This is a genomic window from Pseudomonas sp. PD9R (assembly GCF_019200975.1).
Lineage (GTDB): Bacteria > Pseudomonadota > Gammaproteobacteria > Pseudomonadales > Pseudomonadaceae > Aquipseudomonas.
The window spans coordinates 115,343-172,663 of the sequence record NZ_JAHTMR010000013.1 but is presented as its reverse complement, the minus strand read 5'-3'; the positions used below and the strand labels follow the sequence as shown (position 1 = coordinate 172,663).

Below are 57,321 nucleotides of genomic sequence, written 5' to 3'. Positions count from 1 at the left end.
TTGTTGAATGCCGTGTCGTAAATGATAACTCCTAACATTGCTTGTGCGCTGTAGCTGATGAAGCGATAAAAGGACCCTTGGGTTTGGGTGAGTGCGGTGCTGTTTTTGAAGGCAAAAGGCAGGGCACGAAATGCAAAGGCGGTAAGGGCGGAAAATGCGATAAGAAGCCAGATCGTCATGGAGTTACGTCTTCCCGTTTTTTGTAGTTATTTTCAATCAGCACGATCAATCCGCCGATTATAAAAGGCGTGCAGAGCAAGCTGTAATCCTTGAATAGATAGACCAATACGGGCGCGCCGACAAAACCAAGCCAGTAACTCGATACTTCCGAATAATGAGGCCAATGCTTGCCGGCCAAGGCGGTGAATTGTAGCGGCAACAGCAGTGTCATCGCTGCATAGATGACCGGTGAGGTGAGTTCTGCACCGGCGACGAAGCCGATGTAGGTGCAGATGATCGATATGCCGAATATGGGAAGACCCAGGCCAATCATGTAAGTAAAAGGATGGTCGGCTTTGCGCTTGAATCGAGTGACGCACCCCGTGAATATTGAAGGTGTGATCAGGATCAAGGAAGCCATGGTTTTTAGGGTGGAAGTGTTTCTGATATGGGGGGCAAGTGTTGCGGAAAGCAGTACAAAGCGAGCGTTAAGTGCCACGATGATAGGGAGCAATATCCACCCATCGTTATAGCTTTGTATTAGCAGAAACTGCAGTGGCGTGGAGAATATCAACAGAGTCGTTGCTAGCGCCTGGCTTAATGATAACGATTGCGTTGCGCTTAAAATGCCTATGGATAAGTAGAGAAAAATGAACGCGACACCAAAGGTGATTGCGTCGCGTGCTCCTTCAATAAAAACGCTGGCAGCCGAGGATCGAGTGAGCATACCGGGAGTCACCATCAATGGGCCTCCGCCAGAAGGGTTGTTTCATCCAGCGGGAAGTAGTGCTTCCTGGGACCTTTGCTTCGAAACAATAATCGAGGCGTTGTGTTGAATGTCGAGTTGTGAGCTTGTTCTCGAGCCTCATTGGCATCCATATTCAGCATCGACCGGGCATGCAGTATCTTGTGGTTGGCCACGATCAGGAATGTACCGGTTTCAGTTGTTGAAACATGGTGTTTTGCGTTTGGCAGACCGGCTCGGATTTTGTCCAGCACGTGTTGACCGCCATTTTTTGCGCGCATTCGCTCACCGTTCTCAGAGTCAATGCGAAAATCCAGCGAAAAATGGAAACCGTAGAGTTCGGAAAATTCAACCACACGACGAACCCGCTCTTTCAAGCCGCTAACGTTTTTACCGGAAATGAACGTTGCTTGCATTGTCAGTAAGTCGCTTATTTCGTCATCGTTTAAATCGCAAAGCAGGTCGCTGGCGAAGTAATAGGCGGTGGGAGTCTTTGTGATGTCACGGCAAACGGTCAGAGCCAGGTAATCGACATTCAAGCTTTCATACAGATCATCGGAGTGCGGTGTGATATCGCCATGGCCATTGCCCCATTCCCGATATTGTTCTGCAGAGGGTTTTAAGTACAACGCTTTGTGCTCTTCATAATCGTATTTTATGTCGGTGAGATGAAACAAGTCGGCCAATGCTTCATGCACAGTCAAGGCGAGTTTTGGTGAATCAAGTTTGAATACATTTTTTATGCAGACGGCTGCACACCCATCTGCCAGGCCTACTTTATCGAAATAGAAAGTGTCTTCGGCGTGCAGATAAGTTAGGAGAAGGTTGATTAATTGTGTTTTTAAGGTGTGCGTGTCTTGTTGGCCGTTTTTTTTCCACCAGGATTCAATAGCGCCGGTCAAATAACTGAAGTCAAGGGTGATTGTCTTTTCTTTGGATATTTGATCCCTGAAGTGACTGGGTGTCTTGGTGCGGCCAATGTCAGGCGTACTATTGATTTCCATTAACATTTCTCCTGTCGCTGTGAGGCGGGCGCGGATAGTAATGGAAGTTTTTAAGTTAGTCTTAGTGCAAGTGTTACGAGTTTTTATTAAAGGGTTGTCGGTGATTTTTAGTTACTGGGTGTGATGATTGTTGTTAGCTGCAAGCAGATCGTGTTAGCCAAAAAAAACCGCCAACCCTGAAAGGCTGGCGGTTTTGTTTATTGCAAGTACGTGAACTGTTACTGAACTGCCTGGCTCACATCACGCATCGGCTTACCCTTCACCGGCGCATCGCCGGCTACGTAGTAATCAGCCTTGCTGCGCGGCAACGGCTTGCGACCACGGATCTTGTCGGCGATTTTCTCGGCCATCATGATCGTCGGTGCGTTGAGGTTGCCCGTGGTGATGATCGGCATGATCGAAGCATCGACCACGCGCAGGCCCTGCATGCCATGCACGCGACCTTCGCCATCGACCACAGCCATCGCGTCGGAGCCCATCTTGCACGAGCAGGACGGGTGGAACGCGGTTTCGGCGTGTTCGCGGATGAACTTGTCCAGTTGCTCATCGGTTTGCACTTCGATGCCCGGGCTGATTTCGCGGCCACGGAACGCGTCCAGCGCGGGTTGCTGCATGATCTCACGGGTCAGGCGGATGCCGTCGCGGAATTCCTGCCAGTCCTGCTCGGTGGCCATGTAGTTGAACAGGATGCTCGGGTGCTGGCGTGGGTCTTTCGACTTGGCCTGGATGCGACCGCGGCTCGGCGAACGCATGGAGCCCATGTGCGCCTGGAAGCCGTGCTCTTTCACCCCGTTGCTGCCGTTGTAGTTAATCGCCACCGGCAAGAAGTGGTACTGGATGTTCGGCCATTCGAACTCTTCGCGGGTACGAATGAAACCGCCGGCTTCGAACTGGTTGCTGGCGCCGATGCCGGTGCCGTTGAACAGCCATTCGGCACCAATGGCCGGCTGGTTGTGCAAGAGCAGAGACGGGTACAGCGAGACCGGTTGGGTGCACGCGTATTGCAGGTACAACTCAAGGTGGTCCTGCAGGTTTTCACCGACGCCCGGCAGGTCGTGAACCACCGGAATGTCGAGCTTGTTCAGCAGTTCGGCAGGGCCGACACCGGAGCGTTGCAGAATCTGCGGCGAAGCGATGGCGCCGGAGCACAGCAGCACTTCCTTGCGCGCTTTGACTTCAACACGCTCTTCGGCAGAACCGACCAGGTAACGCACGCCGACCGCACGCTTGCCTTCGAACAGGATCTTGTCGGTCAGGGCGTGGGTGACGATGGTCAGGGTCGAACGTTTCTTGGCGACGTCCAGGTAACCGCGCGCGGTGGAGGCACGACGACCTTTCGGCGTCACGGTACGGTCCATCGGACCGAAACCTTCCTGCTGGTAACCATTCAGGTCTTCGGTACGCGGGTAACCGGCTTGCACGCCGGCTTCAACCATGGCGTGGAACAGCGGGTTGTTGCCGGCTTTCGGCGTGGTCACGCTGACCGGGCCTTCACCACCGTGGTAATCGTTCGGGCCGATGTCGCGGGTTTCGGCTTTGCGGAAATACGGCAGGCAGTCGAGGTAGGTCCAGTCTTCCAGGCCTGGCAATTTTGCCCAGCCGTCGTAGTCCATCGCGTTGCCACGGATATAGCACATGCCGTTGATCAGCGAAGAGCCACCCAGGCCCTTGCCGCGACCGCATTCCATGCGACGGCCGTCCATGTGCGGCTCGGCATCGGTTTCGTAGGCCCAGTTGTAGCGACGGCCTTGCAGCGGGAATGCCAGGGCAGCCGGCATTTGTGTGCGGAAGTCCATGCGGTAGTCCGGGCCGCCTGCTTCGAGCAGCAGGACGGTGACGCCTTCGTCTTCAGTCAGGCGGGTCGCCAGGGTGTTACCGGCCGAGCCGGCACCGATGATGATGTAATCGAATTCTTGGGACATTGAATGCACCCTCTTTGAAGTTGGTCAGGTCAGGCCTGACGAGTGCTTTGCACTCGAATCGCGGGCAAGCCACGCTCCCACAGGATCGGAGTGGCCACAGATTTGGCGGACGGCACCAAACCTGTGGGAGCTGGCTTGCCAGCGAAGACGGCCTCACGGGCAATACAAAACTCGGGGTTAGAACACCGAGACGTAATCGCCCAACTCGACCTGTACCGATTTGATGCGGGTGAAGTTATTGAGCGAACTGATCCCGTTCTCACGGCCAACACCCGACTGCTTGTAGCCGCCGACCGGCATCTTGGCGTCGGACTCGCCCCAGGCGTTGATCCAGCAGATACCGGCTTCCAGTTGATGAATCACGCGGTGGGCGCGGTTCAGGTCTTTGGTGACGATACCGGCGGCCAGGCCGAAGTCGGTGTCGTTGGCGCGGCGGATCACTTCTTCTTCGGTTTCGTAGGTGAGGATCGCCATCACCGGGCCAAAGATTTCTTCACGGACGATGGTCATGTCGTCGGTGCAGTCGGTGAACACGGTTGGCGCGACGAACGCGCCTTTGGCGAATTCGCCATCGGTCAGACGCTCGCCGCCGCACAGTACGCGTGCGCCTTCTGCCTTACCTTTGGCGATGTAGCCCAGCACGCTTTCCATGTGGGCGAAGCTGACCAGCGGGCCGAAGTTGGTGTTTTCGTCTTGCGGGTTGCCGATGCGGATGCGCGCAACGCGCTCGGCGATCTTGGCTTCGAACGCAGCTTTCAGGTGGGCCGGTACGAACACGCGAGTGCCGTTGGTGCAGACCTGACCGGAGCTGTAGAAGTTGGCCATCATCGCGGTGTCGGCGGCGCGATCGAGGTCGGCGTCGTCGCAGATGATCAGTGGGGACTTGCCACCCAGTTCCATGGTCACGTCTTTGAGCGACGAGGCCGAAGCGCTGGCCATGACTTTTTTGCCAGTGTCGGTGCCGCCGGTGAAGGAAATTTTTTCGATGCGCGGGTGCTCGGTCAACCAGGTGCCGACTTCACGGCCGCTGCCGGTCAGGACGTTGAACACACCGGCTGGCAGACCGGCTTCGGTATAGATCTCGGCTAGTTTCAGCGTGGTCAGGGAAGTGACTTCGCTGGGCTTGAAGATCATCGCGTTACCGGCCGCCAGGGCTGGCGCGGATTTCCACAGGGCGATCTGGATCGGGTAGTTCCACGCGCCGATACCGGCTACGACGCCCAACGGCTCGCGACGGGTGTAGACGAACGACGTGGTGCGCAGCGGAATCTGCTCGCCTTCGATGGCCGGCACCAGGCCTGCGTAGTATTCCAGCACGTCTGCACCGGTAACGATGTCGACGTAACGGGTTTCGGAGTACGACTTGCCGGTGTCCAGGGTTTCCAGGGCGGCCAGTTCGTCGTTGCGCTCACGCAGGATGTCGACGGCGCGACGCAGGATGCGCGAACGCTCCATCGCGGTCATGGCAGCCCAGATTTTCTGGCCCTTTTCAGCGCTGACCACGGCACGTTCGACGTCTGACTGGGTCGCACGCTGCACTTTGGCGAGGACTTCACCGTTAGCCGGGTTGATGGCTTCGAAAGTGGCGTCGCTGCTAGCGTCGGAGTACGCGCCATCGATGTAGAGTTTTTGCAGTTCGAAACGGGCCATAAAGTCCTCGCAAGAGCATAAGTGGTTGGCACGGTCCGGTGGTTGAGCGTTTATGTGTGCTCTAACTCACCTGCTTGGCCAATTGGATATCCATGTATTCGTAAGCGATCTGTTGCGCCTGCTCGGTGTCGAAAGCGTCTCCCGACAGCGCGCCGCGCAACCACAAGCCGTCAATGAGAGCTGCCAGGCCACGGGCTGCACTGCGCGCATCATCGAGCGGCAATACGCGGCGGAACTGGCAGCACAGGTTGGAATACAGTCGGTGATCGTTGATCCGCTGCAACCTGTGCAATGACGGCTGGTGCATGCTGGTGGCCCAGAAGGCCAGCCAGGTTTTCATTGCCGGGCCATTGACCTGGCTGGCGTCGAAGTTGCCTTCGATAATCACCTGGAGATGGGCCCGAGGGCTGTCATCTCCCAGCGCCAGTCGGCGCGTGGTGACGTTCTCGCTGAGGACGCTCATCAGATACCGCATCGTGGCGGCGATCAGGCCGTTCTTGTCCTGAAAATAGTGACTGATGATGCCATTCGAGACACCGGCCAAACGGGCGATCAGCGCAATGCTGGCGTCCCCCATCCCTACCTGATCGACGGCCAGCAAAGTGGCTTCGATCAACTGTTGGCGACGGATGGGTTGCATACCGACCTTGGGCATCTTGCACATCTCCTTAGGCCTTCCGGCAGACGTAGAACGACTACCGGATTGAGGGCCAGTCTATTTTGTTTTGATTGAACGTTCAATCAACAAAGAATAAGATCTGCGACAAATCGTCGCTGCTTACAGATTTTTCCTACATGTAAATGGCGGCAAACCGACATCCGAAAACGCTCGAAACCTGTATGCGCTGGCGCCTGCAGGGCTTCGGGCTTTTTTCGGGGTGTCTTTATAACACCCACCGGTCGGCTGCCCACTAACCGATTGGTCGGGTAACGCACTGCCTTGCGTTCTTCTCTCGCACTGCCCGGAGCATCTGTGCCATGAGTTCTGCCTCGCTAATAAAGACCCCACCCGAGAAGGTGACGGTCAACGGTTGGGTGTTCTACACCTCTACCGCGTTGATTCTGTTGTTGACCGCCATTCTGATCATCGCCCCGCAAGAGGCCGGCAGAATGCTGGGAGTGGCTCAGGCCTGGTTGTCCCGCAGCTTCGGCTGGTACTACATGGTGGTCATTGCCGCCTATCTGGTGTTCGTCATCGGCCTGGCGTTTTCGTCCTACGGCAAACTCAAACTGGGCAGCAAGGACGACACCCCGGACTTCAGCTACGGCGCCTGGGCGGGGATGCTGTTCTCGTCGGGTATCGGCATTTCGCTGCTGTACTTCGGTGCGTCCGAGCCGCTGGATCACTACTTCAACCCGCCGGAAGGCGTCGCTGCGAGCAACATGGCTGCGCGCCAGGCAGTTCAGCTGACCTTCCTGCACTGGGGCCTGCACGGCTGGGCGATCTACGCATTGGTCGGCCTGGCCGTGGCGTATTTTGCTTATCGGCATAACCAGCCGCTGGCGTTGCGTTCGGCGCTGTACCCGCTGGTGGGCGAACGTTGGGTCAAAGGCGCTGCCGGTCATGCGGTAGATGGCTTTGGCATGTTCGTGACCCTGCTGGGTCTGGTGACGAATCTGGGGATTGGTTCGCTGCAAGTGTCGTCGGGCCTTGAAAACCTGTTTGGCATGGAGCACAGCAACACCAACCTGCTGATCGTGATCATCGTGATGAGCACGGTGGCAACCATCGCTGCAGTATCCGGTGTGGAAAACGGCATCCGTCGTCTGTCCAACCTGAACATCGTGCTGTTCAGCGGCCTGCTGATTTTCGTCCTGCTGTTCGGCCCGACCCTGCACCTGCTCAACGGCTTTGTGCAGAACATCGGCGACTACCTGAACGGCGTGGTGCTGAAGACCTTCGACCTCTACGTGTATGAAGGCGACAGCGAAAAGTCCGACCGCTGGTTGGGCCTGTGGACCCTGTTCTACTGGGCCTGGTGGATTTCCTGGGCGCCATTCGTAGGCATGTTCATCGCGCGTATTTCCCGTGGTCGCACGGTGCGTGAACTGGTGGCTGGCGTGCTGCTGATTCCACTGGGCTTCACCCTGGCGTGGCTGTCGATCTTCGGTAACTCGGCGTTGGACCTGGTGATGAACCATGGGGCGGTGGAGCTCGGGAAGACGGCGCTGGAACAGCCGTCCATGGCGATCTACCAGTTGCTTGAGCATTACCCGGCGTCGAAGATTGTGATCGGCGTGTCGATCTTCGTCGGTTTCGTGCTGTTCCTGACCCCGGCGGATTCCGGCGCGGTGATGATGGCCAATCTCTCCTGCAAGGGCGGCAACGTCGACGAAGACGCGCCGCACTGGCTGCGGATTTTCTGGTCGGCGGTAATCACCCTGGTGACCATCGGCCTGCTGTTCGCCGGTAACTTCGAAGCCATGCAAACCATGGTGGTGCTGGCCGGTCTGCCGTTCTCGGTGGTCCTGGTGTTCTTCATGTTCGGCTTGCACAAGGCTATGCGCCAGGACGTGCAGATCGAACAGGAACAAGCCGAGTTGGCGGCGCGCGGTCGTCGTGGTTTCACTGAGCGCTTGACCCAACTGGACCTGCAACCGAGCCAGTCGATCGTCCAGCGTTTCATGGACAAGCATGTGAGCCCGGCATTGGAAGATGCGACGGCGCAAATGCGTGCCCAGGGTCTGGAAGTTCAGACGCTGTTGGGCAAGTCCAAGCGGTGCATGGGCGTACGGGTCGAGATGGAAGAGGGCAACCCGTTTGTCTACGAAGTCAGCCTGGATGGTTACCTGGCTACGCCAACCGAATCGGCTCAGTCCGATGAGGCGCGCCAGCGTTATTACCGCGCCGAGGTGTACCTGCACAACGGCAGCCAGGACTACGACTTGATGGGTTTCACCCAGGACCAGATCACCCGTGACGTGCTCGATCAGTTTGAAAGCCATCGGCAGCTCCTTGGCCGGGTTTATAGCTAAGTTGTGAAGTGGCGCGGTGTTTCCGTCTGAAACACCGCATCAGCTTTAAAAGATCGCAGCCTGCGGCAGTTCCTACAGGGGAGTGTGTTTCATGTAGAGCTGCCGCAGGCTGCGATCTTTTGATCTTCGCTCCGCATAAACAAAAACGCCGCGATCCTCTCGCGGCGTTTTTGCATGTGTTGCCTTACCCCAGGTTCTTGCCGAGCAGCGCGTGATACAGCTCGCTGTCGCCGAGAATCCCAACGACCTGGTTGTTGTCGTGCAGCACCAGTTTGTTGCCGGTCTGATAACGAATCTGCAGCGCGTCGCGCATGCCGATGTTCGAGTCCACCAGCGTTGGCCTACGACCCAGGCCTTCAACCGCTTGACCTGGAATCCAGTTCTGCAAATCCAGGCTCGCGCCGTTCTGGCGAGCGCCCTTGATGGTGTTGCCTTCCGCCAGGTCCAGCCACGAATCGCCGCCCGGATCGAGACACACCGAACCGTTGATGCGTTTGCAGTTGTCCAGCGTGCGCATCAGGCTGCGGCCGCACAACACATTGAGCGGGTTGGTGTGGGCCACGAAGGTCCGCACGTAGTCATCCGCGGGGTTGAGGACGATTTCTTCCGGCTTGCTGTACTGGATGATCCGGCCGTCTTTCATGATCGCGATACGGCTGCCGAGCTTCAGGGCTTCATCAAGGTCGTGGCTTACGAACACGATGGTTTTGCTCAGCTTGCGTTGCAGTTCCAGCAGTTCGTCCTGCAGGCCTTGGCGGATCAGCGGGTCGAGGGCTGAAAACGGTTCGTCCATCAGCAGAATATCGGCGTCCATCGCCAGCGCGCGAGCCAGGCCCACACGTTGTTGCATACCACCGGACAGCTCATTGGGTTTCTTGTTGCGCCACTGGGTCAGGCCCACCAGTTCAAGCTTGTCGTCCACCAGCTTGCGTCGTTCCTTCTCGGGACGACCCTGCATTTCCAGGCCGAAGCTGATGTTCTCGCGCACCGTCAGCCAAGGCATCAGGGCGAACTTCTGGAACACCATGGCAATGCGCTTGGTGCGCATCATTTTCAGCTCGGCTGGCGTGCACGCAGCGATGTCGATCTGACGGCCTTCGTGCTCGACGAACAACTTGCCGCGGCTGACGGTATTGAGGCCGTTGATGCAGCGCAACAGGCTGGACTTGCCAGAACCGGACAGGCCCATCAGTACACAGATTTCACCTTTTTCGACATCAAGGCTGGCTTTCTCGACGCCTACGATCTGCCCGGTCTTTTTCAGGATCTCGTTGCGGGTCATGCCCTGATCCAGCAGCTTGAGCGCCTCGCGTGGATCCCTGGAGAAGATAACGTCAACGTTCTCGAAGCGAATAATGCTCATGCGTCACCCCCTACTTTGGCGTCGGGTTGTTTGCAGATACGGTCGAGCATGATCGCCAGCAGTACGATCGCCAAGCCCGCTTCGAAGCCCAGGGCGATATCAGCGGTATTCAGTGCGTTGACCACCGGTTTGCCCAAGCCGTCGGCGCCCACCAGTGCCGCGATCACCACCATCGACAACGACAGCATGATGCACTGGGTAATACCGGCCGCGATGCTTGGCATGGCGTGGGGCAGTTCGATTCGCGAGAGCAGTTGACGTCGCGAGCAGCCAAAGGCTTTGCCGGCGTCCATCAATTCTTCCGGGACATCGCGGATGCCCAAGTAGGTCAGGCGGATAGGCGCGGCAATCGCGAACACCACCGTCGAAATCAGACCCGGGACCACACCCAGACCGAAAAGGGTCAGGGTAGGAATGAGGTACACGAACGTCGGTACGGTCTGCATCAGATCGAGCACCGGACGCATCAGCGTGTAGAACATCGGTTTGTGCGCGGCGACGATACCCAACGGTACGCCGATGACCACGCAAACCAGGGTGGCGAAGAGCACCTGGGCGAGGGTTTCCATGGTTTCCTGCCAATACCCCAGATTGAGGATCAGCAGGAAGGAGGCAATGACGAAAACGGTCAGGCCCCATTTGCGTTGGATGAAGTGTGCAAGTAATGCGATTAGGCCGATCAATGCCAGCGGGTTGAACCAGGTCAGCGCGAACGTCACGCCGTGGATCATCGTTTCCAGTGTCACGGCGATTGCGTCGAAGGTGCTGGCGCCGTGTTGCGTCAACCATTCAACGAAGCCCGCGATGTACTGGCCTAAGGGGATTTTCTGATCAATCAGCATGGTAGTGAACGTCCGCATGCAAGGAAATAAACAGCCCGGGCGAGCGAACTCGCCCGGCGTAAGCGATTACTTGGCCAAACTTGCTTTCACGGCCTCCAGGCCAGGTTTACCGTCAATGGTGGTCACGCCAGCGAGCCAGGTATCGAGGACCTGTGGATTCTTTTTAAGCCAGGCCTTGGCGGCCGCGTCAGGCTTCATCTTGTCGTCCAGGATGTTGCCCATGAGGGTGCTTTCCATGTCGACGGTGAACTCCAGGTTCTTCAGCAGCTGACCCACGTTGCTGCATTCCTGGGCGTACCCTTTGCGGGTGTTGGTCAGGACGGTCGCTGCACCGAAATCCGGGCCGAAATAATCATCGCCGCCGGTGAGGTACTGGATTTTGAAACGCTTGTTCATCGGGTGAGGCGCCCAGCCGAGGAACACGACGGCGGTGTCACGTTTCTGTGCGCGGTCGACTTGCGAGAGCATGCCGGCTTCACTGGATTCGACCACTTTGAAACCAGCGTCTTTGAGGCCGAAGGCGTTCTTGTCGATCATACTCTGGATCAGACGGTTGCCGTCATTACCCGGTTCGATGCCGTAAATCTTGCCGTCCAGCTCTTTCTTGAACTTGGCGATGTCGGCGAAATCGTGCAGGCCTTTGTCATACAGTGCCTGTGGCACGGCCAGCGTGTATTTGGCGCCTTTGAGGTTGGTGCGCACGGTTTCCACGGTGCCGGCATCACGATAAGCCTTGATGTCGTTTTCCATGGTTGGCATCCAGTTCCCCAGGAAGATGTCCATGTTCTTGCCGTCGGCCAGGGACTTGTAGGTCACCGGCACGGAAATCATCGTGGTCTTGGTTTTGTAGCCCAGGGCGTCGAGTACGACGCTGGTGGTCGCGGTTGTGGCGGTGATGTCGGTCCAGCCGACATCGGAGAAGTTTACGGTACTGCACTGCGCCGGCTCGGCGGCTTGCGCCAGAAGCGGCAGACTTAGCATGGCGGCCAACAACAACGACGGGGAACCTTTCATGGATGGACTCCTTGGTGTTTTTTTTGGCAGTGTTCCGACTGGACCACCGCACTTATAGGTTGCGGTTGGATGGCGTTTTGGAGACAGCTCTACCACGGCGCCTTGCAATCGAGTCGATACGATCATGTACCAGTGAAAATCTGACGCCTACAGGGTGCGTCGTAACCAGTACAGGGATGGTCGCATCCAGTGTCAGTAACGTCGTTTACAGCTTTTTTCAGCCCATTTTTCCCCTCTGCGTCACAAAAAAACCGCGAAAAGGCGACGTAAAAGACACGCGGCGTTAGTGGGCATGAGTGCGTCGGTGTGAGACGTCGAACGACACGGTAAAAGCCTGATGATGCGGCCATCCCGACGGATTGCAGCTTCAGCGTAGCAGCTCCGTCACCGGGCGCTTTTGCGCCTGGAGTTGGCACATCCAGGAGTCAGGCAGTAATGGCTATCAGTGTTTTCGACCTGTTCAAAATCGGCATCGGCCCCTCCAGTTCGCACACCGTGGGGCCTATGCGGGCGGCGGCGCTGTTCGTACAGGGCCTGCGTGAACGCGGTCTGCTGGAGCAGGTGCGGCGCGTCGAAGTTCAGCTGTTTGGTTCGTTGTCGGCCACCGGCATCGGTCACGGCAGCGACAATGCTGTGATCATGGGCCTGATGGGTGAGTGGCCGGATGCGATCGATCCGTCGCAAATCGGCATCCGCATCAACACCCTGCGCGAAACCCACACATTGTTGCTTGATGGTCGCTTTTCGGTGCCGTTCATTTGGGCGCGGGACATGCGCCTGATCGACGAAAACCTGCCATTCCATCCCAACGCCATGACCTTGATTGTCGAAGACGATCACGGCGAGTTGCATCGCGACACCTACTATTCGGTCGGCGGCGGTTTTGTCGTCGATGAGGCCCAGGCATCCAGTGGCGTTGTCGACATGGATCGCACGGTGCTGCCTTACGATTTCTCCAGTGCCGCCGAGCTGCTGGAGCTGTGTAAAAAGCACAACCTGCGCGTTGCTGAATTAATGCTGGCTAACGAGAAGGTCTGGCGCAGCGAAGCAGAAATTCGCAGTGGCCTGATGACGCTCTGGCGCGCCATGCAGGACTGCGTCGAGCAGGGGCTCAAGCATGAGGGCATCCTGCCCGGTGGCCTGAATGTGCGTCGGCGTGCGGCCAAGCTGCATCGCAGCCTGCAGGAGCTGAACAAGCCCAACGTGATCGGCTCGACGCTCAGCGCCATGGAGTGGGTCAACCTGTTCGCCCTGGCGGTCAACGAAGAAAACGCCGCCGGCGGGCGCATGGTTACGGCACCGACCAATGGCGCGGCGGGAATCATCCCGGCGGTGTTGCACTATTTTATGAAGTTCAGCGAAGCCGTGACCGATGCCAATGTCGTCGACTACTTGCTCAGTGCGGCGGCAGTCGGGATTTTGTGCAAGAAGAACGCATCGATCTCCGGTGCTGAAGTCGGGTGCCAGGGCGAAGTCGGTTCGGCCTGCGCCATGGCGGCGGCCGGGTTGGCGGAAATCCTCGGCGCCACGCCGGAGCAGTTGTGCAACGCGGCGGAAATCGGCCTGGAACACAACCTCGGGTTGACCTGTGATCCGGTGGGCGGTCTGGTGCAGGTGCCGTGCATCGAGCGCAACGCGATTGCCGCGGTTAAGGCGATCAACGCGGCGCAGATGGCGTTGCGCGGTGATGGTCAGCATTTCATTTCGCTGGATCGGGTGATTCGCACAATGCGCGATACCGGTGCCGATATGCATGACAAGTACAAGGAGACGTCGCGGGGTGGTTTGGCTGTCAGCGCCGTTGAGTGCTGAGACCGCAGGTGAACTAATGTAGGAGCTGCCGCAGGCTGCGATCTTTTGATCTTAAGAAATCAAGATCAAAAGATCGCAGCCTGCGGCAGCTCCTACATGAGGTTTTTGAAGCGGTAAATCCAGTCAAAACTGCGCGCTAAGTGCACACCCGATTCAAAACGCGCCACCTTTTGGCGCGTCGCAAACAGGTAAATCATGACCTCAAGGTCAGGGATCAAAAACGACCCTGACCACCCGTCACCGCGTGCCTGCGGTGACACTCTTTTCCGGCTCGTCGCAGCCCCGTTCCCACAAGTGCTACCGATTTGCTCACACGCATTGGTGTAGGGCGCTTGTCTCGCCTAATGGCACTCTTAACCCCTACTTGCTACGCGTCATATTTAGACACACCACGACGTCGTTTTCAGGAGTTATTGAACGCGCATTCAAATTTAGGCATGGCAATTGCTCTGTCATTACAAAGCCCGTCTCCCACGCGAGAACGATGGCAATAACAAGAGCCTCCGCCTGAGGCCATCACCCGCTTTGTGTGAGGAGATACCGCGATGACGTCGTTCAACTCCGGGGCCCAACCCCAGAACCGTGCGCCTCAATCCATCGGCTTTTTGCTGCTGGACAATTTCACGCTGATTTCCCTGGCTTCCGCAGTGGAGCCTCTGCGTATGGCCAATCAATTGTCCGGTCGCGAACTGTATCGCTGGACCACCCTCACCGTCGATGGCGGTCAGGTCTGGGCCAGTGACGGTCTGCAAATCACCCCCGACGCCTCCATGCACAAAGCGCCGCCCCTGGACACCGTGATCGTCTGCGGCGGTATCGGTATTCAACGCACTGTTACCCGCGAACACGTGTCATGGCTGCAAAGCCAGGCGCGTCAGTCCCGTCGCCTCGGCGCAGTCTGCACCGGCAGCTGGGCCCTGGCGTGCGCCGGCTTGCTGGACGGTTTCGATTGCAGCGTGCACTGGGAATGCCTGGCTGCGATGCAGGAAGCGTTTCCGCGTGTGGCCATGAGCACTCGCTTGTTCACCCTCGACCGTAACCGCTTCACCAGCTCCGGTGGCACCGCGCCGCTGGACATGATGTTGCACCTGATCAGCCGCGATCACGGTCGTGAGTTGTCGGCCGCGATCTCCGAGATGTTTGTCTACGAGCGCATCCGCAACGAACAGGATCACCAGCGCGTGCCACTCAAGCACATGCTCGGCACCAACCAGCCGAAGTTGCAGGAAATCGTTGCGCTGATGGAGGCCAACCTTGAAGAGCCGATCGACCTCGACGAACTGGCGGTGTATGTCGCCGTGTCCCGTCGCCAGCTCGAACGGCTGTTCCAGAAATACCTGCATTGCTCGCCATCGCGCTACTACTTGAAGCTGCGCCTGATCCGCGCCCGGCAGTTGCTCAAGCAAACGCCGATGTCGATCATCGAAGTCGCGTCGGTCTGTGGCTTCGTTTCCACACCGCACTTCTCCAAGTGCTACCGCGAATACTTCGGCATTCCACCACGTGACGAACGCGTAGGTTCCAACACCACGCAACAAGTGGCGATGATGCCGCTGCCGCAAGCCCTGGTGCTGTCGCCGTTGTCCGGACCGTTGTCGGCGCTGAGTCAGGCGCGTAATGAATCGACGTTTGCTAGCGTAAGGCTTTAAACCGAGGCGCCATCAAAAGATCGCAGCCTTCGGCAGCTCCTACAGGGATCGGTGTAGGAGCTGCCGAAGGCTGCGATCTTTTGATTTTTATCGGGCGACGTGGCTCTGCTGGTATGCCGACAACGCCGGCAACAATTGCTTGTCGATCGCCTGGCGCACGGCCGGCAGGATGGTCGCGCTGCTGGTGTACATCTGCTTGACCATGGTACGCAGCACTATCGCCCGCTCATCGTTCAAGCCTCGCACCGCACACTCGCAAGCTTGCTCGGCCGTGGCGCCGCTCGGAACTTGAAAACCCAATGACTTGAGCTGGCCCAACAGGTCTTCCTGATCAATCAAATCGGCGTGCATCATGACGCAAATCCTTCTTCTGGGAACGGTGTCGTGGCTCGATTCTGGTAGGGGTGCGGGGTGTCGGCAAGGGCGATTTGTCGCAATGGCCGCAATGACTATGAACAGGTCGTTTTCGGCTAACTTGCCCGCAAGGGGAGTGGGCACACTGGCCTCAGCTCGCTTCACGAAGGTTTGGTCACCCTCGCACGGCAGCTCCTCAACAGTACCCTCCTCAGCTCCGATCCTGTCACGGCTTGATCGGGGTTTTTTTTGCCCCTTTGAAAGCAAAAGATCGCAGCCTTCGGCAGTTCCTGCAGGGTTATGTGTACACCTGTAGGCGCTGCCGAAGGCTGCGATCTTTTATTAATGGTCTAGCGTTGCAACACGAGAATGCGCGACAACAACTCATCCCGATCGACATAGCAACCCTGGAAATGGCGGGCCCCGGTGGCGGGATCGAACGCGTTACGCGCGTGCAGGGTGCGGCGGTTGTCGAAGCACCACAACTCACCGGGATTGAGCCGTTGCATCAGCCTGAATCGAGGCTCGCGCGTCATCGCAATAAAGCGCCGATAAGCACGATACAGCTTGGGCATCTGCTCCACCGATGCATCGAACGGTCCACGCAGAAAGTTCGCCATGCGGATTTCCGAGACCTGCCCCAAAGCGTTCAAAGCGATGATCGGCGCAAGGCAGCGATAGTCGCTATGGCGGTCCTTGTTGCGGAACTCCACGGGGATTTCGCAGAGGCTTTTGAACGACTCCGGATCTTCCCGGCGCAAGGCATCGGCGATGGCAAAGCCATCCACAAAAATGCTTTCGCCACCCTCGGCATCATTGACCAGGCAATGCAGAAATTGCAGCCCGGGTTGCAACTCGCGAGTCGGCAAGTCGCTGTGCAGTGGCAGGTTGAAAGCGGTGTAGGCGTTGCTGTCGGCATCAGCCTTGGATTGCACGTTGAACAGCACGCCGAAATTGCTTTCACGGATGAAGGAAATTCGCTGAGCGATCAATTTCAACGAGCCGGGTTCGGTGGGTACGCCTCGTACTTGCGTCAGGCCGATATCACGTACCGCCAGCAGCCACTGCAACAAGGCGTCGTTGTCGTGCATCAGCGTTTGATACTCGAACACCGGCAATGGCAGATCACTGTGCCAGAGCCTGGCTTTGGGTTTGCCTGCCTGGCGCTCGGCACGGGATTCATCGTCATAGGCGTGGGCGCGCAACCAGCCGGGATCGAAGCGACTGAGGTGGCCGTCCTGCCATTGGACGCACAGGCAACCTTGCGCATCGACACTGGTTTCGGCGGGTAACAGGTTTTGCGGGACGTCGACGATTTCCAGCACCTGTTCGCGGGTTACGGTGTAGACGCATTGCGGGCACGGGCAGTTGTCCCGCAGCCATTGATGATGAAAAGGGCTGACGCGATCGTCGGCCCACTTCACCAGCACACGATCCGCCATGGCCTGCACGCCCGTCAGCGCACTGATCAACGGATAAGAACGGAAGTCGGCAAATGCAGCAGCGGTGTTCATGGCGATCTCCTTGTTATTTTTTTGGGGGTAATGCGATCACTCGGCCAATGTACTCGGGGACAGGCAGGTCGACTTGTTCGGCGACGATGGCGTGCAGTTTGCCCAGTGTCACTTCGCTGAAAGGCGCGGAGCGCGGCCCGGCAAGGTCGACGTGCAGCAGCATTTGCTCGTTGCCCGCCAGTTCCTTGTCATCACCGACCCAATGCAGGCTGTGGTAAAGGTGCAGGCGTTTGCTGTCGTGCGCAATGATCCGGGTATGAACTTCGACGTCGGCGTCGAGCTTCACTTCGTGCAGGTAGTTCAGATGCAGTTCCAGGGTGAACAGCGAGTTGCCGCTGGCTTCGCGGTTGTTGCTGTCCATGCCCAGACGATCCATCAGCGCGTCGGTGGCGTAGCTGAAAATGAGCAGGTAGAAGGCATCGCGCAAGTGGCCGTTGTAGTCGACCCAGTCGGGGATGATCCTAGTTTGGTAGGTGGTGAGGGCGGGCATGTCGTCACATCCGAAAATGGTTGAGGTCTGCAGGAGCGAGGCTTGCCCGCGAAGGGGATGTGTCGGCCGCAGAAAATTAGTCGGATGTACCGGCCTCTTCGCGGGCAAGCCTCGCTCCTACAGGGGTTAGCGGTGATTAGTCGGCGAATGCCATTCCATGCTTCTCTTTGGTGGTCTTCACCGCCTCCAACACCGCCAGCAGGCAGTCATCACGATAGCGCTCCAGCGCCGAAATACTGTGTTTGCCCAGTTGATCGCTGGTGCCATCCACCACATCGTCGATCAATTTGTCAGTGAGTTCCGGGGCTGGCAGATAGGTCCACGGCAACTGCAACGCCGGGCCGAACTGCGCCATGAAGTGACGCATTCCCGCATCGCCGCCAGCCAGGGTGTAGGTGAGGAAGGTGCCCATGAACGACCAGCGCAGACCGGCACCAAAACGGATCGCGTCATCGATTTCGCCGGTAGTCGCCACGCCATCGTTAACCAGGTGCAGCGCTTCGCGCCACAGTGCTTCGAGCAAACGGTCGGCGATGAACCCCGGGACTTCCTTGCGTACATGCAGCGGGCGCATGCCGAGGGATTCATAGACTTTCATCGCCGCTTGTACGGCTTCAGGCGCGGTGTTTTTGCCACCGACCACTTCCACCAAGGGCAGCAGATAAACCGGGTTGAACGGGTGACCGACCACGCAACGTTCCGGGTGCGTGGCGCTCTCGTAGAACTCGCTCGGCAACAGGCCGGAGGTGCTGGAACCGATCAGGGCATTGGGCTTCGCCGCAGCACTGATTTTGCTGTGCAGTTCCAGTTTCAGCTCAAGGCGCTCAGGGGCGCTTTCCTGAATGAAGTCCGCATCGCGAACGCATTCTTCGATGGTCGCGACAAAGCGCAAACGGTCTTGCGAAGCACCCGGTGCCAAACCTTGTTTCTCCAACGCGCCCCAGGCATTGGCGACGCGTTTGCGCAGGGCCGCTTCGGCACCGGGCGCCGGGTCCCAGGCCACCACATCGAGGCCGTGGGCGAGGGCACGGGACACCCAGCCGCTGCCGATCACACCGCTGCCCAACGCCGCGAAGGTTTTGATTTCTGTGATAAAGGTCATATCAACTTCCTGAAGAGTGAACCCTGTAGGAGCTGCCGCAGGCTGCGATCTTTTGATCTTGTTTTTAAGAGCAACATCAAAAGATCGCAGCCTGTGGCAGCTCCTACAGGTTTTGTGTTTGGGGTCAGTGGGGTTTGGCCCGGCCCACGAGGTTTGTGTTCGGGTCAGCCGCGCTTGGTCAGGCCCATTTTCTTGCGGCCTTCAGCCGGGGTCAGGACACGGGCACCGAGGCGGCTGAGAATTTCGCCGGCGCGTTCGACCAGTTGGCCGTTGGTCGCCAGTACGCCTTTGTCCAGCCACAGGTTGTCTTCCAGGCCGACGCGAACGTTGCCGCCGAGCAGGACCGCTTGTGCGGCCATCGGCATTTGCATGCGACCGATGCCGAAACCAGCCCAGACCGCATCGGCCGGCAGGTTGTCGACCATGGCTTTCATGGTGGTGGTGTCAGCCGGCGCGCCCCATGGGATGCCCAGGCAGAGCTGGAACAGCGGGTTGTCGAGCAGGCCTTCCTTGATCATCTGCTTGGCGAACCACAGGTGACCGGTGTCGAAAATTTCCAGCTCGGCTTTCACGCCCAGCTCTTGAATGCGTTTGGCACCAGCGCGCAGCTGGGCTGGGGTGGATACGTAAATGGTGTCGCCGTCGCCGAAGTTCAGGGTGCCGCAATCGAGGGTGCAGATTTCCGGCAGCAATTCTTCAACGTGGGCCAGACGAGTCAGCGGGCCAACCAAGTCAGTGTTCGGGCCGAATTCCATCGGATTCTCGCCAGCGCCGATTTCCAGATCGCCGCCCATACCGGCAGTAAGGTTGACGATGATGTCGACGTCGGCCTCACGGATACGCTCCATCACCTCACGGTACAGCGCCACGTCGCGGCTGAACTTGCCGGTTTGCGGGTCGCGAACGTGGCAGTGAACCACGGTGGCACCGGCCTTCGCGGCTTCCACGGCAGCAGCTGCGATTTGTTTCGGGGTGACCGGCACGTGTGGGCTTCTGGCGGTCGTGTCGCCAGCACCGGTGAGTGCGCAGGTGATGATGACGTCGTGGTTCATTTGGCGGTTCCTTACAGGCGAGATTTTTTAGGTATGTCCGGGCGTAACGATCCCGTCCGCAGCCCGGGCGGGCTGCGAATCGGTGGTTCTTTGCAGGTTTACTTGCTGGTCAGTTGCAGGTTGGCAGCAGCCGGTTTGCCGTCGAAGGTGGTCACGCCTTCAAGCCAGCGTTGCTTGTCTTGCGGGTGATCTTTCAGCCATTGCTTGGCAGATTCGAAGGCGTCTTTGTGATCCAGCAACGGCTGCATCATCCGGCTCTCGTCTTCGGCGGTGAATTTCAGGTTGCTGAGCAGACGACCCACGTTCGGGCACTGATCGGCGTATTTCGGCGCGGTGACGGTCCAGACGGTGGCTTTGCCTTCGTTCGGGCCGAGGGCGTCGTCGCTGCCTGTCAGGTAGGTCATCTTCACGTTGACGTTCATTGGGTGCGGCGCCCAGCCGAAGAACACCACGGCTTCGTTGCGACGCACGGCGCGATCCACCGCCGCGAGCATGCCGGCCTCACTGGACTCGACCAGCTGGAACTTGCCAAGGCCGAACTGGTTCTTGGCGATCATTGCCTTGATTTGGGTGTTGGCGCCCGAGCCAGGCTCGATGCCGTAGATTTTGCCGCCCAGTTCTTTCTCGAACTTGGCGATGTCGGCAAAGGTTTTCAGGCCCTTGTCGGCGAGGTAAGTCGGTACGGCGAGGGTGGCGCGGGCGTCTTGCAGGCTTGGTGACTCAAGGACTTTGACCTGGTTGGCGTCGACGAACGGGGTGATGGTCTGGGTCATCAACGGGTTCCAGTAACCCAGGAACATGTCCAGGCGCTGGTCACGGATACCGGCGAAAATGATTTGCTGGGAGGCGCTGGTTTGTTTGGTGCTGTAGCCGAGGCCGTCGAGCAATACCTGGGTCATGGCGCTGGTGGCGATCACGTCGGTCCAGTTCACTACACCCATGCGCACGTTCTGGCACGCGGCGGGTTCGGCGGCCATGACACTGGCGCTCAGGAAAGCGGTACCGCTGAGTGCAAGAACACAGCTGCTGATCAGTCGTTTCATCTCAGGTTTCCTCGGCAGTTCGTTATTGTGAGTTCCGGTGTCTGATGCGCCGGTGATGCCAAGTTACGCAGCTAAGCGGCCATGAAAGCGCACTGCGGCGACCAGCTCTTGCACTGCAGCGACCTGTGCTCTTGAATGCCCGTTGCAAGTGGCGTATCAACGTCCCTACGCTGCCCGCCCTCTCATTACCTAGCCTCTTGTTACCTGCTAAGCGAGTGCGCTCCATGTCCCAGGATTTTTATTTCTTGTTGATGCCGGGTTTCTCGGCCATCGGATTTATCTCGGCCATCGAGCCGTTGCGGGTCGCCAATCGCTTTCGCGGCGAGCTGTATCGCTGGCATGTGCTGAGCGCCGATGGCGGCGCGGTATTGGCCAGTAACGGCATGTCGGTCAACGCCGACGCCGCACTGGAACCGCTGAAAAAAGGCGCGACCTTATTGATAGTCGCCGGCTTCGAACCCCTTAAGTTCGCCACGCCGGCGCTGGAGCACTGGCTGCGACGGCTGGACAACGAAGGCGTGACCCTCGGCGCCATCGACACCGGCAGCTTTATTCTCGCCGAAGCGGGTTTGCTCGACGGCCATCGCCTGACCTTGCACTGGGAAGCCATCGACGCTTTCAAGGAGTCTTATCCACAGCTGAGCGTCACTCAGGAGCTGTTCGAGATCGACCGTCGGCGCATCACCTCAGCGGGCGGCACGGCCTCAATCGATTTAATGCTGGATCTGATCGCCCAGGCCCATGGTCCGGAACTGGCGATTCAGGTCAGCGAACAATTTGTACTCGGGCGCATCCGCCCCCGAAAAGACCACCAACGCATGGAAGTCGCCACGCGCTACGGCATCAGCAACAAGAAGCTGGTGCATGTGATTGGCGAGATGGAGCAGCACAGCGAACCGCCGCTCAGCACGCTGGAGTTGGCGGAATCGATCAAAGTCACCCGGCGTCAGCTCGAACGGCTGTTTCGCCTGCACTTGAATGACACACCGAGCAACTTCTACCTGCGATTGAGGCTGGAGAAGGCGCGGCAGTTGTTGCGTCAGACCGACATGAGCGTGCTGGAAGTGAGCATTGCCTGCGGGTTTGAATCGCCTTCGTATTTCACCCGCAGCTACCGGGCGAAGTACGAGCGGTGCCCGAGAGAAGATCGACGTACTGCTAAGGCATAAAATCAAAAGATCGCAGCCTTCGGCAGCTCCTACATATGGTCCTCTTTAGGAGCTGCCGAAGGCTGCGATCTTTTGGTCTTGGCGGTATTACTTCTTCACCAACGCCGAACAAGCCGCCTTATAAGCCTCATGCTGATACTTGTTCAGCGTCCCCGGCAGCTCGAAATTGTGTTTCTTGCTCTGCGCATTGATCGTCTGCGGCGACAGCAGCGTCACCTCGCAATTCTCCAGCAGCTGGAAAACGCCCTCGATCTTGAACGTCGTCGGTCCACCAGCGAATTCGCCTTTCTTGCTGCGCTTTTTGATCGCGATACGATCAATCGAATTTTCACGTACAAACGACGCAACCTGCGCCGCGAACAGTTTGACGTTGGCCGCCTCGTCGTCATCGTCGAGGGCAATCTTCTTGGTGGCCAGGGCAACGTGGCTCAGCGCCTGACCGTCGAGGGTGGCCACGGCAATAATCGCCTCGCTGCCTTTGATTTCGATGCCGCAGACTTTCATGTTGAATCCCTTTACTGGCTGAATGCGTGCAGCTTACAGCTCAAGTTGAATGGCGCTGATGCCAAAAGCCGCGGCGATTTTTTCGCGAGTGGCCTTGCGCGGTTTGGCGACGGTTTCCTGCTGGGCGAAAGCCGGTTGGGAAATGCCCATCCGTTTGTCCACTTCATCTTGGGTAAGGTTCAAGTGTTCGCGCCATGCGCGGATGGGAGTAGCACCATCGACGATGCGACTGACCACTTCGTGAGGGATCATCATGTTTTTCATCCTTTGCGGTTACTCCTGCCCAATCGACTCCAAAAACTCCGACCGCTCATCACTCATCCGGGCCACGCAATCATTTTGCGCGATGGTGAATGCCTTGCTGCCAGCCGTCGCCGGGAAGGCTTCGACGGCGCAGTCGGCATCGCGGGTTTTCAGCCATTGTTGTTGAGCGGCCTTGAGCTTGGCGGTGATGTCGGCCAGTTGCGACGGGTTTTTGCCGTACTGCGACTGCATGCGTTCGGTCAGGCCCTGGAAATTTTCCTTGAGCAAGTCTTCTGCGGTGGTTTTGCTGTAAGCCGAGCATTCCAGGGTCTGGATGTCGTTTTCGACTTTGTCGCATGGGTTGTCGTCAGATTCTTCCGCCGCGTGCACGCCGGTCGCGATCAGTGCCAATGCCAGGAGGATGGATTTCATTCGGGTCGCCCTACATCAAGAGATGCGCCGAATTCTGGCCCAAGCCGACGGCCTTGAACAGGTCGCTGATTGCACCGGACGACGACCCTTTGTCGCGGATTGACGCTTTCGGCAATTCCCCTGTCGTTTTTGCACCCGGCTGCTCGGGCACCGAGGCATATGCTGGCCCCAAAGCGCCGGCAGACGATTCGGCGCATGAATCGCTAATAAGGGGACAGCCTGATGAGCCCAGCCGAATTGCACGCCGACAGCATCGTTATCGACGGGCTGATTATTGCCAAGTGGAACCGTGAGCTGTTCGAAGACATGCGCAAGGGCGGTCTGACCGCAGCCAACTGCACCGTTTCGGTGTGGGAAGGCTTCCAGGCCACTGTGAACAACATCGCCGCCAGCCAGAAACTGATCCGCGAGAACAGCGACCTGGTGATCCCGGTGCGCACCACCGCCGATATCCGTAAAGCCAAGGAGCAAGGCAAGACCGGCATCCTTTTCGGCTTCCAGAATGCCCACGCTTTCGAAGACCAGATCGGCTACGTCGAGGTGTTCAAGCAGCTGGGCGTCGGTATCGTGCAGATGTGCTACAACACCCAGAACCTGGTCGGCACCGGTTGCTACGAGCGTGACGGCGGCCTGTCGGGCTTCGGTCGCGAAATCGTCGCCGAGATGAACCGCGTCGGCGTCATGTGCGACCTGTCCCATGTTGGCTCGAAGACTTCGGAAGAAGTCATCCTCGAATCCAAAAAACCGGTCTGCTACTCCCACTGCCTGCCGTCGGGTCTGAAGATTCACCCGCGCAACAAGTCCGATGAAGAATTGAAGTTCATTGCCGATCACGGTGGTTTTGTCGGCGTGACCATGTTCGCGCCGTTCCTGGCCAAAGGCATCGATTCGACCATCGACGATTACGCCGAAGCCATCGAATACACCATGAACATCGTGGGCGAAGACGCCATCGGCATCGGCACCGACTTTACCCAGGGTCACGGCCAGGACTTCTTCGAATACCTGACCCACGACAAGGGCTATGCCCGCCGTCTGACCAGCTTCGGCAAGATCATCAACCCGCTGGGCATCCGCACCGTGGGCGAGTTCCCGAACCTGACCGAGACACTGCTCAAGCGCGGCCACTCCGAGCGGGTGGTGCGCAAGATCATGGGCGAGAACTGGGTGAGCGTCCTGAAAGACGTCTGGGGCGAATAAGCCGCCGCACTTCTGAATCCTTTCCCCCGGCCGTCCGCGCCGGGGGCAACACAACGAATTTTCTGGAGTTAAGTTTCCATGGCCAAGATCGCCCCGCAATTGCCTATCGAAGTCGACAGCGAAACCGGTGTCTGGACTTCCGACGCACTGCCGATGCTGTACGTGCCGCGCCATTTCTTCGTCAACAACCACATGGGTATCGAGGAAGTGCTGGGCGCCGATGCCTACGCCGAAATCCTCTACAAGGCCGGCTACAAGTCCGCCTGGCACTGGTGTGAAAAAGAAGCTGAATGCCACGGCCTGGAAGGCGTCGCGGTGTTCGAACACTACATGAAGCGCCTGTCGCAACGCGGCTGGGGCCTGTTCAAGATCCAGGACATCGACCTCGACAAAGGCACTGCCAGCGTCAAGCTCGAACACTCGGCGTTCGTCTACGTGTACGGCAAGGTCGGGCGCAAGGTCGACTACATGTTCACTGGCTGGTTTGCCGGTGCCATGGACCAGATCCTCGCCGCTCGCGGCAGCAAGATCCGCACCGTGGCCGAGCAAGTCTACGGTGGCTCCGAAGAGGGCCACGAAGACGGCTTGTTCACCGTCAAGCCGTTGTAAGTCGAGGAACCCGCCATGGCTTTCGAAGCAATGTTCCAGCCGATCCAGATCGGCAAACTGACCGTCCGTAACCGCGTGCTCAGCACCGCACACGCCGAGGTCTATGCCACCGACGGCGGCATGACCACCGACCGGTACGTCAAGTATTACGAAGAGAAAGCCAAGGGCGGGATCGGCCTGGCGATTTGCGGCGGTTCTTCCAGTGTGGCCATCGACAGCCCGCAAGGCTGGTGGAAATCGGTCAATCTGGCCGATGACCGGATCATCCCGCACTTCCAGAACCTGGCCGATGCCATGCACAAGCATGGCGCCAAGATCATGATTCAGATTACCCACATGGGCCGTCGCTCGCGCTGGGATGGCGAGCATTGGCCAACCTTGCTGTCGCCGTCGGGTATCCGCGAACCGGTACACCGTGCGACCTGCAAAACCATCGAGCCGGAAGAAATCTGGCGGGTGATCGGCAACTACGCCAGCGCCGCCGCGCGGGCCAAGGCCGGTGGCCTGGACGGTGTCGAGCTGTCTGCCGTGCACCAGCACATGATCGACCAGTTCTGGAGCCCACGCGTCAACAAGCGTACCGACGAATGGGGCGGCAGCTTCGAGAACCGCATGCGTTTCGGCCTGGAAGTGTTGAAGGCTGTGCGGGCTGAAGTCGGCCCGGATTTCTGCGTCGGCATTCGTCTGTGCGGCGACGAGTTCCACCCGGACGGTTTGTCCCACGAGGACATGAAACAGATCGCCAAGTATTACGACGACACCGGCATGATCGACTTCATCGGCGTAGTCGGCTCGGGTTGCGACACCCACAACACCCTGGCCAACGTTATTCCCAACATGAGTTATCCACCGGAGCCATTCCTGCACTTGGCGGCCGGCATCAAGGAAGTGGTGAAGGCACCGGTTTTGCACGCGCAGAACATCAAGGACCCGAACCAGGCCACGCGTATTCTGGAAGGCGGTTACGTCGACATGGTCGGCATGACCCGCGCGCACATCGCCGACCCGCACTTGATCGCCAAGATCAAAATGGGCCAGGTTGACCAGATCAAACAATGCGTCGGTGCCAACTACTGCATCGACCGTCAGTACCAGGGGCTGGATGTGCTGTGCATCCAGAACGCCGCGACCTCCCGTGAATACATGGGCGTGCCGCACATCATCGAGAAGTCGACCGGTGTGAAACGCAAGGTTGTCATCGTCGGTGCCGGTCCTGCCGGGATGGAAGCCGCACGCGTGTCTGCCGAACGTGGCCACGACGTGACCCTGTTCGAGAAAAAAGAATTCATCGGTGGGCAAATCACCACCGCTTCGAAAGCCCCGCAACGGGACCAGATCGCCGGTATCACGCGCTGGTTCCAGCTTGAGCTAGCGAGGTTGAAAGTCGACCTGCGCCTGGGCGTGGCGGCCGATGCGGCAACCATTCTCGACCTGCGTCCGGATGTGGTGGTGCTGGCTGTTGGCGGCCATCCATTCCTGGAACAGAACGAACACTGGGGCGCGGCTGAAGGCCTGGTGGTCAGTAGCTGGGACATCCTCGACGGCAAAGTTGCGCCGGGCAAAAACGTGCTGGTCTACGACACCATCTGCGAATTCACCGGCATGTCCACCGCCGACTTCCTGGCTGACAAAGGCAGCCAGGTCGAAATCGTCACCGACGACATCAAGCCAGGCGTGGCGATTGGCGGTACGTCGTTCCCGACCTACTACCGCAGCATGTACCCGAAAGAAGTGATCATGACCGGCGACATGATGCTGGAGAAGGTCTACCGCGAAGGCGACAAGCTGGTGGCGGTGCTGGAAAACGAATACACCGGCGCCAAAGAGGAGCGGGTGGTGGACCAGGTCGTCGTCGAGAACGGCGTGCGTCCGGACGAAGAAATCTACTACGCCCTGAAGGAAGGCTCGCGCAACAAAGGCCAGATGGACATCGAAGCCCTGTTCGCGATCAAGCCGCAACCTTCGTTGAGCACCACGGGTGACGGCTACTTGCTGTTCCGTATCGGTGACTGCGTGGCGCAGCGCAATACCCACGCGGCGATCTACGACGCCCTGCGGCTGTGCAAGGATTTCTAAGCCAGGCTAACCCCCGGTAGTAGCTGCCGAAGGCTGCGATCTTTTGATCTTGATCTTTTAAAAGCAAAAGATCGCAGCCTGCGGCAGCTCCTACACCGACCGTGTTTCTCCAAGATGTACTGGTGGGAGCTTCACCATGTTGAACACCCTTCTTCCAATCCTGTTGTTCGCTGCCCTGGGCCTTGCGGTTCTGGGCGCGTTGCGGCGGGTGGCTATGTGGCGCCGGGGCCGGGCCTCGAAGGTCGACCTGATTGGCGGCCTGTTCGCCATGCCCAAGCGTTACATGGTCGATTTGCACCACGTTGTCGCGCGGGACAAATACATCGCCAACACCCACGTCGCCACAGCGGGTGGTGCGGTAGCGTCCATCGTTCTGGCGGTTCTGGTGCACGGTTTCGGCCTGCATAACCGCTTCCTCGGCTATGCACTGTTGTTGATGACGGCAGTGATGTTCGTTGGTGCGATCTTTGTTTATCTTCGCCGGCGCAATCCACCAGCCCGTTTGTCCAAAGGCCCGTGGATGCGCCTGCCGAAAAGCCTGCTGGCGTTCTCGGCCTCGTTTTTCCTGGTGACCCTGCCGGTGGCGGGCATCCTTCCGGAAAACTTCGGCGGTTGGCTGTTGGCCGTGATCCTCGGGATCGGCGTGCTCTGGGGCGTGTCGGAATTGTTCTTCGGCATGACTTGGGGCGGGCCGATGAAGCACGCCTTCGCCGGTGCCTTGCACCTGGCCTGGCACCGTCGCGCCGAACGCTTTAATGGTGGCCGTTCCACCGGTTTGAAACCGCTGGACCTGAACGACCCAACGGCGCCGCTGGGCGTGGAAAAACCCAAGGATTTCACCTGGAACCAACTGCTCGGCTTCGACGCCTGCGTGCAGTGCGGCAAATGTGAAGCCGCGTGCCCGGCGTTTGCCGCCGGCCAGCCGCTGAACCCGAAAAAACTGATTCAAGACATGGTGGTCGGCCTCGCGGGCGGCACCGACGCCAAGTTCGCTGGCAGCCCTTATCCAGGCAAAGCCATTGGCGAACACGCCGGCAATCCGCATCAGCCGATCGTCAACGGTCTGGTCGACGCCGAAACCCTGTGGTCGTGCACCACCTGCCGCGCTTGTGTCGAGGAATGCCCGATGATGATCGAGCACGTCGATGCCATCGTCGACATGCGTCGCCATCTGACCCTGGAAAAAGGCGCGACCCCGAACAAGGGTGCCGAGGTCCTGGAAAACCTGATCGCCACCGACAACCCGGGCGGCTTCGCACCGGGCGGGCGGATGAACTGGGCGGCGGATTTGAACCTCAATCTGCTCAGCGAAAAGAAATCCACCGACGTGCTGTTCTGGGTTGGCGACGGTGCTTTCGACATGCGCAACCAGCGCACCCTGCGTGCCTTCGTCAAAGTGCTGAAAGCCGCGAAAATCGACTTTGCCGTGCTCGGACTCGAAGAACGCGACAGCGGCGACGTGGCCCGACGCCTGGGCGACGAAGCGACCTTCCAGTTGTTGGCCAAACGCAACATCCAGACCCTGGCCAAGTACAACTTCAACCGCATCGTCACCTGCGACCCGCACAGCTTCCACGTGCTGAAAAACGAATACGGTGCCTTCGACGGCAACTACCTCGTGCAGCACCACAGCACCTACATGGCGGAAATCATCGGTGCCGGCGCGCTGAATCTCGGTCAGCACAAAGGCAGCAGCGTGACCTATCACGACCCTTGCTACCTCGGTCGCTACAACGGCGAATACGAGGCGCCGCGCGAGGTACTGCGCGCCCTCGGGATCGAGGTCAAGGAAATGCAACGCTCCGGTTTCCGCTCGCGCTGCTGCGGCGGCGGTGGCGGGGCGCCGATCACCGACATCCCGGGCAAGCAACGGATCCCCGACATGCGCATGGAAGACATCCGCGAGACCGGTGCAGAGTTGGTGGCCGTGGGTTGCCCGCAGTGCACCGCGATGCTCGAAGGTGTGGTCGAACCGCGACCGCTGATCAAGGACATCGCCGAACTGGTGGCAGACGCATTGCTCGAAGACCAGGCCCCGAGCAAACCAGCCGCGCCGGCGCAACGTGAACCTGCGGAGGCCCACTGATGAGCGACATTATCCGCCGCGACCCCCGCGCCGAATGGATTGCCCGCAACCGCCTGCACCCGCTGCATGCGGCCATGCAACCGGCGCAACACAGCTGGATGGGACCTAACGGTGTCATCCGCAAGAACCTGCACGGTATCGGCTTCATCGGCCCCAACGGTATCAAGCGTATTGACCGCAGCGGCGCTCAACAGGGCGGGGCGACCAAACGCTCGGCCGCCGTTGAAGTGCAATTGCCGCTGCATCAAGTGCCAACGCCGGCGTTCTACATCAGCGTCGTGCCGGACATGGTCGGCGGCCGCTTGAGCAGCCACGACCGTGACCTGCTGGGCCTCGCGCATCAATTGGCCGGCAAGGACGGCGCGGTGTTGGCCGTGGTCTTCGGCGAACACAAAGAAAACGCCTTTGCTACGGCAGGCGTTGATCGCTTGCTGGTACTGGATGGCGACGAGTTCAGCGGTTATGCACCGGAACAACGGGTCCAGGGCCTGCGGGCTGTGGATAACCAGTTCAACCCGCGTCACTGGTTGCTGCCGGACAGCCGCAGTGGTGGCGGTGAACTCGGTCGACGCTTTGCCGCCGCGCTCGGCGAACGCCCGGCCACGCGGGTCTGGCAGGTCAAGGATCAAGAGTGCATCGGCCGCGCCGGTGCGGGGTTGCAAGACTTGGCCCGTCCGGTTGCGCGCTTGATTCTGGCCGCTGTCGAATGTGCCGAGCCGGTCAGCGAAACCCGTCATGAAGCCCTGCCGGTAGAGTTATCCACAACCGTCGCGCGCAGTCTGTCGCGCATCGAAGATCTGGGCGCGGTGGCGGTGGACCCAGCGGCGATTCCGATGGCCGAAGCCGAGTTCATCTTCTCCGGCGGCAACGGGGTCAAGGATTGGGGACTTTTCCACAGGACCGCCGAAGCCCTCGGTGCCACCGAAGGCGCGTCCCGGGTGGCAGTGGACGATGGCTTCATGGCCCGCGACCGCCAAGTCGGGGCATCCGGCACCTGGGTCACCGCACGGGTCTACGTGGCCGTGGGGATTTCCGGCGCGATCCAGCACCTGCAAGGCATCGGTGCCTGCGACAAGGTGGTGGCGATCAACCTCGACCCTGGCTGCGACATGATCAAACGCGCCGACCTGTCGGTGATCGGCGAGAGTGCGGAGATTCTTCAAGCCTTGATCGAAGCGGTAGAGGCTTATCGCAACGAAGCCAAGCGCGATGCGGCTTAAGGGAAGGAAAGGATCATGAGCACGAAAATCATCAGCTTGGTGTCCATCGGCGCCCACCCGACTTCTGGCCGGCCACGGCGTGCCGAACAGGACGCGCGTGCGGTGGAACTGGGCCTGCAACTGGCGGGGGATAACTTGCAGGTCTTGCATGCCGGCGACGTTGCCGAGCCTGCCTTGCGCGCTTATCTGGGCATGGGACTTGCGCAGTTGCACGTGTTGGAACAGCCGGAAGGCGCCGACGCGCTGCCGGCGTTGACCGCGTATTTGCGCGATGCGGGAGCCCAAGTGGTATTGACCGGCAGTCAGGCGGAAACCGGTGAAGGCTCGGGGATGTTGCCTTTCCTGCTGGCGGAAAGCCTGGGCTGGCCGCTGGTGGTGGGGCTGGCGCAAGTCGAGTCGATCGACGGCGGTTCGGCGTTGGTGCTGCAAGCGTTGCCGCGCGGTCAGCGCCGTCGCTTGAAGGTCCGCTTGCCGTTTCTGGCGACTGTGGATAACGCCGCGCCAAAACCTCGGCAGAGCGCCTACGGCCCTGCTCGGCGCGGGGTGTTGCAGGCTGATGAAGTAGAAGTCGTCGACGATGAACTGTTGGCGGTCGCCACCCTGCAACCGGCCAAGCCACGGCCAAAACGCCTGAAAGTGATCAAGGCCAAGAGCGGTGCCGACCGGATGAAAGCCGCGACGGCCAAGGCCAGCGGTGGCGGCGGGCAAGTGCTCAAGGGCGTCACGGCACAGGCGGGGGCTGAAGCCATCCTCAAGTTGCTGATTGAAGAAGGTGTAGTCCGCTAACGCCGAATGTAGGAGCTGCCGAAGGCTGCGATCTTTTGATTTTGTTTTTCAAGATCAAGATCAAAAGATCGCAGCCTTCGGCAGCTCCTACATGGCCGGATCGTCGTTGGCCCCCACAAGGAAAAATAATGACAGTTGAATTTCGTTCCGCAGTGCGCGCGGATGCGCGTGAGATTGCGCGTTTGTTTCAGATTTCGTCAGAGGGCGCTTCGGATTACATCTGGAGCCAGATAGCCGAGCCCGGCCAGGATCTGCTGGACGTGGGCGCAGCCCGGTATGCCCGTGATGGTGTGGATTTCTCCTACGAGAACTGCCTCATTGCCGAAGTCGATGGCCACGTCATCGGCATGATGCACAGCTACGTCATGCGCCATGACCCGCTGGCAGAGCCCACGACCGACCCAGTCCTGGTGCCCTATGCCGACATGGAAATCCCCGACACGCTCTACATCTCCAGCCTGGCGCTGCATGAGGGTTGGCGCAATCAGGGTCTGGGTAAGCAGTTCCTCGCCCACGCTCACGACCGTGCCAGCCAGTTGAGCCTCAAGGGGTTGAGCCTGATCGACTATGCCGTCAATACCGGCGCCCGCCGGTTTTACGAGCGCCACGGCTTCCGGATCGTTGACACCTGCCAGATCACGCCACACCCGATGATCCGGGTGACGGGTGATGCCTACCTGATGCAATGGCCCTAGTGGGCTACATTTCTCATAAGTGGGCCTGAATTACATTAATGGACGACCTAGCAGATCTTCAGTAGTTTGCTGAATCTGTTAGTCATTTTCCGTTTTCTCACCAACAAAGCTCCATTGTTTACGATCTGCCTTGCCATGCCGCTTCGGTTTTCCAGACTATTCATAATGTCTGAAGCCAGTTGTATGTCATTTTTAATAAGATTTGTCCGAAATCATAGCTTGTGCGAAATAGGAGTTATAACGTCAGACGATTTTGTATTGCGTGTAAGTTATTTCCTACTTGCAAATCCGGAGGCTAAGCTATTTGTAGGAAAACATCTGGGTTTTTTGACTGATTTCTATTTTATTCTTTTGTATCAATGAGTTGTCATTGGCTTCAAAATGTTCAGATTGTTTATTTTCGCTCTTTGATCGTGTGTTACACCACGGGCGGGTGTTTTCAAGGTTCTTGTTGGTCCGCGTTTCTTGGAGTATATCTATATTACGAGCATTTATCTGGCTACAGCTTTATTCAATATGAAACGCTTCCAGCAGGTAGCGGGGTAGCCTTCGGCTGTGGCTTGATAAGCGATAATTGCTCCGTCATCAGATTAATAATTTACAGGAAGTAAATAATGAGCAATGGAATAGCGCTGCCACCTATAGTAACTACTGCAATAGCACCTGCGCATAGTCCTATGCCAGTTGGGGCTCCTTGGCCCGCGCCGAATCCGGCAATTGTGGCTGCCGCTCAGCAAACCGAGCGAAACGGCCATTATAGTGAAGGGTTGTGGCGGGAAATGATCATAAGGATCACTAACGAACAAAAGGCTTATATTACAAATGGCGCGATCACAGGGGGCTTTACTGCCGCCTTTGCTCGCGACATGGTGACAATGCCATTCGCTGATAACTATATTTGTTTAAATCCCCATATGTCCCCGGCACAGGCGTTAAATTATGCATCGCGTCATGTAACAGCTCCAGGTCAATCACCCACGAGGTTTTCCGGTGGCGTACTGACTCCGGTTGCAGCTTTGGGGCACTTTCTTTTGGGTAAGGGCGTCTCTGCGGAAACAGATATCAACAGTTTGGGCTTAAACTTGTCTAGCACTCCAATTCCGATGCTACAAGCCGCATTAGCGACTGCGCCGGTAGGTCGGACTTCGATTCTCTTAAATAAGGTGCCTTACAATACATCTTCGGACTCCTGGATGACTGCATCATGGTTGGGGAATATTACTCTAAAGATCGAAGGAGCAGTTATCAAGCAAGAGAACGGAAGCCTGGTCTTTTCGGGAGGGGCGAGGGCCTATAACGATATATATGATGCGAATCCCAGTACGTTTCGAAGTGCGGTAGGAGAAAATGCTACTAGCGTTCTATCCGCAGTTGAAAAACACCTGAATGCGACGCCATATGAAATTGCAATCAAGGGCACAAATTTAATTTTTATTTCCCAGTAGTAGTCAGTGAGAGGCTGTAAATATGTCGGTCGCTGGTTGTTGTAGTCAGTCCGGCAGCTGTAGTTAAATATATTTGTTGGCCGCGCTTGGACTGGCGGCCAACACAATCTGGAGTGACAATCTATGCATCGGTATTATCTGTGGATAGCAGTTTTGTTTTTTATTGGCGCTTGGTTCTGCTTATTTTCTGTTGGAATTAAAATTCCAGAGAATCCGAATGATCTTTCTGATACGAGGGGTTTGCCGGCTGTAATGATTTATGCGGTTGCATTGCAAGTAATAGGCGTTGTAGCTATTTTTTTTACAGGCTTGGGAGCCATAGCCATCCTAAAGCTAAAACATTATTCGCTTGGCATGCATAGAATAATTTTCTTTTCGTCAAATCTCCTTCTTTTGTTAACTTCATTTTTTGGGATTTTTATAATTTTTTCTTTTGTTCTCGATACCGTTTTGGGAATGGCTGGCGTCATTCTTTATGTCGGTGTAATAGGTTTAACTCTCAGCTCCACCCCAAGACGTAATGGGTCATGAATTTGAAGTTTATTTTAGCCCTGAATGGCTTGAGCCTGATCGACTACACCGTGAAAACTGGCACCCGCCGGTTTTACGAGCGCCACGGCTTCCGGATCGTTGACACCTGCCAGATCACGCCACACCCGATGATTCGGGTGACGGGTGACGCCTACCTCATGCAATGGCCCTAGTGAGCTACATTTTCCTATGAGCTGCCCTGGGTGACAGCAATGGGTTGAACATGAAGGCGGTCAGTCGGTGTGAGACATGTCTGATCGATGGCGCGAAGTTGAAATCGTCGTTGATCCTTTCTGGAGTTTGTCTGTGTTTCGCCACGAGCGCGATGGCGGAGATTGCGCACGCAGGGCCTGATTTTAATCGATGGATGGAATCTGAGCAGGGACAAAAAGCTTCCTTGGCGCAGTTGAAGCAGCAGTGCGACAAGGTATTGGACGCGGATAAAAACCTCAGTTGTTCCGTGTCCGTCCTGGCGCGTATGTTCGAAGCCAAAGCTGCCAATCAACTTCCTGACTACTACCTGGCGATCAAGCGTAAGCATGCTCAAGCCATTGCGAGTGACCCTGAGCTCAACGCCCTGTTTTCCATGTTCGGCAACGAATCCATCGCGACTCTGAGGGCCGTCGGCGATTTCTCGATGACAAGAACCAAACGGCACGAAATGCTGCCGATTCATCCCTATTCCAATGACAGTCATGTGACCGACGAAGTGCTGCCCTACATCGATGTCAAAGCGGCCAGAGGTGTTTCGTCCCGATTCATTGTGGACACCGGCGCGCCGCAAACCCGGGTCAACAGCGAAACCGCGAAGCTGATGGGCATCAAGTTATTAACCGACTCTCACTATGGCTACAGCACGTTTTATGGTGAACACGACCTGTCGGCCAAACTCGGGATCTTTGAGTCTTTAAAGATAGGCGGGAGCGAATTCAGGAACGTCCTGGTGTTTGTCAGTGACCGGGATAATTTATTAGGGCTGGATTTGATCGGTAAGCTGGGGCGCCTGACGATCACGAAGAAAACCCTGGAAGTGAACTCCGAACCCTCCGAGCGGTGTGATTCGCGCATTACCTATGCGCGCATGGACCTTAATCAACGACTGACCATTGCCGCGCGGCTTGATCGCCGGGCGACGCTGGCGATTATTGATACAGGTAATGCTGATTACCTGACGTCGGCCACGCCGGGCAACACACCCATCAATGTCTTCAAGAAGCCGCACTACCTCACTTTCAAGGGTGAGTTGAGCCTGTCAGAAAATACCAGGTGGATCACCTACAGGTTCTACCCGGACTACACGATTCCTCCGTCCATGTTGCTGGGCCAGTACGTGCCTTCGATTTTGCTCGGATGGCGTGCATTCAATGACTATGAGTTGAACCTGGATATCGACTCGGATAGATCGTGTTTTAACAGGCGCTGATCGTGGTTACCCACAATCCCTGTTAGCGCTTCTGTGGATAACATGTTCGCCCTTCGCTAGACCCCATGCAAATCAAGCCCTGCAAGCCTTCGTACAAAAAATAACCAGCCTAACATACGGTTTTTTCGAGCTTTTTCCTAAGGATAAGTTTGCTTGAGTGCCAATACTTGCCCCCAATCTCTGTTGGCGCTTCTGTGGATAAGATGTTTGCTGTCCGCTGCAGGCCTTATAAAACGGGCCTATTAGCTTGTCGGTTAAAAAACGATCAATTCGTCGTTTTAACCGGATAAACCCTGCGCAAAGCTTGATTTATCGCGGCTTGAGGTGGTTTTCCACAGATACGCCGAAGTTGCCCCCAAAGTCTGTTGGCGCTTCTGTGGATAAGGTGTTCGCCATCCGCTGCAAGCCATATAAAACGTGGCTTTCAAGCTATCGATCAAAAAACGACCAATTACCGTTTGAAACCCTTGTTCTGGATAAGTCACGGATTTTCTTCGGTTTCTTTGGAGGAAATTTTGCGTAAATTCACACTTGTCCCCATTTGCTGTGGGTGGAGGTGTGGATAACTTGTTTGCGAAAGGCTGGGAGCCACGCCGGGCATAGCGCTGAACGAGATAGATCATATTTCGTACAGTTCTAAGATTGGGGGGCTTGCGAATAAAAAGATCGCAGCCTGCGGCAGCTCCTACAGGTGACCATGTAGGAGCTGCCGCAAGCTGCGATCTTTTGATCTTGCCTTGCTTAACCGCTAACCGGCACGCCCTTAAGGTACGGCGCAGGCTCGGCCCCGAGGTTGTTCAGCAGACGCTCGCTGTACCAATCCACAAAATTCACCACACCGAACTCATAGGTCTTGGAGTAAGGCCCTGGCTGGTACGCCGTGGAGTTGATGCCGCGCTGGTTTTCTTCGGCCAGGCGGCGGTCCTGGTCGTTGGTGGCATCCCAGACCTTGCGCATGCGCTCAACGTCGTAGTCCACGCCTTCCACTGCATCCTTGTGGACGATCCACTTGGTGGTGACCATGGTTTCCTGAGCGCTGATCGGCCACACGGTGAACACGATGATGTGGTCGCCCATGCAGTGGTTCCACGAGTGCGGCAGGTGCAGGATGCGCATCGAGCCCAGGTCCGGGTTCTTGATGCGACCCATGAGCTTGGCGCAGCCCTGTTTGCCGTCCAGGGTCATCGACACGGTGCCCTTGAGCAGCGGCATGCGCACGATACGGTTACGCAGGCCGAAGCTGGCGTGGGCGTAAGGGATTTTTTCGGCTTCCCAGGCAGCGGCGGAGGCGGCGACGTGGTCCTTGAACGCCTGGTCGGCGCGCGGGTCGGTGACGTCGTCCCACTCCAGCAGGGTTTTCAGCAGTTCCGGGTGCGATGCATTGCAGTGGTAGCACTCGCGGTTGTTTTCCAGCACCAGTTTCCAGTTGGCCTTTTCCATCAAGGTGGTGGTAATCGCCACCTTGGTGTTCTCCATGTCGTACGGTTCCATGTAATGGTTCAGCGTCGACAGGAAGTCATCAATGGCTGGCGGGTTCTCCGACAGGCTGATGAAGATGTAGCCGCCCGCGGTCTTCACGTTCACCGGTTTGAGGCCGTACTGCTTCATGTCGAAGTCGTCGCCCATCTCGCTGCCGGCGAACAGCAGGCGACCGTCGAGTTCGTAGGTCCACTGGTGATAGTGGCAGACCAGTTTGGCGACCTTGCCTTTTTCACTGGTGCACAGACGCGAGCCACGGTGGCGGCAGACGTTATGGAACGCGTGCACCACACCTTCGGCGCCTCGGATCACGATGATCGGGTTCTTGCCGATCTGCAGCGTCAGGTAGTTGCCCTTGGTCGGGATCTCGCAAGTCATGCCGGCGATCAACCACTCTTTCTGGAAAATCTCCTGCATGTCGATATCAAACAGGCGCTCGTCAGAGTAAAACGGCTGCGGCAGCGAGAAGGTGCGCTCGCGCTCTTGCAGCATCTGGGCGGTGGCCTTGCGTGCGGGTTCCAGCGGATCGCCCAGGCTCAGGGTAGTAGTGACGTCCATCGTTTAATCCTCAAGGCCATTCTGTGTGGCCGGCGAAAGTGGCTAATCAGGTGTGCTGCTAAAGAGTGCTACGCAAGGTGTAAAGAATGTGTCTTGGTATGGGGCGAGTGTGGGGCCGGCGCGGGCCAGAACCTTATCCATGGGCGACATGGTGCAATCTGTTCCCGACGCGCAACCCCCGGTAGTTGGGGGCTGGTCGCGATAAGCATGTGAATGTCGCAGATAGGTAAATGGGTGGTTCGCGCTATACGCAGAATCGCCAACATGAAGGCCGACAGTCGGCCGTGGAGATCAGCATGTCCAACAGCTTCCTGAACCCGGTAACAACACAGACCTGGGCCAATGGTCGGCACATCGTCCGTTGCGTCAAAGTCATCCAGGAAACCTGGGATGTGCGCACCTTCTGCTTTATGGCCGATCAGCCGATCATGTTCTTCTTCAAACCGGGGCAGTTTGTCACCCTGGAGCTGGAGATCGAAGGCCAGCCGATCATGCGCTCGTACACCATTTCCAGCTCGCCGTCGGTGCCGTACAGCTTTTCGGTAACGATCAAGCGTGTGCCGGGGGGCAAGGTCTCCAACTGGTTGCACGACACCCTGCACGAAGGCCAGGAGCTGGCGGTGCACGGGCCGGTCGGGTTGTTCAACGCCATGGACTTCACCGCGCCGAAGGTGCTTTACCTCAGCGGCGGCGTCGGCATCACGCCGGTCATGTCCATGGCGCGCTGGTTCTACGACACCAACGGCAATGTCGACATGGTGTTTATCCACAGCGCCCGCTCGCCTAAAGACATCATTTACCACCGTGAACTGGAACACATGGCGTCGCGGATCGACAACTTCAGCCTGCACCTGATTTGCGAGAAGCACGGTATGGGTGAGCCCTGGGCCGGTTATCGCGGTTACTTGAACCACAGAATGCTTGAATTGATGGCACCGGACTTCCTTGACCGTGAAGTGTTCTGCTGCGGCCCGACGCCGTACATGACCGCGGTCAAACGCTTGCTGGAAGCCGCTGGCTTCGACATGTCGCGTTACCACGAAGAGTCTTTCGGTGCGACCCCGCCAGAGGCGCGCGCCGACGCCGTGGAACACGCCGAGCAGGCGGCAGACGCACCGGAAGTCGACCTGGCGGATTTGCATCAAGTGGAATTCACCGCCTCCGGCAAGAGCATCCGCGTGGCACCGGGCGAGACCGTCCACGCCGCGGCAGCCAAGGTTGGATTGATGATCCCGAAAGCCTGCGGCATGGGCATTTGCGGCACCTGCAAAGTGCTGAAGCTGGGCGGCGAAGTGGAAATGGAACACAACGGCGGGATTACCGAAGAAGATGAAGCCGAAGGGTTTATTTTGTCGTGCTGCAGCGTGCCGAAGGGCGACGTGCGCATCGAGTTTTGAGAGCCGTCTTTAGGCATTGGCCGATCTCCCCCACACAGGGGAGATCGAATGGGGATTAATAGTTGGTTTAAATTAGTTCTAACGTGGCGAATAAGCCAAAGCCCATGAATATAAAGCCAGAAAATTTTCTGGTATCTATGCAGTGTAAGTAGTGTGCGGTTGAAGTTGGGAGGGGAACTCTGAATATTTTTTTTGCTTAATTTGCCTTGGTAAATGTAGATTGCGGGATTGAAGGGTGCCGAAAACTTTCCCCATCATATATATTCGCCCCCATGGCTCTTCGTGCGACAGCATTATAATTCGGCTGGAAATTGAACTATTTGTCAGGTTGTTTAATATTGTTCCGGTTTTCGTTTTGGCGACGTATAACATAATTCCAATCAGGATGAAGATACCTGCGAAATCTACAATGATAAAAATATAATTTCTGAAGTGCGAAGGGTCATCTAACAACCTCATATACTATCTCTGCGAACTCTTCATCGCCCTGTTCGCCGATAACGCCTCCTGCGTAGGCCCCAACTCCTGCTACTAGAGCACCGCAAAGGACAGTGCCGAGTCCTCCTTGTCGGCACGCCAACCCCACGAAAATTGTAGATTTGTCATCTTCCGTTTCCGTTTCGGGAGTCCGTCCCGTCCGAATAGTATTTATGTCGGTGAAATTTCAATAAAGTAAGCCGGACTCCGCAATCGCAATAAGTATTGCAAGCATCGTAAATAGACCCCACACGATCCACTGCAAAGTGGCCAGCTTCTGCTTGAGGCTTGGCGGGAAGTTACGTAGATCCTCAGTGTTTACGCCTCCATGTTTAAGATAAATTCCCGGAAAGGTAACGATTCCGGAAATAGCCCCCACCAATAAAAATTTCCCCAATGGACCTCCGTGTTTCAGCGGTGCGCGTTTTGTTACTGCAGAACAGTTTTTAAGATGCTCCAACATCACATCTAGTTTGGTGTATGCCAAGTGCGTGCTGACTCCAATAAAAATAAGTAATCCTAAAATTACGAGTCCGCACAGAAGGCCAGTCAGTGATTCAGCAGGTGTCATCTTGAATGCTCATAGATAAGTTCAGCGGCTATTTCCCCGCCCTTACTACCTAAGAATCCGCCTCCAAAGGCCCCGACTCCCACTACAACGAGTCCGCAAGCCAGTATTGAGCCACCGCCGGTAGGTACGCTTAGTCCTAAACATATCGAACCAGCTACGGGGCCGCCTAGCATCCATCCCGCTGCGGCACCTCCGGCAATTCTGCCAATAAAACTCCCCCCTTCCGTGAATTTAACCTTTTCACAGGCTTCAGCGCTGCCCTCTGCACACACGCCCTGGACTTTAATAACGGAGGCGGAACCGCCGACAGCCGTGCCGATCCAGCCGCCGTACTTGATGTACTTAGCTGCTTTTGCGACGCCTTCAATGTGCGTGGCATAGCCCGGAATCTGGCCTGCCGCCCCGGCCTTCCTCCAGCGATGCACCAAGTTCGGAGTGGCGATGCCTAGTGCAGTTTTCAGGTTTGGATGATCGGGGAAGCCAATTCCTTTTTTGGTTAGCGTAGTGAGTTGAATAGCTGGGCCTCCAGTTTTTCAGCGGTGGTGCTCTTGGGGACGATGTAGAAGCCTGGTTGCTCTGGTTCGGGGATGGGCGCTGGCCAGTGCTCGCGGGGGAAGAATTTTAAATCGGGCACAGGGTGCGGCGAGGAGGCTGGCCGGATTGCGTTGGGTGTGTTGGCGGCATTGGTTTTGAGATTTTGCGCCTGAACATGTCGCAGCAAGTGCCGGGGAGCCGGATTTAATCCTGGTTGCGTCAGCCTTGAAGTCGGCACTCTTTCAATCGAGTCGGTTATTGCGGTCTGGCCTTCGCGCTTGATGGCTTGCGATTGGATCAACAAGTTGCGCTGCTCTTGCACAAGTGCCTGTATGCCTTGTTCCGGGGTTTTATGGCCTTGCGCAACATCGTCGGCGACCCGCTTGGCGTAACGGGCTACATCCTGATTGAACTGCATGCGTGCTATGCCATGTGGCAGATGGCGTGCACTGAGGGTGTGGGCTTGCGCGATCAGTTTTTCTGCAGCGCTGTTGACGTCCCAGATGTCATAACGGTTGGGGGTCATCCCTCTTCGCCCCACGAACTGTAGCCGCTGGTTCCTGCTGCGTGGTGGGTCCAGGTGATATCACGATAGCGAATGGCGAGATGCTCTTGAGGTTCTGCATCGTTTTTCAAAACCGCGTGAGGCACTTCAAGTGTCAAGTCAACAATGACCCCGCCACTGATCGAAACGGAGTAAAACTTTTCCTGCTGACCAGCGGAAGACACACGATAGAAACGAAGCGTGCAGTCGATTTCTTCTCTGTTTGATAGTGCCTGGGCTAGTAGCGGTGAGGATTTGTCGACGGCTTTGGTGAGGATGATCGGGCTGTGTGTCGATCGACTGATGTTGCCGATATTGGACATGTTGTGGCTGTAAGACAGCAGCATGATTTCATCGGTGTGCGCGGCTTGAAACTTGTTGCCGATAGACGCTGGGGTTGAGCAGCCGGCTGAGATGAGTCCTTGAACTTTGCCGGTGATGGTCATGTAGCCAGGTTCGCCATAAGTAACGCTCCTTGTAGTCAAGGAGGCAGTTTACGACGATAGTTTTAAGCGTTTATGTAGTCCGATTCCGAAAAAAGTAATTGAGTTAAAGCGTGCAAGTAGACACCGATCCCGTCGAGCGCGCGGGATCGGTGTTTAAATCTTTCAATCGATAAACAGATCCGGCATCAGCTTGTCGTTGGTGTCCGGGGCGAACCGATAGTGTTCGAATTCGGTCACGCCGTTCTCCCGCAAAATCTCCTCATCAATCAGCAAACGCCCGGTCAGGCTGCGATTAGTGGTGCTCAGAATCACATGGACGGCATCCGCCATGATCGCCGGCGTGCGCGCATGTTTGAACGACTCTCGCGATCCTAGCTGAAACTCGATCGCTGCCGTGGCAATCATGGTCTGCGGCCACAGCGAGTTGACGCTGATGCCGTAATTCTTGAATTCCTCGCTCATGCCCAGCGTCAGCATGCTCATACCGTATTTGGTCACGGTGTACGGGCTGTATTGAGCGAACCATTTGGTGGCCAGGTTCAGCGGTGGCGAGAGGTTGAGGATGTGCCCGCCGGACTTCTTCAGATATGGCAGGGCGGCCTGACTGCACAGCAGCACGGCGCGGGTGTTGATCTGGTGCATCAGGTCGAAGCGCTTGAGTTCGAGGTGTTGAACCCCGGTCAGCTTGATCGCCCCGGCGTTGTTGACCAATGCATCAATGGCACCGAAAAGTTCGTTGGCCTGGGCTAGCGCCTGATGCACGGCGACTTCATCGCGCACGTCCACCTGCAATGCCAGCGCCTTGCCACCTGCGGCTTCGACTTCCTCGGCCACGCTGTAGATGGTGCCGGGCAACTTGGGGTGCGGCTCGGCACTTTTGGCCGCAATCACGATATTGGCCCCGTCGCGCGCGGCGCGCAGTGCAATCTCGCGGCCGATGCCACGGCTGGCGCCGGTGATGAACAGGGTTTTGCCTTGCAAGGACATGCGTACGCTCCTGATTGTTGTTATCCGAGCCTATCGAAACAACTCGCCTGTGAATGTAGACGATGTGTTTCCGGGTGTACGCGAGCACTGTAGGAGCTGACGAGTGAAACGAGGCTGCGATCTTTTGATCTTGATTTTTTAAGATCAAAAGATCGCAGCCTCGTTTCACTCGTCAGCTCCTACAGGTCCAGGGTCAGGCGGACATTACTTCACGGATATCTTTGGCCAACTCCCGCACGCGTTCTTCCTCGGTATCCCACGAGCACATGAAACGTGCGCCGCCGTTGCCGATGAAGGTGTAGAAGCGCCAGCCCTTGGCCGTCAGGGCGGCGATGGCCGGTTCCGACAGTTGCAGGAACACGCCATTGGCCTGCACCGGGAACATCAACTCCACGCCCGGAATGTCGCTGACCAGTTCGGCGAGCAATTGTGCGCAACGGTTGGCGTGGCGGGCGTACTTGAGCCAGGCGTCGTTTTCCAGAATCCCGACCCACGGTGCCGACAAAAAGCGCATTTTCGAGGCCAGTTGCCCGGCTTGTTTGCAGCGGTAGTCGAAGTCTTCGGCCAGTTTGTGGTTGAAGAACAGAATCGCCTCACCCACGGCCATGCCGTTTTTCGTGCCGCCGAAGCACAGCACGTCGACGCCGGCCTTCCAGGTAAGGTCGGCCGGTGTGCAGCCGAGAAATGCACAGGCATTGGAGAACCGCGCGCCGTCCATGTGCAAGTTCAGACCCAGCTCTTTACAGGTGGCGCTGATCGCACGGATTTCGTCCGGGGTGTAGACGCTGCCGACTTCGGTGGCTTGGGTCAGGGTGACGACGCGGGGTTTCGGGTAGTGGATGTCCTGGCGCTTGAGCGCGACTTCACGGATCGATTCCGGGGTCAGCTTGCCGTTTTCGGTACGGGCGATCAGCAGCTTGGAGCCGTTGGAGAAAAATTCCGGCGCGCCGCATTCGTCGGTTTCGACGTGGGCGGTTTCCGAGCAGATCACGCTGTGGTAACTCTGGCACAGCGACGACAGCGCCAGCGAGTTGGCGGCCGTGCCGTTGAAGGCGAAGAACACTTCGCAGTCGGTTTCGAACAGTTTGCGGAAATCGTCGGACGCGCGGGCGGTCCATTCGTCGTCGCCGTAAGCGCGTTGGTGGCCATGGTTGGCCTGCTCCATGGCAGCCCAGGCTTCAGGGCAAATGCCGGAGTAGTTGTCGCTGGCGAATTGTTGGCTCTTATCGGTCATGGCCTGCTTCCGTGGTCGAGACGCCTATGGTGAAGTGTCTCGTGGTCAATGATGGTGCGCACTGTACCGAAGATCGTCCGGGGAGCACACGGGATGTCACTGTCAGAAAAATACAAGGACGCCGGGCAATTATGCACGTGACCGTGGACGTAAATCAGCACGTAAAGCAGCGCGACGGCGCACTGGACCTGCTCAAGTGGCTGGCATTGCTGAGCATGGTGCTCGATCACCTGCGATATGTCGGTTATTCCGTCGATCTGCTGTATGTGCCGGGGCGCCTGGCGTTCCCGTGGTTTTGCCTGGCAATGGCGGCCAATCTGGCGCGCACGCCGGTAGCGCCGACCAGTGGGCAATGGCGTTATCTGGGCTGGTTGTTACTGTTCAGCGCGGTGAGTGAAATTCCTTACCGGATGTACATTCCCGATCCCGACACGTTGAATGTGTTGCCGACCCTGGCCCTGGGTTTGCTGGTGGCACGTGGCTGGCGGGACCGAACACTGCAAGCGCGATTGCTGGCGGCTTGTGCCGTGGTGCTGGCGGCGGTTTTCTCCGGGCGATTGATGTTCGGTTTCTTTGGCGTTTTGTTGCCGCTGGTGATGCTGCTGGTGTACCGGCGACCCTGGTATTTCGCGCTGCTGCCGGGGCTGATCTGTCTGGCTTCCAATCAATGGCAAGTGCTGTATTACGCCGCACGCCTGGGCAATCCCGCCGCCATTCCCGCCGTCGCCACTTGTCTGATTGCGCCATGGTTGGGACTGTTCCTTTTACGACATGCCCGAGGCGTAAAACCACCACCGATGCGCCGCTGGGCGTATGCCCTCTATCCCATGCATTTCCTCATGCTACTGGCCTTGCGCCAAGCCATCGCCTGACCCCTGCAGGAGCTGCCGCAGGCTGCGATTTTTTGATCTTGCCCTTTTAAAAACCAAAAGATCGCAGCCTGCGGCAGCTCCTATAGAGGCGCGCGTAACCCCGCGCAGCAGCGCATGTCGTAAACGCACCTTTGCGTGGCGTCCATAGGCATTTGACCTCTCTGCGCCGGTCATACCATCGCTATCAAAGGGCACTGCCGAAACGCCAGTGCCTTACCGAGACGAATGGCGCACCGCCGCCGCTGGGAGAGACGCGATGTTCAGCAAGCAAGACAAGATCCAGGGTTACGACGATGCACTGCTGGCGGCGATGAATGCCGAGGAGCAACGTCAGGAAGATCACATCGAGCTGATCGCGTCGGAGAACTACACCAGCAAGCGTGTAATGGAAGCGCAAGGCAGTGGCCTGACCAACAAATATGCCGAAGGCTATCCGGGCAAGCGCTACTACGGTGGCTGCGAGCACGTGGACAAGGTTGAAGCCCTGGCCATCGAACGCGCCAAGCAATTGTTCGGCGCCGATTACGCCAACGTCCAGCCGCACTCCGGTTCTTCTGCCAACAGCGCGGTTTACCTGGCGCTTATCAATGCGGGCGACACCATCCTCGGCATGAGCCTGGCCCACGGCGGTCACCTGACCCACGGCGCCAAAGTGTCGTCCTCGGGCAAGCTGTACAACGCCGTGCAGTACGGGATCAATACCGACACCGGGCTGATCGACTACGACGAAGTCGAGCGCCTGGCCGTCGAATGCAAACCGAAAATGATCGTTGCCGGTTTCTCGGCCTACTCCAAGACCCTCGACTTCCCACGTTTCCGCCAGATCGCCGACAAGGTCGGTGCGCTGCTGTTCGTCGACATGGCTCACGTTGCCGGTCTGGTTGCCGCCGGTCTGTACCCGAATCCGCTGCCGTACGCCGACGTGGTCACCACCACCACCCACAAGACCCTGCGCGGTCCACGTGGCGGCCTGATCCTGGCCAAGTCCAACGAAGAGATCGAGAAAAAACTCAACGCTGCAGTGTTCCCCGGTGCACAGGGTGGCCCACTGATGCACGTCATCGCGGGCAAAGCGGTGTGCTTCAAGGAAGCGCTGGAACCAGGCTTCAAGGCTTATCAGCAACAAGTGATCGACAACGCCCAGGCCATGGCCGGCGTATTTATCAAACGCGGCTACGATGTAGTGTCCGGTGGCACCGACAACCATCTGTTCCTGGTCAGCCTGATCCGTCAGGGCCTCACCGGCAAAGAGGCGGACGCAGCTCTCGGTCGTGCCCACATCACCGTCAACAAAAACGCTGTCCCGAACGATCCACAGTCGCCGTTCGTGACCTCCGGCCTGCGTATCGGCACCCCGGCGGTGACCACTCGCGGCTTCAAGGTTGCTCAATGCGTCACGCTGGCCGGCTGGATCTGCGACATCCTCGACAACCTCGGTGATGCCGATGTCGAGGCCAACGTTGCCCAGCAAGTATCAGCTTTGTGCGCGGACTTCCCGGTTTATCGCTGAGTGCGGTTTTGGAGTAAATGACTATGCAACGCTACTCGGGCTTCGGCCTCTTCAAACACTCTCTCAGCCACCACGAAAACTGGCAGAAAATGTGGCGCACGCCGACCCCTAAAAAGGTCTATGACGTGGTCATCGTCGGCGGTGGCGGGCATGGTCTGGCGACCGCCTACTACCTGGCCAAGGAGCACGGCATCACCAACGTGGCCGTGGTCGAAAAAGGCTGGCTGGGCGGCGGTAACACCGCGCGCAACACCACCATCGTTCGCTCCAACTACCTGTGGGACGAGTCGGCGCACCTGTACGAACACGCGATGAAACTGTGGGAAGGCCTGTCCCAGGACCTGAACTACAACGTGATGTTCTCGCAGCGCGGCGTTTACAACCTGTGCCACACGCTGCAGGACATTCGTGATTCCGAGCGTCGTGTCAGCGCCAACCGCCTCAACGGCGTGGACGGCGAACTGCTTGATGCCAAGCAAGTGGCCGATGAGATTCCGTACCTCGACTGCTCGAAGAACACCCGCTACCCAGTGATGGGCGCAACCGTCCAGCGTCGCGGCGGCGTGGCCCGTCACGATGCCGTGGCCTGGGGCTTTGCCCGTGCGGCAGACGCCTTGGGCGTGGACTTGATCCAGCAGACCGAAGTGATCGGTTTCCGCAAGGAAAACGGCGTGTGCATCGGCGTTGAAACCAACAAGGGCTTCATCGGTGCCAAGCGCGTCGGCGTGGTCACTGCCGGTAACTCCGGGCACATGGCCAAACTGGCCGGTTTCCGTCTGCCGATCGAATCCCACCCGCTGCAAGCGCTGGTGTCCGAGCCGATCAAGCCGATTATCGACAGCGTGATCATGTCTAACGCCGTACACGGTTACATCAGCCAGTCCGACAAAGGCGACCTGGTGATCGGTGCCGGTATCGATGGCTACAACGGCTACGGCCAGCGTGGTTCATACCCGGTGATCGAACACACCATTCAGGCGATCGTCGAGATGTTCCCTGTGCTGTCGCGGGTACGCATGAACCGTCAGTGGGGCGGCATCGTCGATACCACGCCGGATGCCTGCCCAATCATTTCGAAAACCCCGGTACCGAACATGTTCTTCAACTGCGGTTGGGGCACCGGTGGCTTCAAGGCAACACCTGGCTCGGGCAATGTGTTTGCCGCGAGTCTGGCCAAGGGTGAAATGCATCCGTTGGCCGCACCTTTCTCCATCGACCGTTTTCACAACGGTGCGTTGATCGATGAACATGGCGCTGCTGCGGTTGCCCACTAACAGGAGAAATCCCCATGTTGCATATCTTCTGTCCTCACTGCGGCGAACTGCGCTCCGAAGAGGAATTCCACGCATCCGGCCAGGCGCACATTCCGCGTCCACTGGACCCGACCAGTTGCACCGACGAGGAGTGGGGCGACTACATGTTCTTCCGCGACAACCCTCGCGGTCTGCACCATGAACTGTGGATCCACGCCGCCGGTTGCCGTCAGTACTTCAACGCCACCCGCGACACCGTGACCTACGAGATTCTCGAAACCTACAAGATCGGCACCAAGCCACAATTCACCGACAAGACCGATAGCCCGAAAGCGGCGAGCACGGCTCTGGGAGAGAAGGTATGAGCCAGATCAATCGCCTGTCCAACGGCGGACGGATCGACCGCAACAAAGTCTTGAGCTTCACCTTCAACGGCCAGAGCTACAAAGGCTTTGAAGGCGATTCCCTGGCCGCTGCACTGCTGGCCAACGGTGTCGACATCATCGGTCGCAGCTTCAAATATTCTCGTCCGCGTGGCATCTTCGCCGCCGGTGCCGAAGAGCCGAACGCGGTGCTGCAAATCGGCGCCACCGAAGCCACGCAAATCCCGAACGTACGCGCCACGCAACAAGCGCTGTATCAAGGTTTGGTCGCCACCAGCACCAACGGCTGGCCGAGCGTGAACAACGACATGATGGGGATTCTCGGCAAGGTCGGCGGCAAGCTGATGCCGCCGGGCTTCTACTACAAAACCTTCATGTACCCGCAATCGTTCTGGATGACTTACGAGAAGTACATTCGTAAGGCTGCCGGTCTTGGCCGCTCGCCGACCGAGAACGATCCGGACACCTACGACTACATGAACCAACACTGCGACGTGCTGATCGTCGGCGGTGGCCCGGCAGGCCTGGCCGCTGCACTGGCGGCTGCGCGCAGCGGTGCTCGCGTCATCCTGGCCGATGAGCAGGAAGAGTTCGGCGGCAGCCTGCTCGACTCCCGCGAAAGCCTCGACGGCAAGCCTGCCGCCGAATGGGTCGCCAGCGTGATTGCCGAGCTCAAAGACACTCCTGACGTGCTGCTGTTGCCGCGCGCCACCGTCAACGGCTACCACGACCATAACTTCCTGACCATTCACGAGCGCCTGACCGATCACCTCGGTGACCGCGCCCCGATTGGCCAGGTCCGTCAGCGTATCCACCGGGTTCGCGCCAAGCGTGTAGTGCTGGCGACGGGCGCTCACGAGCGTCCACTGGTTTACGGCAACAACGACGTGCCGGGCAACATGCTCGCTGGCGCTGTTTCGACTTACGTGCGCCGTTATGGCGTGGCACCGGGCAAAAAGCTTGTGCTGTCGACCAACAACGACCACGCCTACCGCGTTGCCCTGGATTGGCTCGACGCCAGCCTGCAAGTGGTGGCCATCGCTGACGCCCGCAGCAACCCGCGTGGTGCGCTGGTGGAAGAAGCCCGCGCCAAAGGCATCCGCATCCTCACCGGCAGTGCCGTGATCGAGGCCCGTGGCAGCAAGCATGTAACGGCTGCCCGCGTTGCCGCAATTGATGTCAAAGGACACAAAGTCACCAGCCCTGGCGAATGGCTCGACTGCGACATCGTCGCCAGCTCCGGCGGTTACAGCCCGGTGGTTCACTTGGCCTCGCACCTCGGCGGCAAGCCCACCTGGCGTGAAGACATCCTCGGTTTCGTACCGGGCGAAGCACCGCAGAAACGCGTATGCGTCGGTGGTATCAACGGCGTCTACGGCCTCGGCGATTCCCTGGCCGATGGCTTTGAAGGCGGCGCTCGCGCTGCCAGCGAAGCCGGTTTCAGTGTCGTCGAAGGTACGTTGCCGAAAGCGCTGGCGCGTCTGGAAGAGCCGACGCTGGCGCTGTTCCAGGTGCCGCATGAAAAGAACACTGCACGGGCACCGAAGCAATTCGTCGACCTGCAAAACGACGTCACCGCAGCGGCCATCGAACTGGCAACCCGCGAAGGCTTCGAGTCGGTCGAGCACGTCAAGCGCTATACCGCACTGGGCTTTGGCACCGATCAGGGCAAGCTCGGTAACGTCAACGGTCTGGCCATCGCCGCCCGTTCGCTGAACGTGACCATCCCGCAGATGGGCACCACCATGTTCCGCCCGAACTACACGCCGGTGACGTTCGGCGCTGTGGCCGGTCGTCACTGTGGGCACATCTTCGAGCCTGTACGTTTCACCGCACTGCATCACTGGCACGTAAAAAACGGTGCCGAGTTTGAAGACGTCGGTCAGTGGAAACGTCCTTGGTACTTCCCGAAAGGCGGCGAAGACCTGCATGCCGCAGTCAAGCGCGAATGCAAAGCCGTGCGCGACAGCGTCGGCCTGCTGGACGCTTCGACCCTGGGCAAAATCGACATCCAGGGCCCGGACGCGCGTGAGTTCCTCAACCGCATCTACACCAACGCCTGGACCAAACTCGATGTGGGCAAGGCGCGTTACGGCCTGATGTGTAAAGAAGACGGCATGGTGTTCGACGACGGCGTAACTGCCTGCCTGGCCGACAACCATTTCGTGATGACCACCACCACCGGCGGCGCTGCACGTGTGCTGCAATGGCTGGAAATCTACCAACAGACCGAATGGCCAGACCTGAAGGTGTACTTCACTTCCGTGACGGATCACTGGGCGACCATGACCCTGTCCGGACCGAACAGCCGCAAGCTGCTCAGCGAGGTCACCGACATTGACCTGAGCAATGAAGCGTTCCCATTCATGACCTGGAAAGAAGGTCTGGTGGGCGGTGTGCCGGCGCGGGTGTTCCGGATCTCGTTTACCGGTGAACTGTCGTACGAAGTCAACGTGCAAGCCGACTACGCCATGGGCGTGCTGGAAAAAATCGTCGACGCGGGCAAGAAGTACAACCTGACCCCGTACGGCACCGAAACCATGCACGTACTGCGGGCCGAGAAGGGCTTCATCATCGTCGGCCAGGACACTGACGGCTCGATGACTCCGGACGACCTGAACATGGGCTGGTGTGTCGGTCGCACCAAACCGTTTTCGTGGATCGGCCAGCGCGGCATGAACCGTGAAGACTGCGTGCGTGATCAACGTAAGCAACTGGTTGGCCTGAAGCCGATCGATCCGACCCAATGGCTGCCGGAAGGTGCGCAACTGGTGTTCAACACCAAGCAAGCGATCCCGATGACCATGGTCGGCCACGTGACCTCCAGCTACGCGCACAACTCCCTCGGCTATTCGTTTGCCATGGGCGTGGTCAAGGGCGGGTTGCAGCGTATGGGTGAGCGCGTGTTCGCACCGCTGGCCGATGGCAGCGTGATCGAAGCGGAAATCGTTTCTTCGGTGTTCTTCGATCCAAAGGGTGATCGCCAGAACATCTAACACCACAGCTCCCGTAGGAGCGAGGCTTGCCCGCGAAGAACGATAACGCGGGGCCTCAGATAAACCGCGTCGCTGCCTTCGCGGGCAAGCCTCGCTCCTACGGTGTGTCGTACGAATTCAGGAAAGGTGCTTTATGACCGCAGCCAATGTTTACCAACAACGCCCAACCGCCGGGGCAAAGGCCGAGTCGTCGCTGCATCACGCCGACCTCGCCAGCCTGGTGGGTAAGGGTCGCAAAAACGCCGGTGTGACCGTGCGTGAGAAAAAACTCCTCGGCCACCTGACCCTCCGTGGCGATGGCCACGATGCCGCGTTCGCCGCTGGCGTGCACAAGGCACTCGGCATCGAACTGCCGGGCGCGCTGAGCGTCATCGTCAAAGGCGAAACCAGCCTGCAATGGATGGGGCCGGATGAATGGTTGCTGATCGTCCCGACCGGTGAAGAGTTCGCCGCCGAGCAAAAACTGCGTGAAGCGCTGGGCGACCTGCACATCCAGATCGTCAACGTCAGCGGCGGCCAGCAGATCCTCGAACTGAGCGGCCCGAACGTGCGCCAGGTATTGATGAAGTCCACCAGCTACGACGTACACCCCAACAGCTTCCCGGTGGGCAAGGCAGTCGGCACGGTGTTCGCCAAGTCGCAACTGGTGATCCGCCATACCGCTGAAGACACCTGGGAACTGCTGATCCGTCGCAGCTTCTCGGATTACTGGTGGTTGTGGTTGCAGGATGCTGCGGCGGAATACGGCCTCAGCGTCCAGGCCTGATCACAACCTTACTCTGTAGGAGCGAGCCTGCTCGCGATGGACTTGAGAGCGACGCGTTAAATCAGGAATTACGCGTCATCGTTGACCTCCATCGCGAGCAGGCTCGCTCCTACAGGAGGGCAGCTTCGTTTACCGATGTCTCAGGAGTTACCGCACTATGAGCCGCGCCCCAGACACATGGATTCTGACCGCCGACTGCCCTAGCGTCCTCGGCACCGTGGACGCGGTGACGCGGTTTCTGTTTGAGCAGGGCTGCTACGTCACCGAACACCACTCCTTCGATGATCGGCTCTCGGGTCGCTTCTTCATTCGGGTGGAGTTCCGCCAGCCTGATGGTTTCGACGAGCAGTCGTTCCGCGCGGGCCTCGCCGAGCGCGGTGCAGCTTTCGGCATGATCTTCGAGCTGACGGCACCGAACTACCGGCCAAAGGTGGTGATCATGGTTTCCAAGGCCGATCACTGCCTCAACGACTTGCTCTACCGCCAGCGCATCGGTCAGTTGTCGATGGATGTCGCCGCCGTGGTCTCCAACCACCCGGACCTTAAGCCCCTCGCCGATTGGCACCAGATTCCGTACTACCACTTCCCGCTGGACCCCAATGACAAGCCATCCCAGGAACGTCAGGTCTTGCAGGTGATCGAAGAGTCCGGTGCCGAACTGGTGATCCTTGCCCGTTACATGCAAGTGCTGTCGCCGGAGCTGTGCCGCAAACTCGACGGCAAGGCGATCAACATCCATCACTCCCTGCTGCCGGGTTTCAAAGGTGCCAAGCCTTATCACCAGGCCTACAACAAGGGCGTGAAACTGGTCGGTGCCACCGCCCACTACATCAACAACGATTTGGACGAAGGGCCGATCATCGCCCAGGGCGTTGAAGTGGTGGATCACAGTCATTACCCGGAAGACCTGATTGCCAAGGGGCGGGATATTGAAGGGCTGACGTTGGCGCGGGCGGTGGGTTATCACATTGAGAGAAGAGTGTTTTTGAACGCCAACAGAACGGTGGTTTTGTAGCCTTCTTGAGTCCACCAGGATCGCAGCCTTCGGCAGCTCCTACAGGGGTATGCGATCAATGTAGGAGCTGCCGAAGGCTGCGATTTTTTGATTTACCGAGCAATCAACGCGGCGCCCAACGTTGGCGACGCGACCGCTACATAAAAACAACAGCGAGGTGAAAGCATGTCTGGCAATCGTGGTGTGGTGTATCTCGGCGGTGGCAAGGTCGAAGTACAGAAAATCGACTATCCGAAAATGCAGGACCCGCGCGGCAGGAAGATCGAGCACGGTGTGATCCTGCGCGTCGTTTCCACCAATATCTGTGGTTCCGACCAGCACATGGTGCGCGGTCGTACCACCGCTCAAACCGGCCTGGTGCTGGGTCATGAGATCACTGGCGAAGTGATCGAGAAGGGCAGCGACGTCGAGAACCTGAAAATCGGCGACCTGGTCTCTGTGCCGTTCAACGTGGCTTGCGGGCGCTGCCGTTCCTGCAAAGAGCAACACACCGGCGTGTGCCTGTCCGTTAACCCGGCCCGCCCAGGTGGTGCCTATGGTTATGTCGACATGGGCGACTGGACCGGTGGCCAGGCTGAATACGCCATGGTGCCGTACGCCGACTTCAACCTGCTGAAACTGCCGGACCGCGACCGGGCCATGGAAAAAATCCGTGACCTGACCTGCCTCTCCGACATCCTGCCCACCGGTTACCACGGTGCAGTGACTGCCGGCGTTGGCCCAGGCAGCACCGTTTACATCGCAGGTGCCGGCCCGGTTGGTCTGGCCGCGGCTGCTTCGGCTCGCCTGTTGGGCGCTGCTGTAGTCATCGTCGGTGACGTCAACCCGATCCGTCTGGCGCACGCCAAGGCCCAGGGTTTCGAAATCGCTGACCTGTCGCTCGACACTCCACTGCACGAGCAAATCGCTGCACTGCTCGGCGAGCCAGAAGTGGACTGCGCCGTTGACGCCGTAGGCTTCGAAGCGCGCGGTCACGGCCATGCCGGTGTAAAACACGAAGCGCCAGCCACCGTACTCAACTCGCTGATGGGCGTGGTACGCGTGGCAGGCAAGATCGGTATCCCTGGCCTCTACGTCACCGAAGATCCAGGTGCCGTCGATGCCGCCGCAAAAATGGGCAGCCTGAGCATTCGCTTCGGTTTGGGCTGGGCCAAATCCCACAGCTTCCACACTGGCCAGACCCCGGTGATGAAGTACAACCGCCAGTTGATGCAGGCAATCATGTGGGACCGTATCCACATTGCCGACATCGTTGGGGTCGAGGTGATCAGCCTGGACGACGCGCCACGTGGTTACGGCGAGTTCGATGCCGGCGTGCCGAAGAAGTTTGTGATCGATCCGCACAAACTGTTCAGCGCGGCGTAAGCCTTTACGCAACGTAAAACGGCGACCTTCGGGTCGCCGTTTTTTTTTGGATCAAAAGATCGCGTCACCTGTAGGAGCTGCCGAAGGCTGCGATCTTTTGATCTTATGCTTTCAACGCGCCGCCAACGCCCCTTGATACAACACCGGCCCCGTCGGTTGCCCGGTCGGCGAACCACCCTGCGGTTCAAGACTCACTGCCAGCGCAATCGGCTTGCCGATCAACGCTTTCTGCGCCTCGCTCAGCTCAACCTTGCCTTTGCCGTCCGCCGGAATCACCCCGAGGGAAATCGGTTTGCCATCCGCCGGGATCGCCCACAGTTCCAGGCTGCGGCCAGGTTCGACGGCGGCGAGGGTCAGCGGTTCGACTTTCAGATAATCCTTATGCGCTTCGACCTTCAGCGCTGGCTGCGCGTCGGCCGTCACCAAGGTGGCGCTATAGCGCGCCGTGTCGCGGTTGTAGAGCACGCCCAAGGTCACGGCAATCACCAGCGAGCAGATCGCCGCCGTAATCCGCAGCCAATTCCAGAACGGACGTTTCTCCGGCACATGCAGTACTTGCGGTTCTATGCGCGCGGTAATGCCTTGCCAGACGCGCTCCGGTACTGGCTGCTCTGGCAGTGCTTCGGTCAGGCTCGCGAGGCTTTCTTGCCATTGCGCCAGTTCCGTTCGCAGCGCGGCGTCTTCCAGCAACAGCTGTTCAAAGCGCCGACGTGCGGCAGCAGGCATCAGGCCGGTGGCGTAGTCGGCGGCGAGGGCGCGGCGCAGGGTTGCGGTTTGATAGTTCATGATTCAAGGCACCTGCGCAGGCGTTCCATGCCGCGCCGGATCCAGGACTTCACCGAACCCAGCGGCACCGCGAGGTGTTCGGCGAGCTCCGAACCGGAGAGTCCCTGAAAGTAGGCGATAGTGATCGATTGGCGTTGCATGCCTTCGAGGCTGTCCAGGCAGCGGTTCAAGGCGCTGGCCTCGCGGGCGCTGTTCAATTGTTCGTGGGCCGATGGGCTTTCATCCATCAGGGCCTGTTCTTCGAGATCGCTCAACGGTCGGTCGCGATGCTTGCGCAACTGATCGATGGCTTGATTGCGCGTGATGTTGATCATCCAGGTCAACGGCGCCGACAGATGTGATTCGTAGCGCGAGGCGTTATTCCAGATTCGTACGAAGCTTTCTTGCAGCACTTCTTCCGCCAGGTCCGGGCGCCCCATGAAACGCAGCGCCACGCCATGCAAGCGTGGGCCGACACTGCGGTAAAGCGTCTCGAATGCGCGGCGGTCGCCCAGTGAACATTGGGCCAGAAGCTGTCTGAGCTGGTCGGCGTCGGCGATGGGAATAGCGGTTCTCCAGGCAATCGAGGGGGCAAGGGTGGACTGCGTGCGATGCCGGTTGCAGGCAGAGGTTAGTTCACGGTGCGCACTTGTTCCATTCACGGGTGGACACCTCGGAAAATCCGCCGGCCCCGATGCGCAGGACCGGCGGTTCGGTTCAGCTTTTCGGCATCAGTACTTTGTCGATGACCTGAATCACACCGTTGGACTGGTACACGTCGTAGGTGGTGATGTCGGCGACGTCACCTTTTTCATCCTTGATGGTGATGTTGTGCGGGCCGTTCATCATCACCCAGAGCTTGCCGCCGGCGACGGTGGTCAGTTCGGCTTTGCCACCACCGGCCTTGATCTTCTCGGCCAGGGTCATCATGTCGAGTTTCCCGGCAACCACGTGGTAGGTGAGGATGTGGGTCAGCGTGGCCTTGTTGGCCGGTTTGAGCAGGGTATCGACGGTGCCGGCGGGCAGGGCGGTGAAGGCCGAGTTGACCGGGGCAAACACGGTGAACGGGCCTTTGCCTTTGAGGGTGTCGACCAGGCCCGCGGCTTTGACGGCGGCGACCAGGGTGGTGTGGTCGGCGGAGTTTACGGCGTTGTCGACGATGTCCTTGCTCGGCAGCATGCTTTGGCCGCCGACCGTGACGGTGTCGTGGCTCATGTCCGCTGCTTGCACAGTGTTCAGGGTGAATCCGCCAAGGGCCAGAGTCAGAAGGCTGGCAATCAGCGGGGTTTTGATCGAGGTGCGTTTCATGGTGATGATCCTTGTGGGGAGAATCGGCCAGGAATGTCTGTCCGTGGTTGATATACGTGGGTGGGATCAGACTGGATGCACGCGAACACAATTTATGCAGGAGCTGCCGAAGGCTGCGATCTTTTGACCTTGATTATGAAAATCAAAAGATCGCAGCCTTCGGCAGCTCCTACAGGGGGTATCGCCAGTTCGCGGGGGTGGGAACAATCTGTGAAGGTGTCAGTCCAACACACAGTTTTTCGCCGTCCATTACCGGGCGGTTTTTATTGAGGATGTCTGGATGAAGATTTCACGCGGTTTTGTACTGGCTTCGCTGATGAGTCTGGCGGCCAGCCCGGTCTTCGCACAGTTCAGCCTGGGCGATGCGGCCAACGCCATTTCGGGAATGAAGGGCGGCAACGCGGCCACCAATGCGGCACCGACCCCGCAGACAGCCGACCTGCTGGGCGCGCTCAGCCAATTGAACGTGACGCCACAGCAAGCCGTCGGTGGCACCGGTGCGATGCTGGGCCTGGCGAAGAATCAGTTGAGTTCGACCGACTATTCGGAACTGGCCAAAAGCGTGCCGGGGATCGACAAGCTGTCGGGCGGCGGCGAACTGGGCGCGCTCGCCGGTTTGCTCGGCTCGTCGGGAAAAGCGGCAGGGCTGGATAACGCCCTGGGCAACGTCAAGGACACCAACGACCTGAACAACGCCTTCAGCGCGCTGGGCATGGACAGCGGCATGATAGGCCAGTTTGCTCCGGTGATCCTGCAATACCTCGGTCAGCAGGGTGTCGGTGGTTCGCTGTTGCAAAGCCTCGGTGGAATCTGGGGCACCGGTAGCTGATCAGTGGCTTTCGGCGCGCAAGGCGTCGATGCGCTGGTCCTTCTCGATCCAGAGCTGGTTGACCCAGTTCTGGATGTCTTTGCGAAACAACGGATCGTTTTCGTAATCGCCCTGCCACAGCACCGGATCGAGTTCGCGGGTCTTGATGTCGATGATGACCCTCGGCACGTTGCCGCTGATCAAATCCCAAAACCCAGGAATCGTTTGCTGTGGATAGACCACGGTCACGTCGAGAATCGCGTCCAGCTGTTCACCCATCGCCGCCAGCACGAAGGCCACGCCGCCGGCTTTAGGCCTGAGCAGGTGGCTGAACGGTGACGCTTGCTGAGCACTTTTGGCCGCGGTAAATCGGGTGCCTTCCAGGTAATTGACCACCGTCACCGGCTGGCGCTTGAACAGCTCGCAGGCTTGTTTGGTGATCTCCAGATCCTTGCCGGCAAGCGTTGGATTCTTCGCCAGAAACGCCTTGGTGTAGCGCTTCATGAATGGGTAATCCAGCGCCCACCACGCCAGCCCGAGGAACGGCACCCAGATCAGCTCTTTCTTGAGGAAAAACTTGAAGAACGGCGTGCGCCGATTCAACGTCTGGATCAATGCCGGAATATCGACCCAGGATTGATGATTGCTGATCACCAGATACGAGGTGTCACCGCGCAGGTCGTCACCGCCGCGAATGTCCCATTGAGTGGGGATGCACAGACGGAAAATCAGCTTGTCGATTTCAGCCCAGGTCTCGGCGATCCACATCACCGCCCAGGAGGCGTAATCGCGAAAGCGTCCGGGCAGGACCAGTTTGAACAGGGCTAACACCATCAGCGGCCCGAACAGGACCAGGGTGTTGAGCAACAGCAGCAGGGTGACGAAACAGCCGGTGAGCAGGCGGCGCATAAGTAACTCTTGAAAGCGTTTGGGCGCGCCATGA

52 protein-coding genes and 2 pseudogenes (1 of these 54 running past the window's edge) are annotated in these 57,321 nt (G+C 58.2%); 25 read left to right on the top strand and 29 right to left on the bottom strand.

Annotated elements, in window-relative coordinates:
- The 6 genes from KUF73_RS23240 to betI form a co-directional block, all read right to left on the bottom strand.
- Positions 1-179: the 5' portion of an AzlD domain-containing protein gene (locus KUF73_RS23240; RefSeq protein ID WP_218440348.1), read on the bottom strand. 166 nt of this gene lie to the left of the window's left edge; 179 of the gene's 345 nt are visible here — the first part of the coding sequence; it begins with the start codon at positions 177-179; its stop codon lies off the left edge, out of view.
- On the bottom strand, positions 176-901 hold the full coding sequence (locus KUF73_RS23235) for an AzlC family ABC transporter permease (RefSeq protein ID WP_218440347.1): 726 nt from the start codon (positions 899-901) through the stop codon (positions 176-178). The genes KUF73_RS23240 and KUF73_RS23235 overlap by 4 nt, the downstream gene beginning before the upstream one ends.
- On the bottom strand, positions 901-1,908 hold the full coding sequence (locus tag KUF73_RS23230; RefSeq protein ID WP_218440346.1) for a hypothetical protein: 1,008 nt from the start codon (positions 1,906-1,908) through the stop codon (positions 901-903). Before KUF73_RS23230 ends, KUF73_RS23235 begins: the two co-directional genes overlap by 1 nt.
- A gap of 218 nt (positions 1,909-2,126) precedes the next feature.
- A complete protein-coding gene (gene betA, locus KUF73_RS23225) occupies positions 2,127-3,830 on the bottom strand; it encodes a choline dehydrogenase (protein WP_218440345.1) in 1,704 nt (567 codons plus the stop codon).
- Between the two features lie 177 nt (positions 3,831-4,007).
- The gene (gene betB, locus KUF73_RS23220) at positions 4,008-5,480 is read right to left on the bottom strand and encodes a betaine-aldehyde dehydrogenase (protein WP_218440344.1); all 1,473 of its coding nucleotides are present in this window, start codon (positions 5,478-5,480) and stop codon (positions 4,008-4,010) included.
- A gap of 61 nt (positions 5,481-5,541) precedes the next feature.
- Complete coding sequence (betI, locus tag KUF73_RS23215; RefSeq protein WP_218440343.1) at positions 5,542-6,135, bottom strand: transcriptional regulator BetI; 594 nt, start codon at positions 6,133-6,135, stop codon at positions 5,542-5,544.
- A 380-nt stretch (positions 6,136-6,515) separates the two neighbouring features.
- On the opposite strand from betI, the gene KUF73_RS23210 reads away from it, so the two are divergent.
- On the top strand, positions 6,516-8,456 hold the full coding sequence (locus KUF73_RS23210; RefSeq protein ID WP_256345676.1) for a BCCT family transporter: 1,941 nt from the start codon (positions 6,516-6,518) through the stop codon (positions 8,454-8,456).
- Between the two features lie 184 nt (positions 8,457-8,640).
- Here KUF73_RS23210 and choV read toward each other — a convergent pair whose 3' ends face one another.
- The 3 genes from choV to KUF73_RS23195 all read right to left on the bottom strand — a co-directional run bounded on the left by choV (position 8,641) and on the right by KUF73_RS23195 (position 11,675).
- Positions 8,641-9,819, bottom strand: coding sequence for a choline ABC transporter ATP-binding protein (choV, locus tag KUF73_RS23205; RefSeq protein ID WP_218440341.1), 1,179 nt, complete (start codon positions 9,817-9,819; stop codon positions 8,641-8,643).
- A complete protein-coding gene (choW, locus tag KUF73_RS23200) occupies positions 9,816-10,661 on the bottom strand; it encodes a choline ABC transporter permease subunit (RefSeq protein ID WP_140671217.1) in 846 nt (281 codons plus the stop codon). Before choW ends, choV begins: the two co-directional genes overlap by 4 nt.
- Before the next feature lie 66 nt (positions 10,662-10,727).
- Positions 10,728-11,675 (bottom strand): choline ABC transporter substrate-binding protein, encoded by a 948-nt coding sequence (locus tag KUF73_RS23195; protein WP_218440340.1) that lies wholly within the window; start codon positions 11,673-11,675, stop codon positions 10,728-10,730.
- A 435-nt stretch (positions 11,676-12,110) separates the two neighbouring features.
- Here KUF73_RS23195 and KUF73_RS23190 point away from each other — a divergent pair, with 435 nt between their 5' ends.
- On the top strand, positions 12,111-13,487 hold the full coding sequence (locus KUF73_RS23190; protein ID WP_218440339.1) for an L-serine ammonia-lyase: 1,377 nt from the start codon (positions 12,111-12,113) through the stop codon (positions 13,485-13,487).
- 545 nt (positions 13,488-14,032) lie between these two features.
- Positions 14,033-15,136 carry a GlxA family transcriptional regulator gene (locus KUF73_RS23185; protein ID WP_047534337.1) on the top strand — a complete coding sequence of 368 codons (1,104 nt, stop codon included), beginning with the start codon at positions 14,033-14,035 and terminating at the stop codon, positions 15,134-15,136.
- An 87-nt stretch (positions 15,137-15,223) separates the two neighbouring features.
- Here KUF73_RS23185 and KUF73_RS23180 read toward each other — a convergent pair whose 3' ends face one another.
- The 6 genes from KUF73_RS23180 to KUF73_RS23155 all read right to left on the bottom strand — a co-directional run bounded on the left by KUF73_RS23180 (position 15,224) and on the right by KUF73_RS23155 (position 20,691).
- Positions 15,224-15,490, bottom strand: a complete 267-nt coding sequence (locus KUF73_RS23180; protein ID WP_218440338.1) for a hypothetical protein — start codon at positions 15,488-15,490, stop codon at positions 15,224-15,226.
- Between the two features lie 350 nt (positions 15,491-15,840).
- On the bottom strand, positions 15,841-17,004 hold the full coding sequence (locus KUF73_RS23175) for a gamma-butyrobetaine dioxygenase (protein WP_218440337.1): 1,164 nt from the start codon (positions 17,002-17,004) through the stop codon (positions 15,841-15,843).
- A gap of 13 nt (positions 17,005-17,017) precedes the next feature.
- Positions 17,018-17,494, bottom strand: coding sequence for a thioesterase family protein (locus KUF73_RS23170; protein ID WP_218440336.1), 477 nt, complete (start codon positions 17,492-17,494; stop codon positions 17,018-17,020).
- A 136-nt stretch (positions 17,495-17,630) separates the two neighbouring features.
- A complete protein-coding gene (locus tag KUF73_RS23165; RefSeq protein WP_218440335.1) occupies positions 17,631-18,596 on the bottom strand; it encodes an L-carnitine dehydrogenase in 966 nt (321 codons plus the stop codon).
- Positions 18,597-18,760: 164 nt separating this feature from the next.
- Positions 18,761-19,648: a 3-keto-5-aminohexanoate cleavage protein gene (locus KUF73_RS23160; protein WP_218440334.1), complete on the bottom strand. Its 888-nt coding sequence runs from the start codon at positions 19,646-19,648 to the stop codon at positions 18,761-18,763.
- A gap of 98 nt (positions 19,649-19,746) precedes the next feature.
- Positions 19,747-20,691: a choline ABC transporter substrate-binding protein gene (locus KUF73_RS23155; RefSeq protein ID WP_218440333.1), complete on the bottom strand. Its 945-nt coding sequence runs from the start codon at positions 20,689-20,691 to the stop codon at positions 19,747-19,749.
- Positions 20,692-20,915: 224 nt separating this feature from the next.
- Between KUF73_RS23155 and KUF73_RS23150 the strand changes: the two genes are divergently transcribed.
- The gene (locus KUF73_RS23150; RefSeq protein WP_218440332.1) at positions 20,916-21,860 is read left to right on the top strand and encodes a GlxA family transcriptional regulator; all 945 of its coding nucleotides are present in this window, start codon (positions 20,916-20,918) and stop codon (positions 21,858-21,860) included.
- 87 nt (positions 21,861-21,947) lie between these two features.
- On the opposite strand, the gene KUF73_RS23145 is transcribed toward KUF73_RS23150, so the two are convergent.
- The 3 genes and pseudogenes from KUF73_RS23145 to KUF73_RS23135 form a co-directional block, all read right to left on the bottom strand.
- Positions 21,948-22,364, bottom strand: a complete 417-nt coding sequence (locus KUF73_RS23145; RefSeq protein ID WP_218440331.1) for a DUF3010 family protein — start codon at positions 22,362-22,364, stop codon at positions 21,948-21,950.
- Positions 22,365-22,397: 33 nt separating this feature from the next.
- Positions 22,398-22,616 (bottom strand): annotated as a pseudogene (locus KUF73_RS23140) (helix-turn-helix domain-containing protein); the annotation flags it as partial.
- A 21-nt stretch (positions 22,617-22,637) separates the two neighbouring features.
- Complete coding sequence (locus tag KUF73_RS23135; RefSeq protein ID WP_218440330.1) at positions 22,638-23,039, bottom strand: lysozyme inhibitor LprI family protein; 402 nt, start codon at positions 23,037-23,039, stop codon at positions 22,638-22,640.
- 222 nt (positions 23,040-23,261) lie between these two features.
- Here KUF73_RS23135 and KUF73_RS23130 point away from each other — a divergent pair, with 222 nt between their 5' ends.
- From KUF73_RS23130 to KUF73_RS23080, 11 genes and pseudogenes are all read left to right on the top strand, one after another.
- Positions 23,262-24,239 carry a dipeptidase gene (locus tag KUF73_RS23130; protein WP_128874053.1) on the top strand — a complete coding sequence of 326 codons (978 nt, stop codon included), beginning with the start codon at positions 23,262-23,264 and terminating at the stop codon, positions 24,237-24,239.
- 78 nt (positions 24,240-24,317) lie between these two features.
- Complete coding sequence (locus KUF73_RS23125) at positions 24,318-24,848, top strand: DUF5943 domain-containing protein (RefSeq protein WP_060542338.1); 531 nt, start codon at positions 24,318-24,320, stop codon at positions 24,846-24,848.
- Positions 24,849-24,863: 15 nt separating this feature from the next.
- Positions 24,864-26,924 carry a dimethylglycine demethylation protein DgcA gene (dgcA, locus tag KUF73_RS23120; RefSeq protein ID WP_218440329.1) on the top strand — a complete coding sequence of 687 codons (2,061 nt, stop codon included), beginning with the start codon at positions 24,864-24,866 and terminating at the stop codon, positions 26,922-26,924.
- Between the two features lie 136 nt (positions 26,925-27,060).
- Positions 27,061-29,010 (top strand): dimethylglycine demethylation protein DgcB, encoded by a 1,950-nt coding sequence (gene dgcB, locus KUF73_RS23115; RefSeq protein ID WP_218440328.1) that lies wholly within the window; start codon positions 27,061-27,063, stop codon positions 29,008-29,010.
- On the top strand, positions 29,010-30,230 hold the full coding sequence (locus tag KUF73_RS23110; RefSeq protein ID WP_218440327.1) for an electron transfer flavoprotein subunit alpha/FixB family protein: 1,221 nt from the start codon (positions 29,010-29,012) through the stop codon (positions 30,228-30,230). Before dgcB ends, KUF73_RS23110 begins: the two co-directional genes overlap by 1 nt.
- Before the next feature lie 15 nt (positions 30,231-30,245).
- Positions 30,246-31,016, top strand: a complete 771-nt coding sequence (locus tag KUF73_RS23105) for an electron transfer flavoprotein subunit beta (protein WP_218440326.1) — start codon at positions 30,246-30,248, stop codon at positions 31,014-31,016.
- Positions 31,017-31,144: 128 nt separating this feature from the next.
- Entirely contained in the window at positions 31,145-31,711 is a 567-nt protein-coding gene (locus KUF73_RS23100; RefSeq protein WP_218440325.1) for a GNAT family N-acetyltransferase, read from the top strand.
- Positions 31,712-32,325: 614 nt separating this feature from the next.
- The gene (locus tag KUF73_RS23095) at positions 32,326-33,156 is read left to right on the top strand and encodes a lipid II-degrading bacteriocin (RefSeq protein ID WP_218440324.1); all 831 of its coding nucleotides are present in this window, start codon (positions 32,326-32,328) and stop codon (positions 33,154-33,156) included.
- A gap of 123 nt (positions 33,157-33,279) precedes the next feature.
- On the top strand, positions 33,280-33,687 hold the full coding sequence (locus KUF73_RS23090) for a hypothetical protein (RefSeq protein ID WP_218440323.1): 408 nt from the start codon (positions 33,280-33,282) through the stop codon (positions 33,685-33,687).
- A gap of 14 nt (positions 33,688-33,701) precedes the next feature.
- A pseudogene (locus tag KUF73_RS23085) lies at positions 33,702-33,860 on the top strand (GNAT family N-acetyltransferase); the annotation flags it as partial.
- Positions 33,861-34,012: 152 nt separating this feature from the next.
- On the top strand, positions 34,013-35,110 hold the full coding sequence (locus KUF73_RS23080) for a retropepsin-like aspartic protease (RefSeq protein ID WP_371135543.1): 1,098 nt from the start codon (positions 34,013-34,015) through the stop codon (positions 35,108-35,110).
- Positions 35,111-35,388: 278 nt separating this feature from the next.
- On the opposite strand, the gene KUF73_RS23075 is transcribed toward KUF73_RS23080, so the two are convergent.
- Together KUF73_RS23075 and gbcA are read right to left on the bottom strand one after the other, a co-directional pair.
- Positions 35,389-35,595 (bottom strand): hypothetical protein, encoded by a 207-nt coding sequence (locus KUF73_RS23075; RefSeq protein ID WP_218440321.1) that lies wholly within the window; start codon positions 35,593-35,595, stop codon positions 35,389-35,391.
- A 256-nt stretch (positions 35,596-35,851) separates the two neighbouring features.
- Positions 35,852-37,147, bottom strand: a complete 1,296-nt coding sequence (gene gbcA, locus KUF73_RS23070; RefSeq protein WP_218440320.1) for a glycine-betaine demethylase subunit GbcA — start codon at positions 37,145-37,147, stop codon at positions 35,852-35,854.
- A 296-nt stretch (positions 37,148-37,443) separates the two neighbouring features.
- Here gbcA and gbcB point away from each other — a divergent pair, with 296 nt between their 5' ends.
- Positions 37,444-38,544 carry a glycine-betaine demethylase subunit GbcB gene (gbcB, locus tag KUF73_RS23065; RefSeq protein WP_218440319.1) on the top strand — a complete coding sequence of 367 codons (1,101 nt, stop codon included), beginning with the start codon at positions 37,444-37,446 and terminating at the stop codon, positions 38,542-38,544.
- Positions 38,545-39,208: 664 nt separating this feature from the next.
- On the opposite strand, the gene KUF73_RS23060 is transcribed toward gbcB, so the two are convergent.
- The 5 genes from KUF73_RS23060 to KUF73_RS23040 all read right to left on the bottom strand — a co-directional run bounded on the left by KUF73_RS23060 (position 39,209) and on the right by KUF73_RS23040 (position 43,337).
- Positions 39,209-39,592, bottom strand: coding sequence for a hypothetical protein (locus tag KUF73_RS23060; RefSeq protein WP_218440318.1), 384 nt, complete (start codon positions 39,590-39,592; stop codon positions 39,209-39,211).
- A gap of 496 nt (positions 39,593-40,088) precedes the next feature.
- Positions 40,089-40,652: a hypothetical protein gene (locus KUF73_RS31465; RefSeq protein ID WP_256345675.1), complete on the bottom strand. Its 564-nt coding sequence runs from the start codon at positions 40,650-40,652 to the stop codon at positions 40,089-40,091.
- Positions 40,649-41,116, bottom strand: coding sequence for an Hcp family type VI secretion system effector (locus tag KUF73_RS23050; protein ID WP_218440317.1), 468 nt, complete (start codon positions 41,114-41,116; stop codon positions 40,649-40,651). The genes KUF73_RS31465 and KUF73_RS23050 overlap by 4 nt, the downstream gene beginning before the upstream one ends.
- A gap of 162 nt (positions 41,117-41,278) precedes the next feature.
- Entirely contained in the window at positions 41,279-42,103 is an 825-nt protein-coding gene (locus KUF73_RS23045; protein ID WP_218440316.1) for an NAD(P)-dependent oxidoreductase, read from the bottom strand.
- Positions 42,104-42,296: 193 nt separating this feature from the next.
- A complete protein-coding gene (locus KUF73_RS23040) occupies positions 42,297-43,337 on the bottom strand; it encodes a low specificity L-threonine aldolase (protein WP_218440315.1) in 1,041 nt (346 codons plus the stop codon).
- A 131-nt stretch (positions 43,338-43,468) separates the two neighbouring features.
- Between KUF73_RS23040 and KUF73_RS23035 the strand changes: the two genes are divergently transcribed.
- The 8 genes from KUF73_RS23035 to fdhA all read left to right on the top strand — a co-directional run bounded on the left by KUF73_RS23035 (position 43,469) and on the right by fdhA (position 53,497).
- A complete protein-coding gene (locus tag KUF73_RS23035; RefSeq protein ID WP_256345674.1) occupies positions 43,469-44,209 on the top strand; it encodes a TraX family protein in 741 nt (246 codons plus the stop codon).
- Positions 44,210-44,465: 256 nt separating this feature from the next.
- Positions 44,466-45,719 (top strand): serine hydroxymethyltransferase, encoded by a 1,254-nt coding sequence (gene glyA / locus KUF73_RS23030; RefSeq protein ID WP_218440313.1) that lies wholly within the window; start codon positions 44,466-44,468, stop codon positions 45,717-45,719.
- Between the two features lie 23 nt (positions 45,720-45,742).
- Complete coding sequence (locus KUF73_RS23025) at positions 45,743-46,993, top strand: sarcosine oxidase subunit beta (RefSeq protein ID WP_007947735.1); 1,251 nt, start codon at positions 45,743-45,745, stop codon at positions 46,991-46,993.
- A 14-nt stretch (positions 46,994-47,007) separates the two neighbouring features.
- A complete protein-coding gene (locus KUF73_RS23020; RefSeq protein WP_123513161.1) occupies positions 47,008-47,337 on the top strand; it encodes a sarcosine oxidase subunit delta in 330 nt (109 codons plus the stop codon).
- Positions 47,334-50,351: a sarcosine oxidase subunit alpha gene (locus KUF73_RS23015; protein ID WP_218440312.1), complete on the top strand. Its 3,018-nt coding sequence runs from the start codon at positions 47,334-47,336 to the stop codon at positions 50,349-50,351. The genes KUF73_RS23020 and KUF73_RS23015 overlap by 4 nt, the downstream gene beginning before the upstream one ends.
- Positions 50,352-50,484: 133 nt before the next feature.
- Positions 50,485-51,117 (top strand): sarcosine oxidase subunit gamma, encoded by a 633-nt coding sequence (locus KUF73_RS23010; RefSeq protein ID WP_218440311.1) that lies wholly within the window; start codon positions 50,485-50,487, stop codon positions 51,115-51,117.
- Between the two features lie 157 nt (positions 51,118-51,274).
- Entirely contained in the window at positions 51,275-52,132 is an 858-nt protein-coding gene (gene purU / locus KUF73_RS23005; protein WP_218440310.1) for a formyltetrahydrofolate deformylase, read from the top strand.
- 165 nt (positions 52,133-52,297) lie between these two features.
- A complete protein-coding gene (fdhA, locus tag KUF73_RS23000) occupies positions 52,298-53,497 on the top strand; it encodes a formaldehyde dehydrogenase, glutathione-independent (protein WP_218440309.1) in 1,200 nt (399 codons plus the stop codon).
- A 111-nt stretch (positions 53,498-53,608) separates the two neighbouring features.
- On the opposite strand, the gene KUF73_RS22995 is transcribed toward fdhA, so the two are convergent.
- From KUF73_RS22995 to KUF73_RS22985, 3 genes are read right to left on the bottom strand one after another with little or no spacing between them, the layout of a single operon-like run.
- On the bottom strand, positions 53,609-54,283 hold the full coding sequence (locus KUF73_RS22995; protein WP_218440308.1) for an anti-sigma factor domain-containing protein: 675 nt from the start codon (positions 54,281-54,283) through the stop codon (positions 53,609-53,611).
- On the bottom strand, positions 54,280-54,924 hold the full coding sequence (locus KUF73_RS22990; RefSeq protein ID WP_218440307.1) for an RNA polymerase sigma factor: 645 nt from the start codon (positions 54,922-54,924) through the stop codon (positions 54,280-54,282). Before KUF73_RS22990 ends, KUF73_RS22995 begins: the two co-directional genes overlap by 4 nt.
- 55 nt (positions 54,925-54,979) lie before the next feature.
- The gene (locus tag KUF73_RS22985) at positions 54,980-55,570 is read right to left on the bottom strand and encodes a fasciclin domain-containing protein (protein WP_218440306.1); all 591 of its coding nucleotides are present in this window, start codon (positions 55,568-55,570) and stop codon (positions 54,980-54,982) included.
- Positions 55,571-55,850: 280 nt separating this feature from the next.
- Here KUF73_RS22985 and KUF73_RS22980 point away from each other — a divergent pair, with 280 nt between their 5' ends.
- On the top strand, positions 55,851-56,399 hold the full coding sequence (locus KUF73_RS22980; RefSeq protein WP_218440305.1) for a DUF2780 domain-containing protein: 549 nt from the start codon (positions 55,851-55,853) through the stop codon (positions 56,397-56,399).
- On the opposite strand, the gene KUF73_RS22975 is transcribed toward KUF73_RS22980, so the two are convergent.
- Entirely contained in the window at positions 56,400-57,287 is an 888-nt protein-coding gene (locus KUF73_RS22975) for an acyltransferase (RefSeq protein WP_218440304.1), read from the bottom strand.
- Between the last annotated feature and the right edge of the window lie 34 nt (positions 57,288-57,321).

Bases quoted from the DNA above. Each gene is read 5' to 3' on its own strand.
- KUF73_RS23235 (WP_218440347.1), bottom strand. From the start codon at position 901: ATGGTGACTCCCGGTATGCTCACTCGATCCTCGGCTGCCAGCGTTTTT.
- KUF73_RS23230 (WP_218440346.1), bottom strand. From the start codon at position 1,908: ATGGAAATCAATAGTACGCCTGACATTGGCCGCACCAAGACACCCAGT.
- betA (WP_218440345.1), bottom strand. From the start codon at position 3,830: ATGTCCCAAGAATTCGATTACATCATCATCGGTGCCGGCTCGGCCGGT.
- betB (WP_218440344.1), bottom strand. From the start codon at position 5,480: ATGGCCCGTTTCGAACTGCAAAAACTCTACATCGATGGCGCGTACTCC.
- betI (WP_218440343.1), bottom strand. From the start codon at position 6,135: ATGCCCAAGGTCGGTATGCAACCCATCCGTCGCCAACAGTTGATCGAA.
- choV (WP_218440341.1), bottom strand. From the start codon at position 9,819: ATGAGCATTATTCGCTTCGAGAACGTTGACGTTATCTTCTCCAGGGAT.
- choW (WP_140671217.1), bottom strand. From the start codon at position 10,661: ATGCTGATTGATCAGAAAATCCCCTTAGGCCAGTACATCGCGGGCTTC.
- KUF73_RS23195 (WP_218440340.1), bottom strand. From the start codon at position 11,675: ATGAAAGGTTCCCCGTCGTTGTTGTTGGCCGCCATGCTAAGTCTGCCG.
- KUF73_RS23190 (WP_218440339.1), top strand. From the start codon at position 12,111: ATGGCTATCAGTGTTTTCGACCTGTTCAAAATCGGCATCGGCCCCTCC.
- KUF73_RS23185 (WP_047534337.1), top strand. From the start codon at position 14,033: ATGACGTCGTTCAACTCCGGGGCCCAACCCCAGAACCGTGCGCCTCAA.
- KUF73_RS23180 (WP_218440338.1), bottom strand. From the start codon at position 15,490: ATGATGCACGCCGATTTGATTGATCAGGAAGACCTGTTGGGCCAGCTC.
- KUF73_RS23175 (WP_218440337.1), bottom strand. From the start codon at position 17,004: ATGAACACCGCTGCTGCATTTGCCGACTTCCGTTCTTATCCGTTGATC.
- KUF73_RS23170 (WP_218440336.1), bottom strand. From the start codon at position 17,494: ATGCCCGCCCTCACCACCTACCAAACTAGGATCATCCCCGACTGGGTC.
- KUF73_RS23165 (WP_218440335.1), bottom strand. From the start codon at position 18,596: ATGACCTTTATCACAGAAATCAAAACCTTCGCGGCGTTGGGCAGCGGT.
- KUF73_RS23160 (WP_218440334.1), bottom strand. From the start codon at position 19,648: ATGAACCACGACGTCATCATCACCTGCGCACTCACCGGTGCTGGCGAC.
- KUF73_RS23155 (WP_218440333.1), bottom strand. From the start codon at position 20,691: ATGAAACGACTGATCAGCAGCTGTGTTCTTGCACTCAGCGGTACCGCT.
- KUF73_RS23150 (WP_218440332.1), top strand. From the start codon at position 20,916: ATGTCCCAGGATTTTTATTTCTTGTTGATGCCGGGTTTCTCGGCCATC.
- KUF73_RS23145 (WP_218440331.1), bottom strand. From the start codon at position 22,364: ATGAAAGTCTGCGGCATCGAAATCAAAGGCAGCGAGGCGATTATTGCC.
- KUF73_RS23135 (WP_218440330.1), bottom strand. From the start codon at position 23,039: ATGAAATCCATCCTCCTGGCATTGGCACTGATCGCGACCGGCGTGCAC.
- KUF73_RS23130 (WP_128874053.1), top strand. From the start codon at position 23,262: ATGAGCCCAGCCGAATTGCACGCCGACAGCATCGTTATCGACGGGCTG.
- KUF73_RS23125 (WP_060542338.1), top strand. From the start codon at position 24,318: ATGGCCAAGATCGCCCCGCAATTGCCTATCGAAGTCGACAGCGAAACC.
- dgcA (WP_218440329.1), top strand. From the start codon at position 24,864: ATGGCTTTCGAAGCAATGTTCCAGCCGATCCAGATCGGCAAACTGACC.
- dgcB (WP_218440328.1), top strand. From the start codon at position 27,061: ATGTTGAACACCCTTCTTCCAATCCTGTTGTTCGCTGCCCTGGGCCTT.
- KUF73_RS23110 (WP_218440327.1), top strand. From the start codon at position 29,010: ATGAGCGACATTATCCGCCGCGACCCCCGCGCCGAATGGATTGCCCGC.
- KUF73_RS23105 (WP_218440326.1), top strand. From the start codon at position 30,246: ATGAGCACGAAAATCATCAGCTTGGTGTCCATCGGCGCCCACCCGACT.
- KUF73_RS23100 (WP_218440325.1), top strand. From the start codon at position 31,145: ATGACAGTTGAATTTCGTTCCGCAGTGCGCGCGGATGCGCGTGAGATT.
- KUF73_RS23095 (WP_218440324.1), top strand. From the start codon at position 32,326: ATGAGCAATGGAATAGCGCTGCCACCTATAGTAACTACTGCAATAGCA.
- KUF73_RS23090 (WP_218440323.1), top strand. From the start codon at position 33,280: ATGCATCGGTATTATCTGTGGATAGCAGTTTTGTTTTTTATTGGCGCT.
- KUF73_RS23080 (WP_371135543.1), top strand. From the start codon at position 34,013: ATGGCGGAGATTGCGCACGCAGGGCCTGATTTTAATCGATGGATGGAA.
- gbcA (WP_218440320.1), bottom strand. From the start codon at position 37,147: ATGGACGTCACTACTACCCTGAGCCTGGGCGATCCGCTGGAACCCGCA.
- gbcB (WP_218440319.1), top strand. From the start codon at position 37,444: ATGTCCAACAGCTTCCTGAACCCGGTAACAACACAGACCTGGGCCAAT.
- KUF73_RS23060 (WP_218440318.1), bottom strand. From the start codon at position 39,592: ATGACACCTGCTGAATCACTGACTGGCCTTCTGTGCGGACTCGTAATT.
- KUF73_RS31465 (WP_256345675.1), bottom strand. From the start codon at position 40,652: ATGACCCCCAACCGTTATGACATCTGGGACGTCAACAGCGCTGCAGAA.
- KUF73_RS23050 (WP_218440317.1), bottom strand. From the start codon at position 41,116: ATGACCATCACCGGCAAAGTTCAAGGACTCATCTCAGCCGGCTGCTCA.
- KUF73_RS23045 (WP_218440316.1), bottom strand. From the start codon at position 42,103: ATGTCCTTGCAAGGCAAAACCCTGTTCATCACCGGCGCCAGCCGTGGC.
- KUF73_RS23040 (WP_218440315.1), bottom strand. From the start codon at position 43,337: ATGACCGATAAGAGCCAACAATTCGCCAGCGACAACTACTCCGGCATT.
- KUF73_RS23035 (WP_256345674.1), top strand. From the start codon at position 43,469: ATGCACGTGACCGTGGACGTAAATCAGCACGTAAAGCAGCGCGACGGC.
- glyA (WP_218440313.1), top strand. From the start codon at position 44,466: ATGTTCAGCAAGCAAGACAAGATCCAGGGTTACGACGATGCACTGCTG.
- KUF73_RS23025 (WP_007947735.1), top strand. From the start codon at position 45,743: ATGCAACGCTACTCGGGCTTCGGCCTCTTCAAACACTCTCTCAGCCAC.
- KUF73_RS23020 (WP_123513161.1), top strand. From the start codon at position 47,008: ATGTTGCATATCTTCTGTCCTCACTGCGGCGAACTGCGCTCCGAAGAG.
- KUF73_RS23015 (WP_218440312.1), top strand. From the start codon at position 47,334: ATGAGCCAGATCAATCGCCTGTCCAACGGCGGACGGATCGACCGCAAC.
- KUF73_RS23010 (WP_218440311.1), top strand. From the start codon at position 50,485: ATGACCGCAGCCAATGTTTACCAACAACGCCCAACCGCCGGGGCAAAG.
- purU (WP_218440310.1), top strand. From the start codon at position 51,275: ATGAGCCGCGCCCCAGACACATGGATTCTGACCGCCGACTGCCCTAGC.
- fdhA (WP_218440309.1), top strand. From the start codon at position 52,298: ATGTCTGGCAATCGTGGTGTGGTGTATCTCGGCGGTGGCAAGGTCGAA.
- KUF73_RS22995 (WP_218440308.1), bottom strand. From the start codon at position 54,283: ATGAACTATCAAACCGCAACCCTGCGCCGCGCCCTCGCCGCCGACTAC.
- KUF73_RS22985 (WP_218440306.1), bottom strand. From the start codon at position 55,570: ATGAAACGCACCTCGATCAAAACCCCGCTGATTGCCAGCCTTCTGACT.
- KUF73_RS22980 (WP_218440305.1), top strand. From the start codon at position 55,851: ATGAAGATTTCACGCGGTTTTGTACTGGCTTCGCTGATGAGTCTGGCG.
- KUF73_RS22975 (WP_218440304.1), bottom strand. From the start codon at position 57,287: ATGCGCCGCCTGCTCACCGGCTGTTTCGTCACCCTGCTGCTGTTGCTC.